The sequence below is a fragment of the Pseudonocardia sp. genome, from assembly GCF_035305885.1.
Classification (GTDB): domain Bacteria; phylum Actinomycetota; class Actinomycetes; order Mycobacteriales; family Pseudonocardiaceae; genus Pseudonocardia.
Window position 1 is genome coordinate 1 of the sequence record NZ_DATGOP010000140.1, and the last position, 55,786, is coordinate 55,786.

The following is a 55,786-nucleotide window of genomic DNA, read 5'->3' on the forward strand; positions in this document are numbered from 1 at the left end:
CGTCGCTGTCGCTGTTGCTGTCGCTGTCGCTGTCGTCGCTGTCGCTGTCGTCGCTGTCGCTGTCGTCGCTGTCGCTGTCGCTGTTGCTGTCGCTGTCGCTGTCGTCGTCGCTCTCGTCCTCGGCCTCGCTGCTGGAGCCGCCTCGGGAGCCGCGGTCGGAATCGTCGTCGCCGGTGTCGCCGGAGTCCTCGGTGTCGCTGGAGTCCTCGGTGTCGCCGGAGTTGTCGTCGGAGGCGTTGCGGGAGCGGCTGTCGCTCGACGCGTCGCCGCCGGAGCCCTCCTCCTCCTCGTCCTCGCGGTCGTCCGCTTCCGCGCGGGTGGGGAGGAGGTCGTCGACGACGCCCAGGAGGCCGCGGCGGTCGCCGCCCTCGTCCGACTCGCTGCCCGGCTCGCGGTCGTCCTCGGCGCGGGGCTCGTCCTCGGTGGTGCCGTCCTCGGTGGTGTCGTCGGACCTCGCCGGGGCCTCGTCGGCGGTGTCCTCGGCGGAGTCCTCGCCCCCGCCCTGCCGGCCCCCGAGCGTCAGCGCCGGGAGCTCGACGGCGGGCAGCTCCACGTCGGGCAGCTCGACGCGGGCGGACCCGAGCGTGACGTCGGGCGTCTCGATCGTGGTCTCCGAGACGGCGACGCCGGGGAGGGTGACCTCGGGCGGGGCGTCGGCGGAGAGCGTCACCCGTGCCCCGGACACCTCGACGTCCGGGGTGGTGACGGCCGCCCCGGACGCCCCGACCGGCCCGACCGTCGCGTCGGAGGTGGTGACGTCCGGGAGCCGGACCTCGGCCGGCGTGGTGGCGGCCCGCAGGCTGCGCGGGGCCCCGGACACGTCGACCCCGGGCAGGTCGACCGCGGCGGATCCGACGCCCACCGAGGGGGTGTCCACCGGGCCGACGACGGGCAGCGGGGTGTGCGCCGTGGGCACCTCGACCGGCGGGGTCCGGACCGGCGGCGCCGCGAGGACCACCGAGCCGCCGGCCGGGGCGCTCGGGGCGGGCGCCGAACCGCCGCCCCCGCCGGGCCGGCCGGCCCCCGGACCACCGGGGGAGGGCGCCGGGGACAGCGGCCACGGCCACCCCGCCGCGGGCGGCGCCCCGGCGCCGGGCTGCGGGACGGTCGCGGGCCCGGGGGCGCCCGCGCCGGGCGCCACCGCGGGGGAGACGGCCGGGGTCACCGCGGGGGCGGCGACGGCGGGGTCCGCCGCGGCCGGCGCGAGCCGCGCGGCGGGTGAGGGGCCGAGCCCCGCGGGCGACGCGGCGTCGACCGGGCCGGCGTCGACCGGGGCGGTGTCGACCGGGGCGGCGTCGAGCTCGGACGGGATGCCGGCCGCGAACAGCTGCCGCGTCGCGGCGAGCACGAGCCCGTCGTCGCCCGCGCCGACCGTCCACGCGTGGACCTGCGCGCCCGCGTCCGGCAGCGGCCCTCCGGCGTCGCCCGCGCCCACCGACGGCCCGGCGGCGTCCTCGACCACGGACGGGCCGAACACGGCCGTCGCGGCGAACAGCGCGCCCGCCGCGACGACGACCTTGCGCCCGTTGCGGCGGGGCGGCGGGGGCGGCGGGGAAGCGACGCGGGCGTGCCCGCGCGGCACGAGCGGGCGGTCGGCGACGCGCGGCCCCCGGCCCTCGCGGCGCAGCAGCGCGGCCACCGACACCGCGCCCTCCGGGCCGGTGGTGCGCCGGGGCGGCACCGGCATCCCGGAGCAGCGGGCGATCAGCTCGGCGACGGTCACGGTGCCGGGGGCGGTGCCGGGGGCGCTGGAGCGGGGACGGGGTGAGCAGGCGGGCGGTTGCACGGTCGCGTTCTTCCCGGAAGGTGGTGGGGTTCGAGCAGGTCCTGGTGGGGCCCGATGCCTTCCTACCTGCGCCCGACGACGACCGGCCAGACGCTGTTCGCCCGCTCGTCGCGGATCACCTGAACAGCCGCGAGGGCCTCCCGGATGCCGCCCGGCGTTCCGAACGAACCACCCACCGACGGGGGCGTCCGAGCGCACCACCGGCCGACGGCCGCGACCAGGCCGAAGGGAGCAAGCGCCCGAGGGCGGGCCCGAGGGCGGTGCCGCGGCCGGCACCCGGCCGGGTGTGACCGTGGGTGACGGCCCTCACCTGAACGGTGCTGTCCACGAGGACGACCCGGCCGGGGCGTGCACGGCGATCGCCTGCTCCCACACCTCGTCGCGGCGCAGCGCGCGGTCGACCACGGCGCGCAGCAGCCAGTCCACCCGGTAGTCCTCCGAGACGATCGACGGCCCGGCGTCCGCGGGCACGTCGAGGGCGAAGGCGAGGTCCTTCGGCTGCCGCGGCCGCAGCTGCAAGGGCCCGCTCGCGGCGACCTCCGCCGCGGTGTGGCCGACGACGGCGGGGCCGCGGCCGGAGGTGACGGTGGTGCGCCGGACGAGCTCCACCCGCACGCCGCGGGCCTTCAGGTCGGCCTTCGCGGTGAGCCGGACGGCCCCGCGGAGGGTGCCGCCCGCGGGCACGCTCCCGCGGGGGAGCCCGGAGAACGACACCGAGCACACCGGGGTGCCGCCGCCCCGCCGCACGGGCGGCTCCGCGGGCGCCGCGCGCTCGGGGGCGAGCACCGCGACCGGCACCTCCACCGGGTCGGGGAAGCGGCGCGACGCGGTGACCTCGCAGCGCACCAGCCACCGCGACGACGCGCCGGGCCCCTCGCTCGTCGGCGGCCCCCAGCGCTCCTCCGGCTCGATCCAGCTGTCGTAGCTCTCCGGGGCGGCCGCGTCGCCGGAGGCGGGGTAGCGCTCGTCGGCGCAGTCCTCGGGCCGCTCCGGCGGCACGATCCGCCGCGGCACGGGCAGCACCGCGGTGAGCTCCCGGGCCGCGCCGGCGGGCAGGTGGTCCTCGGCGAGCACGTACTCGCCCGCGACCGCGCGGTCGTCGGTGTAGCCGCCGCCCCCGGCGGGGTACTGGTCGACGTGCACGAGCGCGACCGAGCACTCCACGTCCTCGAGGTCCTCCAGCGGCTCCAGGCGGACCACGGCCGTCACGGCGTCGCCCGGCAGGTAGGACCGGCGATCGGTCGCCAGGTGGATGTCCATCGCCCGCGTCGCGGCCACGGCGCCGCACCTCCTGCTCGTCGTCGGTGTCGCAGGGCGCCAGCCGCCCGGCGACTGCTCGGTGCGCCCCCGCGGCGCGTTACCGATCTGCGCGCGCGGGCCGGTGCCCGGTGACGTCCGCAGTCGTGTGGTGGGCGACGGTCACGGGGATCGTCGCCCTGCTGGCCTTCGACTACGTCTTCCACGTGCGCAAGGCGCACGTGCCCTCGCTCACCGAGGCGTCGGTGTGGTCGGCGGCGTACGTGGGGGTCGCGCTGCTGTTCGGCGTCGGCGTGCTCCTCGTCGCCGGCCCCGCGACCGGGGCCGAGTACTTCGCCGGCTACGTCACCGAGAAGGCGCTGTCGATCGACAACCTGTTCGTCTTCCTGGTGATCATGACCAGCTTCCGGGTTCCCCGGGCCGACCAGCAGAAGGTGCTGCTGTTCGGCATCACGATCTCGCTGGTCGTGCGCACCGCGTTCATCTTCCTGGGCGCCACCCTGATCAACACGTTCGCCTGGGTGTTCTACGTCTTCGGGATCGCGCTGCTGATGACGGCGGGCAACATCGTCCGCCACCGCGACTCCGACGAGCGGTCGGCGGACAACGTGATGGTGCGGCTCGCCCGCCGGTTCCTGCCGACCTCGGATGCCTACGACGGCGACCGGCTCACCACCGTCGTGGGCGGCCGCCGGGTCATGACGCCGATGGTGCTGGTCATGGCGGCCATCGGCAGCACCGACGTCCTGTTCGCGCTCGACTCGATCCCGGCGATCTTCGGGCTCACGCAGGACGTCTACGTCGTGTTCACGGCCACCGCGTTCTCCCTGCTCGGCCTGCGCCAGCTGTACTTCCTGCTGAACGGGCTGCTCGATCGGCTGGTCTACCTGTCGTACGGGCTCGCGGCGATCCTCGCGTTCATCGGTGTGAAGCTCGTGCTGCACGCGTTGCACGAGAACAACGTGCCGTTCATCAACGGCGGCGAGCCGGTGGACGTCGTCGAGATCGACACCGCCGCCTCGCTCGCCGTCATCGTCGGGGTCCTGGTGGTCACCGTGGTCGCGTCGCTGCTCTCCGCGAAGGGGCGCGCGGTGAACCTCGTGGCCGCGGCGCGGCGGCACGCCACCGAGTACCTGGAGTGCGAGACCGATCCGGCGGTCCGCGAGGACCTCTTCCAGAAGTTGCTGGCCGAGGAGGCCCAGCTGCGCGGGCTGCCCGAGCGGTACCGGGCGCGCATCCGCCGGGAGGAGCAGCTCATGGCGCTGCTGCGGCGCGCGCACGCCGAGCACGAGGCCCTCGCCGCGCCGGGCGGTGGCCCTGCGGGCTGACCGGCCCGCACTCTCATGCCGTCCGGCTATCACAGCCGGTCTTGGACGCCGGCCGGGCGCCGGCGGCAGCCTGCGGCCCGTGCGGGCTTCGGACTGGTGCGGGAGGGGAGCGCGGCGGGCGGTCGGCGCCCTGCTGCTCGCGATGATCTCGGTCACCGGGTGCGCCGCGGGTGGGGCCGCGGCGAGCGCCGACGGCGGGCCGAGCGCGGCGCTGCTGCCCGCCGCGGCCGCGTACGTCGACGCGGTCGCCGCGCGCGACCTCGACGCCCTCGTCGCCGCGTTCGCCGTCGACGGGGTGGTCGTGGACGTGCAGCGACGGATCGTCGGCCGGGACGCGATCCGGGAGTGGGCCGCGCGGGAGGTGATCGGCGGCGGCCTGCCCGTCGACGGCGTGGTCGAGCTGTCGCCGCGGGTTCAGCGGGTGCGGGTCCACTGGGCGCCCGCGGGCTCGGCCGGGTGGGCGGCGGACTACACGTTCACGGTGGAGGGGCGGGAGATCGTCGAGGCAGACCTGCAGCACGCCCGCTGATCCGGCCGCACCTCAGCGCTCGGGGCCCAGCACGGGCTTGATGTCGATGACCGGGGTGCCGTCCACGGCCTCGAGGGCGTCCACCTCGATGGTGGTGCCCTCGATCGCGGTGATCGTGACGACGTGCAGCCCGACCGGGTTGGGCCGGTCCTGAGACCTGGTGGCGAACACGCCGGTGAGCGGCCGGGCCGGGTCGCCGCGGGGGTGCACGGCCAGCACGGACCGGTCGGCGCGGTGCAGCCAGGTCAGCACCACGACGCCCTCCCCGGCGGCGAGGCCGTCCACCGCCTCGGCGTACTCGGGGCGGACTTCGATGCGGGCGGGCGGCGCCCCCTCGTCGGCCTGCTTCGGGGCCGCCGCGGGATCGGTCAGGGGCGAGCGGACCCGGCCGATCGGGCGCAGCTGCACCCCGCGGATTGTGCCGTGTCGGGTGGACGGCCCGGAACCGGGTATTCCCGCCGCAATGCCCCATCTCGTCACACGTGTTCTGCGTCACGTGCCGGTGGCGCTGCCCCCGTGCGGTGGGCACCCTGATCGCAGCACCGTTGGGGAGTATTCCGCTCGCGGTGGCGTCGTCAGCACGGAGAAGGCCCCGCGGCCTGGGAACGACAATCACGCGGGACCCGAACCCGGCGCCACCGATTCGCCGCTCCGCCGGGAGAGGCGAAGGGAAGAGACCTCGGGGCGGCCCGTTGCTGCCCGAGACCGTGGAGGTCCTCCCCCGTGAACGTCCCCGTATGGCTGTGGTTCGCCACCATCGGCGGCCTCGCCGCGATCATCGTGGCCGACCTGTTGCTGGTCGACCACAAACCGCACACGGTGACGGTGAAGGAGGCCACCCGCTGGGTGGTCTTCTACATCGCGCTCGCCGTGGCGTTCGGCCTGGGCATCTGGTACTTCGCCGGCGGCACCTACGCCGGGGAGTTCTTCGCCGGCTACATCACCGAGTACTCGCTCTCGGTCGACAACCTGTTCGTCTTCGTGATCATCATGTCGTCGTTCGCGGTGCCTTCCATCCACCAGCACCGCGTGCTGCTCGTCGGCATCGTGATCGCGCTCGTGATGCGCGGCCTGTTCATCGCCGTGGGCGCCGCCGCGATCAACGCTCTGAGCTGGGTGTTCTACATCTTCGCCGCGTTCTTGGTCTACACGGCGGTGAACATGGTCCGCCAGGGCGTCGGCCACGAGGACGAGGAGTGGAGCGAACCCCGGGTCGTGAGGTTCGTGCGGCGCATGCTGCCCGTCACCCAGGACTACCACGGCTCCAAGGTCACCATCCGGCTCGACGGCAAGCGCTGGGTCACCCCGATGCTCATCGTGATGATCGCGATCGGGCTCACCGACCTCCTGTTCGCGCTCGACTCCATCCCGGCGATCTTCGGCCTCACCCAGGAGCCGTACCTGGTGTTCACCGCCAACGCGTTCGCGCTGATGGGGCTGCGCCAGCTGTACTTCCTGCTCGGCGGGCTGCTCAGCAGGCTGGTCTACCTGTCCTACGGGCTCGCCGTGATCCTCGCTTTCATCGGCGTGAAGCTCGTGCTGCACGCCCTGCACGAGAACGAGCTGCCGTTCATCAACGGCGGCGAGCCGGTCCCGGTGCCGGAGGTCGGCATCGGCCTGTCGCTGTCGGTGATCATCGGGGTGCTCGCGATCACGACGGTCGCCAGCCTGCTCGCGTCGCGGCGCAACCCGGCACCGACCGAGTGACCCCCTCGCGCGCCGCCTCGGCGCGGGGTTGTTGACTCGGTCGTCGACCCGGTGCAACCGCTTGCGTGTCGAGGAAGGTGTGACATGACCACGAGCAGCCACGACGTCATCAGCCCTGTCGACGAGACGGTGCTGACGACGGTCGAGTTCTGCGGCCGGGAGGAGGTGGACGAGCGGGTCGCCCGCGCGCAGCGCGCCTTCGAGGCGTGGCGCGCCGTGGCACCGGGCGAGCGGGCCCGCCTCCTGCGCCGCTTCGCCGAGGCCGTGGACGCCGACGTCGAGCACCTCGCCCGGCTGGAGGTGCGCAACGCCGGCCACACCATCGGCAACGCCCGCTGGGAGGCGGGCAACGTCCGCGACGTGCTCGCCTACTACGCCGCCGCCCCGGAGCGGCTCACCGGCAAGCAGATCCCCGTCCCGGGCGGGGTCGACATCACCTTCCAGGAGCCGCTCGGCGTGGTCGGGGTGATCGTGCCCTGGAACTTCCCGATGCCGGTGGCCGCGTGGGGGTTCGCGCCCGCGCTCGCCGCGGGCAACACGGTGGTGCTCAAGCCCGCCGAGCACACGCCGCTCACGGCGCTGCGGCTGCAGGAGCTGGCCCTGGAGGCGGGGCTGCCCGAGGACGTGCTGCAGGTCGTGCCCGGCACCGGCGAGGAGGCCGGCGAGCGGCTCGTGACCCACCCGCTGGTCCGCAAGGTCGTCTTCACCGGGTCGACCGCGGTCGGCAAACGGATCATGCGCCTCTGCGCGGACCAGGTGAAGTCGCTGACGCTGGAGCTGGGCGGGAAGAACGCCAACATCGTCTTCGCCGACGCCGACCTCGAGCGCGCCGCCGCGACGGCGCCCGGCGCCGCCTTCGACAACGCGGGCCAGGACTGCTGCTCCCGCTCGCGGGTGCTCGTCCAGCGCAGCGTCCTCGACCGGTTCATGGAGCTGCTCGAGCCCGCCGTCAAGGGGTTCGCCGTCGGCGACCCGGCCGACGAGTCGAGCGAGATGGGCCCGCTGATCTCCGCGGCCCACCGCGAGAAGGTGTCCTCCTACGTCGACGACACGGCCCGCGTGGCGTTCCGCGGCAGCGCGCCGGAGGGCCCCGGGTTCTGGTTCCCGCCCACCGTGCTCGCGCCCGTCGAGCGGGACGCACGGCAGTGGCGGGAGGAGATCTTCGGGCCCGTCATCGCCGTCATGCCCTTCGACGACGAGGCGGACGCCATCGCGCTCGCCAACGACACCGAGTACGGGCTGTCCGGGTCGCTGTGGACCCGCGACATCGGCCGGGCGCTGCGGGTCTGCCGCGCCTGGGAGAGCGGGAACCTGTCGGTCAACTCCCACTCGTCGGTGCGGTACTGGACGCCGTTCGGGGGCTTCAAGCAGTCGGGGCTGGGCCGCGAGCTCGGGCCGGACGCGGTCAGCGCGTTCACCGAGACGAAGAACGTCTTCATCGCCACCGACGACTGAGGGGACCGGGCGGTCGGTCGGCCTCGCGATCGGCGGCCTCGCCGCGGGTGCCGCCCGGTCGGCCACCCGCGGCGCGGGCGACGGTCAGGACAGCACGCGGATCTGGAACGGGTAGTCGTAGGGCCGGTCGTCGGCCGCCCGGATGGCGCCCTTGATGTGGCACCACGCGGACACCACGAACAGCACGATCATCAGCGGGACGCCGATGAGCGCGCCGACGACCGTGAAGATGAGCACCCAGCTCAGCAGGTAGAGCAGCCAGAAGCTCAGGTTGAAGTTGAACGCCCCCGCCGCCGCCCTCCGGGCGAACGGGTCGTTCTTCTGCACCAGCCACACGATCAGCGGCCCGAGCAGGCTGAGCGAGCCCGCGGAGAGCAGGGCCGCGATGGGCGCGGACAGGTGCGCGATGATCGCCCCGATCCTGCTGTGCGCGGGCAGCGCCGTGGGCCTGGTCTCGGCGTCATGCGGGTCGTAGGGCTGGTACGGCTGGGACATCGGTCCACTCCTTCGCCGGCGGTCTCACCCGGTCAACGATCCGGACCGGCCGGCCGTGCCCGGAACGGACGATCCTCCCCCGGTCGGGCGGGATGCGCCACCGACCGATGGGGTCACGCGTCGAGCTCGGCGAGCGCCTTGCGCGCCTGCTCCAGCTCGGCCTCGAGCGCCGCGACCCGGGCGGCGCGCTGCTCGCGGGCGGCGTCGATGACGGCGTGGATGGGGCCCGCCAGCTCCGCGTGCAGCTCCTCGGCCGCCCGCGACACGGCCGTGGCGGACACGGGCAGCCCGCGCGACAGCCACGTGTTGCCCTGCTTGAGCTCGGCCTGCCAGTCGCCGTCCGCCGTGCCGGTGACGGTGAGGGTGAGCTCGATGGTGCGGGTGGTGCGGGCGCCGCCCTTCGCCCGGCGGCGGCGCGGCGCGGCCGGCTCGGCGGCCTCCGCGGTCGAACCGGCGTCCCCGGTCGCAGCTGCGTCCGCGGGCGGGGTGACGGGCTCGGGCTGGGTCATCGGCGGGGTGCTCCTCACAGACGGCGCGGCAGAACGGGAGCAGATCGTAGAACGCCTGTTCGACCGCGCCGTCCCCGGGGCACCCCGCCGACGGCCTACAGCGCGGCGTAGAGCGCGCCCTCGAAGTCGCCGTACAGCTTCCACGCCTCGTCGGCGAGGAACGGCAGCGAATTGGTGTAGATGGACGCGCACACGCCGGTGGTGCGGTCGATGAAGAAGTGCGTGTTGAACAGCCCCGCCCATGCGCCCGTGTACGCCCTGCGCCGCCCGGGGACGTCCTGGGTGTTCAGCAGCAGGCCGTAGCCCCACTTCCAGCCGGGGCCGACGCGCAGCGCGTGCGTCGTGGCCGGGTCGGCGGTCGGGATCTCGGCGGGGAAGTCGAGGTCGCCGATCTGGTTGGAGAACGCGGCGTCGACCGTCTGCTCCGACAGGATGCGCTCGCCGTCGAGCTCACCGCCGCGCAGCAGCGCGCGCTCGAACCGGATGTAGTCGCGCGGGGTGGAGTAGATGCCGTGGCCGCCCGCCCACCAGTCGGGGTTCGGGTTGAGGATCTCACCGATGGGCGTCCACTTCCCGTCCTCGCCCTTCACGTGGACGGCCACGCAGTTCGCCCGGCGCGCGTCGTCGGGCCGGAACGTCGTGTCGGTCATGCCGAGCGGCCCGGTGATCCCCTCGGCGATCACGACGTCGAGCGTCCGCCCGGCGACGACCTCGACGACCCGGCCCAGCCAGTCGGTGTTGATGCCGTACTCGAACCGGGTGCCCGGGTCGGCGACCATCGGCGCCCGGAAGGCCTCCATCGACCCGGGGACCACGTTGGGCACGCCCGTGACCTTCTCGTACTTGGCGATGTCGGCGTTCCAGAACCAGTAGCTCAGGCCGCTCGTGTGCGTGATCAGGTGCCGCACGGTGGCCCGGCGGCCCGCGGGGCGCAGCTTCGGGGTGTCGCCGTCGAAGCCCTCGAGGACCTGCACGTCGGCGAAGTCGGGGCAGTAGGTGTCGACGGGGGCGTCCAGTTCCAGGTCGCCCCGCTCCACCTGCTGCAGCGCCGCGGCGGTGCAGACCATCTTGGTCATCGACATGATCCGGAAGTGGGTCGACGTGCTGACCGGCTCGTCGTCCTCGCCGACGGCCCGCACCCCCGCCGCACCCTCGTAGATGATCCCGTCGCGGTCGGCGGCGATCGCCGCCACGTGCGGGACGCCGCCGGTGCGGACGGCGCTCTGCAGAACCTCGTCGATGGCGCTTCCGTCGATGGACCTACCCACCTGGACCTCCTTGGCCGGTGATCGAACGGGCACGCCCCCGGGCGCACGGCGGCGGTGACGTGCCCCCGGGGGACGACGATGGCGCACGGGCGGCCGGCCGGGGAGCGGGGTCCCCCGCCCGCACCCCCGCTTCAGGCGAGGACCGGGTGCTGGTCGAGGAACCCGGTGACGAGGCGCAGCAGGTCGTCGGGCCGCTCGATGTGCAGGCCGTGGCTCGACCCCGGCCCGGTGACGAGTTCGAAGCGGGCCTTGGGGATGGCGTCGGCCACCGCCTTGGCCTGCCGCGGCGGGGTCAGCAGGTCCTGCTCGCCGACCACGACCAGCGTCGGCGCCTCGATCCCCCCGAGCCGGTCGAGCGTGTCGAGCGCGAGGTCGGCGTCCCACTGCTCCACGGTGACCGCCATCTGCTCCTCGTTCTGCGGGAACGCGGGCAGCATCGGCTCGAACAGCTGCTGGACGTCGGGCCGGTCCATCAGCTCGGGGGAGAAGGCCAGGCCCGCGACGGCGAGCGCGGCCTCCATGTCGCCGACGGCGTAGGGGAGGCGCAGCGCGGTGAAGATCGCGCGCTGGAACCCGTCGCAGCGGCCCCACGTCGCGTACAGGACCGCCGAGGCGACCCGCTGCGGGTGGGCGATGGCGAGCTCCTGCACGACGGCCGACCCGAGCGACCAGCCCATCGCGTGGGCCTTCGGGATCTCGAGCGCCTCGAGCAGCGCCGCGGCGTCCTCCGCCATCGTCGCCGCGGTGATCGGGCCGTCGCCGCGCTCGCTGCCGCCGAGCCCGCGGTTGTCGAAGGCGATGACCCGGTACCGCTCGGCGAGGCGGGGCACGAGCTCGCCCCACAGCGGGATGGAGCCGGACGTGCCCATCACGAGCAGCAGCGGGTCGCCCTCCCCGCTCACCTCGTAGTGCAGCGAGACCCCGGTGCGGACGGACTGCAGGGGCATGGGGGACCTCCAGCTCTCTCAGCGGTAGACGAGCGACCCGTCGTCGAGGTCGGCCTTCGGGAGGATCTCCATCTCCTCCTCGTGCTCGTGCATGTGCGTCCACGGCTCGCGGTCGCCCTGCTTGAACATCACGTCCTGGGAGCGCATGACGTAGCCGGCGTTGAAGTTCTCCGGGTCCGACCACGGACGCAGCTGCATGTCGGCGTCCTCCGGCCGCAGGGTCGGGACGACCACCGTGGCGCCCTTGTCGCCCATGTGCCGGAACAGCCGTCCGACCAGGTCGGTGACGAGGTCGACGCGCAGCGTCCAGCTGTGGCGGAAGTAGCCGAACACGTACGCCATGTTCGGCACCCCGCTGATCATGATCCCGCGCCAGGTGACGCGCTCGGGGAAGGAGACCGGCTCGTCGTCGACGGTGAACGCGACGTCGCCGAAGGCGGAGAGGTTGAAGCCGGTGGCGGTGACCACGATGTCGGCCTCGACCTCCTCGCCGGAGCCGACGCGGATGCCGTTCTCGGTGAACTCCTCGACGGTGTCGGTGACGATCGAGGCCTTGCCCTCCCGCAGCGCGGCGAACAGGTCGCCGTCGGGGACGATCGCGATGCGCTGCTGCCACGGCCGGTACCGCGGGGTGAAGTGCTTCTCGATGTCGAAGCCCTCCGGCAGCAGCGGCCGCATCGAGTCGATGAGGAACGCGTGGACCTCGTCGGGCGCCTCGAGCGAGGTGCGGGCGAGCCAGTGGTACTGCGCCATGTACTGGCGGCGCAGGATCTCGTGCGTCCACTCCTCCGGGATGTCGAGCTGGCGCAGGGTCACGGCGAGCTCGTGCGTGACCGGCGGCGCGTACCAATAGGAGGGGGAGCGCTGCAGCATCGTCACGTGCTCGGCCTTCTCGGCCATCGCGGGCACCACCGTCGCCGCGGTGGCGCCGGAGCCGATGACGACGACGCGTTTGCCGGTGTGGTCGAGGTCCTCGGGCCAGCTCTGCGGGTGCACGACCACGCCCCGGAACCGGTCCATGCCCTCCCACCGCGGCTGGTAGGGCTTCTCGTGGTTGTAGTAGCCCTGGCACATCCACAGGAAGTCGGTGGTGTGACGCACCCGCGTCCCGTCGTCGCGGCGCGCCTCGACGGTCCACCGGCGCGCGTGCGACGACCAGCTCGCCGACGTGACCCGGTGCCGGTACCGGATGTGGCCGGCCAGGTCGTCCTCGGCGATGACCTCGTCGAGGTAGGCGAGGATCTCCTTGCCCTCGGCGATCGACGGTCCACGCCACGGCTTGTGCCGGTAGCCGTAGGTGAACAGGTCGCTGTCGGACCGCACGCCCGGGTACCGGTGCGTCCACCAGGTGCCGCCCCGGTCGTCCTGGGCCTCGAGGATGACGAAGGAGCGGTCGGGGAACTCGTCGCGCAGGTGGTGGGCCGCGCCGATGCCGGAGACCCCGGCGCCCACGATGAGGACGTCGACGTGGCCGCCGTCCTCGATCTCCCCGGTGTCGCGCAGCGGCGTCGTTGCTGGTGCGGTCGTCGTCATGGCTCGCCCTTCGGCAGGGGGACGTCGTGACGCCGATCACCGTAGGCAGCGTGCCCGCGCCGGGGAGTGTCCCAAAATCGGACAGCTCCGCCTTGACGCGGCACGCACCATGGGAGTGGGCACGAGGAGGTGCGCGCAAGGTGGGTGAGCTCGCGGATCGCGCGCACCGGCTCACCTGCGCCCGCGCCGCGTTCCTCGACCGCGCGGACGCCGACCTGCGCGGGGTGCCCGACCACGTCGCCGCGTCCTGGCGGCGCAGCGTCTCCCGCGGGGTCCACCCGGACGTCGTGGTCACCGAGTACCACGACGACCTCGACCTCGGCTCCCGTCTCGTGCGCTGCGCGCGGCCGGTGATCGAGCAGCTCGCCGAGCAGATCGCCGACATCCCGATGTGCGTGGCGCTCACCGACGACCGCGCGCGGCTGCTCGTGCGCCGGGACACGAGCCCCTGGTTCGGCCGGATCGCCGACCGCCAGTGCTTCGCGCAGGGATTCGGCTATTCCGAGGACGCGGTCGGCACGAACGGCGTGGGGACCGTGTTCGAGTTCGGCGAGTCCGTGCACATCGTCGGTGCGGAGCACTTCGTGGAGAGCCTGCAGCCCTACGCCTGCGCGGGGGCGCCGGTCCGCGACCCGTTCACCGGCCGGATCGAGGGCGTGCTGGACATCAGCTGCCTGCGCGAGCACTCCTCGCCGATCCTGCACTCGCTCGTCCGCTCGGCGGCGGCGCGGATCCAGCGCAACCTGCTGGCCGACCGCAACGAGCAGCAGCAGGCGCTGTTCGACGCCTACACCCGGCTCGACGCGCGCAGCCGGGAGGCCGTGCTCGCCGTGGGGCCGCGCACGGTGATGGCCAACACGCCGATGCAGACCCTGCTCGACCCCGGCGACGTGGTGGCGCTGCAGGACCACGTGCGGTTCGTGATGACGCGCCACGCGAGCGTCGACGACCGGCTCGACCTGCCGTCGGGCACCCGGGTGCGGGTGCGCGGCTCCACGGTGGTGGTCGGGGGCGCGGTCGCGGGGGCGGTCGCCGTGGTGGGGGTGCTGAACGAGGTCGACGTCGCCGACCTCGTCCCGGCCCCGCGGCCCGCGGAGAACGGCTCGGCGGCGTGGCGCGCCGCCTCGGCCGCGGTCGCGCAGGCGCTGCGGGACGGTGCGCCGGCACTCGTGATCGGCGAGCCGGGCAGTGGGCGGTTCACGCTGGTGGCCGAGCTGCACCGCAGCGCGCGCGAGGACGGCCGCGCCGTCGGGATCGCACCCGAGCGCGTCGCGGCCGCGCCCGAGGAGGTCGCCGCGGCGATCGCGGCGGCCGGCCCCGCGGTGCTGTACGTGCTGCGCGACGTCGACCGCGTGCCGGCCGCCGCGGTCGACACCCTCGTCGCCGCGCTCGGCGGGGGCGTGCCGCCGTTCGCCGCGACCGCCGCGCAGCCCGCGCACGACGGGCTGCTGGCCGTGATGCGCACGTCGGCCACGGTGCCGCCGCTGCGGGCCCGCACCGGCGACCTGCCCGCGCTCGCCCGCGCCCTGCTGGCCGAGCTGGCCCCGCGCCGCGACGTGCGGCTGTCCCGGGCGGCGCTGCGGCTGCTCGGTCGCTACGACTGGCCCGGCAACGTGGCCCAGCTGCGCGACGCGCTGGCGTCGGCGCTGCGCCGCCGCCCGGTGGGCTGCATCGGACCCGCCGACCTGCCCGAGTTCTGCCAGAGCGCCCCCCGCACCGCGCTGCGCCCGGTCGACCGGGCCGAGCGCGACGCGATCGTGAGCGCGCTGCGCACCGCGGGTGGCAACCGGGTGGCCGCGGCCGCCGCGCTCGGCCTGGCCCGCTCGACGCTCTACCGCAAGATCCGCCAGTACGGGATCACGGTGTGACCAGGGTCGTCGGGCCCGCCGCGCGCAGCAGCGCCCCGAGAGCCGGCGTCACGCGGGCTCGCCGGCGGCGAGCCGCACGGTGAAGCCGTCCTCGCGCCAGATGAGGTCGGTGGTGACGTCGAGCTGGTGGGCGACCCACAGGCCGAGCCCGGCGCCGTCGGGCGTGCGCGGCCGGGGCGCCAGCCCGACCGTGCGGTCGGCGGGGCCCGGTCCGGTGTCGTGCACGGTGACGAGCATCCGCGCAGCGGCGCGCCAGATCCGCACGGTGACGGGGGACCCGCCGTACATGTGGGCGTTGGTGACGGCCTCGGAGGCGGCGTAGGCGAGGTCGTCGAGGACGGCGGGGTGGACGTGGCCGTCGCCGAGCTCCCGGATCGCGGTGCGGGCACCGCCCGGCGAGCAGTCGACGAGCCGCCGGGTGGGCGGCGCGGACTCGAACGGGTGCGGCTCCACCGGCAGGAACGCGAACCGCTCCGGGTCCTCGTAGTCGGCGCTGCGCACGACGCGCCCGTCGGGGGCGACGAGCCGCGGGTGGGCGCGGAGCACGACGTCGCGGACGTCCGGCCGCAGGGCGGTCGAGTCGTAGATGCACCGGGACCAGACCGGCAGCTCGCGCCACAGGGCGTTGATGCCGGCCTCGTAGCGGTCCCACCCCGAGAAGGACCGCCCGGTGCCGGCGGCGGGGACCTCCCCGGCGATGCGGACGCGGGTGGCGCCCTCGGCGAGGTGCTTCTCGAACTGCCGTTGGTAGCTGCCGATGGCGCGCGTCGGCGCGCTGTAGTGGTCGGACTCCCCGACGAAGGAGACACCCGTGTCGTCGGCGATGCGCGACCGGATCAGGTCCGTCTTGCGTCGGTCGAAACCGATGATCACGGGCTCCCCGGCGGCGACGGCGGAGTCGATGAAGTCGACGACCAGGGCGCCGAACTCCGCGTCGGAGCGGTAGAAGCCGGCCTCGTGCACGTGACCGCCTCCGGTCGGTGCCGCCGCGGCGCTCATGACGACGGCTCCGCGTCGACGATCTCGACGTGGACGAAGGGGACCAGCTGCGCGAGGCGGCGCACGAGCCGAGGCGGGTCCGCGATCAGCGCCGGGATCCCGAGCCGGGCGGCCATGGCGTCGATCGCCTGCAGCGCGCGGTGGTCGATGAAGGTCACCGCGGAGAGGTCCCAGACCACGGCAGCGGCGTCGGGCGTGAGCCGGATGCGTTCCAGCGTCCTGCGGAACTGCGCCGCGCTGGCGGCGTCGACCTCGCCGGAGAGGCCGAGCGCCCCCTCCGACGTGGTGAAGACGTGGAACGGCGTCAGCGCCGCGGGTGCGATCGGGTGGACGCTCGCGAGCTCGGCGAGGACCGCGGGGCCCAGCTGCGCGTCGTAGGCGCACATCGCCGAGAACGGGTGGGTCGACGCGAAGCGGTCCACCTGGGACTCGTAGCGGATGAAGCAGTCGCGCCGCGCGGGTGAGCGCACCATCTCGGTGACGTCGGCCCCGACCCGGAAGCCGGCGTAGCCGTCGGCGAGTGCCCGCTGCGTGGCCGTCGCGAACGCCTCTGCCGCCACGTCCGGGTCCGAGAGCACCCTCGCGCCGTACACGACGTCGAGGGCCACGATCTCCAATCCGCCGCCGGCCAGCAACCGGTCGACGTCGGCGAGGCCCTCGAGGCTCGACCTCAGCGATGCCGGGTCGCCCGTGCCCGCGTACGCCACCCGCAGGCCACGGGCGATCCCGGCTCCGAGGAACTCGACGAGGCTCGCACGAAAGCTCGACAGGTCGCGGTAAGGCCAGCAGATGTGGTCGTTCGCGCTCAGCGCGAGCAGCGAGCCAACGGGCCCCACCGTCCGCATCCGGGGACGCTAACACAGCGCTGCCGGTCTTGGGCCCTCCCGTCTTGCGCCTACGACCTGCCCGGGCCGAACCGAGGCGCGCGGGTTCCTCAGTCGAGGCAGAACTCGTTGCCCTCGGGGTCGGCCATCACGATGTGGCCGCCCTCGAGCGGGGGACGGGGCTCGTGGCGGGCGAGCCGCTTCGCGCCGTGGGCCACGAGCCGGTCGGCCTCCGCCTCCAGCGCGGCCATGCGGGCCTCGCCGTCGAGGCCGGGCGCGGCCCGGACGTCGAGGTGCACCCGGTTCTTGACCCGCTTGCCCTCGGGCACCCGCTGGAAGAACAGCCGCGGGCCCGCGCCGTCCTGGTCGACGACCGCGGCGGCGTCGTTGCGCCGTTCCGGCGGGACGCCGAACGCCTCGAGCGCCTGGTCCCACGAGTCGAACCCCTCGGGCGGGGGCTGCACGCGGTAGCCGAGGGCCTCGGCCCAGAAGGCCGCCAGCGCGGCCGGGTCGGCGCAGTCGACGGTGATCTGCACGTCGCGTGCCATCTCAGCGCACCCCCTTCGTGTGCAGGTGGAGGTCGCGCAGCAGGCAGACCTCGGCCAGGTGGTGGATCAGCTCCCGGTGGATGTGCAGCACGAGCGTGGCCATCGGCTCGTCGGCGAACGGCCCCTCGGCCGGGCCGCACGGCCGCCGCAGCCCGTCCTCGCCGAGCGAGGAGACCCCGGCGAGCCAGGTGGCGTACTCGGCGTCGAGCTGGGCCAGCGCGGCGTGGGCGGTCGGCGCGTACTCGAACGACTGGTAGTCGGTCGCGGCCCGGCCGAAGTGCGAGGCGTTGCGCATCGCCAGCACACCGACGATCACGTGCCCCAGCCGCCACGCGATCGTCGTGAACGGCGCAGGCGTGGGCTGCGGGAACGCGAAGTCGATGGTCATCTCGCCCGCTCCGGCCTGCACCGGCGCGGTGCCGGTGCCGCGCGGGCGCACGCTCCAGCACCCGGGTACCGGTTCCCAGAAGTACTCCTCGTCGGTCAGGCCGTCGAGGCGCTTGCGCAGCTGGTGGGTCCAGTGCCAGTCGATCTGGTCGCGGAGCAGCTGGTTGTAGGTCTGGTCGGTCACGGGACAAGCTTCTCGCGAATAGCGGACAGATACCTTCCGTGATCCGTGGGACGATGGTGATCGTGACCGTCGAGGCGACCACCGAACGGGTGCTGCGGCTGCTCGCGCTGCTGCAGCGGCGGCCGTCGTGGACCGCCGCCGAGCTCGCCGCGGAGCTCGGGGTCACCGACCGCTCGGTGCGCCGCGACGTCGAGCGCCTGCGGGCACTGGGCTACCCGGTGCACGCGACGGCGGGCGTCGGCGGCGGCTACCAGCTGGGGGCGGGCACCCGGCTGCCGCCGCTGCTGCTCGACGACGAGGAGGCGATCGCCACGGCGGTCTCGCTGCGCATGGCGTCGGGCGGCACGGTCGCCGGCGCGGGCGAGGCGGCCCTGCGGGCGCTCGCCAAGCTCGACCAGGTCATGCCGCCCCGGCTGCGGGCCGAGGTGCGCGCGGTGCACGGCGCCACCGAGACCCTCATCGGGCCGGGCGTCGAGATCGACGCGGACCTGCTCGTGACGCTCGCGCGCGCCTGCCGGGACGCGGTGCGGGTGCGCTTCCGCTACCGGACCCGCGGCGGCGGTGAGCACGAGCGCACGGTCGAGCCCGTCCGGATGGTCGCCACCGACCGCCGCTGGTACCTCATGGCCTGGGACGTCGACCGCGCCGACTGGCGCACCTTCCGCCTCGACCGGATGCGCGACGTGGTCGCCACGACCTGGCGGTTCCGGCCGAGGCAGCACCCCGACCCGCTCGCGTACGTGCAGCGGTCCGTGGCCGAGGCTCCGTACCGCCACCTCGCCCGGGTCCGGCTGCGCGCCCCGGCGGAGGAGGTGCGCCGGCTCGTGCCGCCCCAGGTCGCCCGGGTCGAGCACGACGGCGACGGGTGCTGCGTGCTCGTCGCGGGCGGGGACGAGCTGGACTGGCTCGCCGTGCACATCGCCCGGCTCGGGTTCGACGGCGAGGTGCTCGATCCCCCCGAGCTGCGCGAGGCGGCCGCGCGGCTCGCCGACCGCCTCGCGGGGCTCGCCGGTCGCGTACCCCCGTGAGCGCAGGCGGGCGCCGGCGCGTACCACCCGCGCGGTAGGCGAGATCGCGTCGCGAGCGGGACGCCCCGGCGGGCCCGATCGCGAATCGTGGGGACACCAGCGATCGAAGGAGATGCACATGGCCGTCCCCGCCTCCGCCCGCCGCCGGTCCGCCGCGGACCTCGCCGCGGGCGTGCTCGCCCCCGTCGGCTTCCTCGGCGCCTACCTCGTGGCCGCGCCGCTCACGAGCGCCGCCGCCGACCGCGACCTGCCCATGCCCGGTGCCCCGGCCGCCGAGGTCGCCGCCTACTACGCGGCCAACCCCTTCGCGGTCACGCTGACCGCGGGCCTGCAGGCGGTCTCGGTGATCTGCCTCGCCGCCTTCGTGGGCTTCCTCGCGCCCGCCCTGCGCGCCCTCGGCGCCGCCTGGCTGCCGCGGGTCGGCTACCTGGCGGTCGCCGCGATGCTGGCCTCGTGCCTGCTGTCGATGACGCTGTCGCTGGTCGTGACGTCAGCGGGCGACGGGGTGGTCCGCGTGCTGCGCGAGGCGAACTTCTACACCGGCGGCGTGATCCACGTCGTCGCGCTCGGGGTGTTCGTCCTCGGCTCGTCGGTGCTGCTCGGCCGGGAGCACCTGTTCGGCGCCCCCACCCGCTGGTTCGGGTTCGTCGCCGGCGGGATCGCGGTGGCGTCGGTGCTGTCGCTCACCTTCTACTACGCCAGCGTCGCCCTTCCGGTCGGGCGCGTGCTCTCGATGGTCTGGACCATCGCCGCGGGCATCGCCGTGCTGAGGCGCAAGTGAGAGCAGGGCACCAGTGACAGCACACCTGATAACGCAAATGACTCAGCCAGTAGGCCACCTGTACTCTTCGTCCTGTGACCGCAGCCCCCGGGCGACGTGAGACGCTGCGTCCGTTCGCCCGCACCCGCCTCTACGAGCAGCTCGTCGAGCGGCTGCTCGACCACATCCACGCCGAGGGGCTGAAGGTCGGCGACCGGCTGCCGCCGGAGCGCGAGCTGGCCGCCCAGCTGGCCGTCAGCCGGGCGACGGTGAGCCAGGCGCTCGTCGCGCTCGAGGTGCAGGGCGTGGTCGACGTCCGGCACGGAGACGGCGCGGTGATCCGCGACATCCCGCCGGACCGGCAGGTGCTCGCCGCGCTGCACGCGCGCAGGCACCGGCTGCGCGAGGTGATCGAGGCCCGTGAGGCGCTCGAGGTCAAGCTCGCGGGGCTCGCCGCGAAGCGCCGCACGGACGACGACCTCGCCGCCATCGACGCGGCGCTCGAGGAGATGGACCGCGACATCGAGGGGGGCGGTCGCGGTGTGGCCGCCGACGAGCGGTTCCACGCCGCGGTCACCGCCGCCGCGCACTCGGGCCTGCTCGCCCGGCTCATGGCGGAGATCTCCGAGCTGATCCGGGAGAGCCGGGTGGAGTCGCTGTCCCAGCCGGGCCGCCCGCGCGAGTCCCTGGAGGCGCACCGCAAGGTCGCCGACGCCATCCGCGCGGGCGACGCGGCCGGCGCGAGCGCGGCGATGGCCGCCCACATCGAGGCGGTCTCCGACGTCGCCCTGCTGCGCGACGAGTGAGAAACGAAATCGTCGATCGTGGAATCGGCTCCGCCGGTGCGGCGCCAATTCGTGAGCGGTGGGGAGCTCACACCGCTGTAACGCGGCCGTCACCTGAGCGGAATGTCGCCGTAGTCGCCCCCACCTAGGGTCCCGCGCATGAAAACGTTGCGGCACCCCGCGCTGCAGATCGGTATCGCCGCGATCCTCGGCATCCTCTTCGGTCTTGTCGTCGGGGAGTGGGCGGCCAATCTCAAATTCATCGGCGACCTGTTCATCCGCCTGATCCAGATGTCGATCGTGCCGCTGGTCATGGCCTCGGTGATCGTGGCCACCGGGTCGATGACCGGTGCGGGCACCGGCCGCATCGCCCTGCGCACGTTCGCCTGGATGCTCGGGTTCTCGGTGGTCGCCGCCGTGCTGGCCTGGCTGCTCGGCGCCGCGTTCCGGCCCGGCGCCGGCATGGTCTACACCGATTCGGTCGACCCGGGCCTCGGCGAGTCGGCGGGCGAGGCGCTGGGCTGGCAGGAGACCCTGCTGAACTTCGTCTCCACCAACATCTTCGACGCGATGGCGTCGGCGGCGATGGTGCCCATCATCGTGTTCTCCCTGCTTTTCGGGATCGCATTGCGGGCCCACGTCGCCAGAACCGGCGACACCGCGGTTCTCACGTTCATCGACCAGATCCAGCAGATCGTGCTGATGATGATCCGGCTGGTGATGCACATCGCGCCGATCGGTGTGTTCTGCCTGTTGGCGAACATCGCCGGAGACGTGGGCTTCTCGGTCGTGACGAGCGCGCTGAAGTACCTCGGCACGACGCTGCTCGGCGTGCTCATCCTGTTCGCCCTGTTCGTGGTCGTCGTGACGGCGCGGACCCGGTTGGCCCCCTGGAAGCTGCCCGGCAAGCTGGCCGAGCAGACCGCGATCGCGGTGACGACCACGAGCTCGGCGGTCACCTTCCCGACGGTGCTCAAGAACGCCGTCGAGAAGGTGGGGGTGAGCCAGAAGATCGCGAACTTCACGCTCTCGGTCGGCCTGACGATGGGCTCGTACGGGGCCGTCCTCAACTACATGATCGTCGTGATGTTCCTGGCCCAGGCCGGGGACGTTCCGCTGACCTTCGGGCAGATCGCGCTCGGCATGGCGTTGGCGATCCTGCTCAACATGGGCACGATCACCGTGCCCGGCGGCTTCCCGGTGGTGGCGATGTTCCTCGCGACGTCGCTGGACCTGCCGTTCGAGGCCGTCGGCCTGTTGATCGCCGTGGACTGGTTCACCGGCGTCGTGCGCACCTTCCTCAACGTCAACGGCGACACGTTCGTCGCGATGCTGGTCGCGAACGCCGACGACGAGATCGACCGCGACGTCTACAACGGCACGAAGATCGTCCAGGCCGAAGCGGCCGACCTGGGCGAGCACGGCGCGGCGCTGGCCGCCGACCGCGCGGACTGATCGCGTTCCTCCACTCGACCGGTCTCGGGGCGCACGTGTCTCTTGACAACAGGTCCGGAGACCTATTGGCTAGGCCACTCAGCCACGCGTGATCTCTGTCAACGATGACGCGCCTCGTGGGGCCGCGGCCCCTTGAGCCCCAAGGATCGATCATGTCCGCAGAGTGGTTGTCCATCCTCGCGCTCGTCGCGCTGTTCGTCGTCGGCACGCTGCTGCCGATCAACATGGGGGCGCTCGGCTTCGTGGCCGCGTGGCTCGTGGGGACGTACGCGCTCGGGCTCTCCGAACGGGAGATCATCGACGGCATCAGCGGTGACCTGGTGCTGACGCTCGTCGGGGTCACCTACCTGTTCGCCATCGCCCGCAACAACGGCACCGTCGACCTGATCGTGCGCGGCGCGGTGCGCACGGTCGGCGGCCGGGTCGGTCTCGTCCCGTGGGTGATGTTCGCCGTCACCGCCGTCCTCACCGCGATCGGTGCCGCGAGCCCCGCGGCCTGCGCGATCGTCGGGCCGATCGCGCTCGGGTTCGCGGGCAGGCACCGGATCAGCCCGCTGATGATGGGCATGTTCGTCGTCCACGGCGCTCAGGCCGGCGGGTTCTCCCCGATCAGCATCTACGGCGTGATCACCAACTCGGTGATGCGCGACAACGGGCTGCCCGTGGACGAGGGCGCGATCTTCCTGGCGAGCTTCGCGTTGAACCTCGCCATGGCGATCGCGCTGTTCCTCGCCCTCGGCGGGCGCGAGCTGCTCGGCAGGCGGGTCGCCGAGGGCGGCCCCGACGGCGGCCCCGACGGCGGCCCCGTCGATGGCACTGGCGACGTCGACGGGGCCCCGTCCGGTGGCGGCGGCACGGCGACCGCGGTCGCCGCGCGGCGGACGGTCCGGACCGACCAGGTCATCACGCTCGCCGCGTTCGTCGCGGTCGCGCTCGTCGCGCTGGTGTTCGAGCGCAACATCGGGTTCACCGCCATCACCGCGGCCGTGATCCTCACCGCGCTCTTCCCGAAGGAGCAGAAGGGCGCGATCACGCAGATCGCGTGGTCGACCGTGCTGCTCGTGGCCGGGGTCAGCACGTTCGCGACGATCCTGTCCACCGCGGGCGCGCCGGAGGCGGTCGGCACCTGGGCCGCGGGCCTCGGCACGGTCCTCCTCGGCGCGCTGGTGCTTTGCTACGTCGGCGGCGTGACCTCGGCGTTCGCCTCGTCCACCGCGCTGTTGCCGATCATCATCCCGATCGCGGTGCCGCTGATCTCCTCCGGCGCGGTGAGCGCGGTCGCGGTGGTGGCGGCGCTCGCGGTGTCGTCGACGGTCGTCGACGTCAGCCCGTTCTCGACCAACGGTGCGCTGATGGTCGCCAACCGCCCCGACACGATCTCCGAGGACCGCTACTACCGCCAGATCCTCGGCTACGGCGTGATCGTCACCGTCGCGGGCCCGCTCGTGGTCTGGGCCGCGTTCGTGCTCAGCGGCGTGCTGTGAGGGAGGCCCCGATGCCCGACGCCACCGGCCCGCTCACCGGCACGCTCGTCGTCGACCTGTCCCGCGCGCTCGCCGGCCCGCACGCCACGATGATGCTCGGCGACCTCGGCGCCCGGGTCATCAAGGTGGAGGCGCCCGGCGCGGGCGACGACACCCGCGGCTGGGGCCCGCCGTTCGTCGACGGCACCTCGACGTACTTCCTGTCGGCGAACCGCAACAAGGAGTCCGTCGCCCTCGACCTCAAAGACCCCGACGACCGGGACGTGCTCGTGGAGCTCGTCCGCCGGGCCGACGTGCTGGTCGAGAACTTCCGCACCGGGGTGCTGGACCGGCTCGGGCTCGGCTTCGAGGTGCTGCACGCGATCAACCCCGGCCTGGTCGTCCTGTCGATCACCGGTTTCGGGCACGACGGGCCCGAGGGCGGCCGCGCCGGGTACGACCAGATCGCCCAGGGCGAGGCGGGCCTGATGTCGCTCACCGGCTCGCGCCCGGACGACCCGCAGAAGGTGGGCACGCCGATCGCCGATCTGCTGGCCGGAATGTACGGCGCGTACGGGACGCTCGCCGCGCTGCTGGAGCGCGAGCGCACCGGCGCGGGCACCGTCGTGCGCACCTCGCTGCTCGCCGCGACCGTCGGCGTGCACGGGTTCCAGGCCACGCGCTACACGGTGGCCGGCGAGGTCGGCCGGGCCCGGGGCAACCACCACGCCTCCATCGCGCCGTACGGGCTGTTCCGCTGCGCGGACGGCTCCGTGCAGATCGCGGTCGGCAGCGAGGGGCTCTGGCGGCGGTTCTGCGCGGCCTTCGACCTCGACCCCGCCGCACCCGGTTTCGCCACGAACCCGGAGCGGGTGGCGAACCGCGAGAAGCTCGTCGAGGTGATCGAGGGCGTCTTCTCCGGCCGGCGGGCCGCGGGCCTGCTCGCGCGGCTCGCCGAGGCGGGCGTGCCCGCCGGGCGGGTCCGGACCCTCGACGAGGTGTACGCGTGGGAACAGACCCGCAGCCAGGGGCTGCTGATCGAGGTCGAGCACGCGACACTGGGACGCGTGCAGCTGCCCGGCCCGCCGCTGCGGTTCTTCGACCCGGAGGGGCGCGAGGTCACGAGGACCGCGCACGCCGCGCCGCCGACCCTCGACGAGGACGGGGCGGCCATCCGCGCCTGGCTCGCGGGGGTGGGCGAGCGGTGATCGGCACCCGCCTGCGCGCCCGCGACCTGATCGAGCTCGTCCTCGGCGACACGTTCTCGAGCTGGGACGAACCCGTCGACCTCACCGGGATCGACCCGGACTACGCGGCCCAGCTCGCCGCCGCCCGGGAGCGCGCGGGCACCGACGAGGCCGTCATCACCGGCGCGGGCACGATCGACGGCGTCGGCGTCGCCGTGATCGCCGGCGAGTTCGAGTTCCTCGGCGGGTCGATCGGGCGGGCCACCGCCCGGCGCATCGTCGCCGCGGTCCGCCGGGCCACCCGCGAACGGCTGCCGCTGCTCGTCGCCACCTGCTCGGGCGGCACCCGGATGCAGGAGGGCACGCCCGCGTTCGTCGAGATGATCTCGATCTCGAAGGCGATCGTGGAGCACAAGGCCGCGGGCCTGCCCTACCTCGTCTACCTGCGCAACCCGACCACGGGCGGGGTGTACGCGTCGTGGGGGTCGCTGGGCCACGTCACGGTCGCCGAGCCCGGCGCGCTGATCGGCTTCCTCGGCCCGCGCATCGTCGAGGCGCTCACCGGCAAGCCGTTCCCCAGCGGGGTGCAGCGCGCCGAGCACCTCGTCGCGAAGGGGGTCATCGACGGCGTCGTGGCGCCGGAGGACCTGGCCGGCGTCACCCGCCGGGTGGTGCGGCTGCTCACCCCGCACCCGGCCCCGGCCCGCGCCGCCGACCCGCCCCCGCCGCCTCCGCGGCGCACGACGTCGACCTGGGAGTCGGTGCTGCTCACCCGGCGCCCGGACCGCCCCGGCGTGCGGGAGCTGCTGCGGTTCGGCGCCGACGACGTCATCCCGCTCAGCGGCACCGGCGACGGCCAGCGCGACGCCGGGCTGCTGCTCGCGCTCACCGCGTTCGACGGGCTGCCGTGCGTCCTCGTGGGGCAGGACCGCCGCCACCAGACCCCGGAGCGCCCGCTGGGGCCGACCGCGCTCCGCGAGGCGCGCCGCGGCATGCGGCTGGCCGAGGAGCTGCGGCTGCCCCTCGTCGCCGTGATCGACACGCCCGGTGCCGCCCTGTCCCCGCGCGCCGAGGAGGGCGCGCTCGCCGGGGAGATCGCGCGCTGCCTCGCCGACATGTCGAGCCTCACGGTGCCGGCGGTGTCGGTGCTGCTCGGGCAGGGCAGCGGGGGAGCGGCGCTGGCCCTGCTGCCCGCCGACCGGGTGATCGCCGCCGAGCACGCGTGGCTGTCGCCGCTGCCGCCGGAGGGCGCGAGCGCGATCGTCCACCGCGACACCGCCCACGCGCCGCAGATGGCCGAGCGGCAGCGGGTGAGCGCCTTCGAGCTGCGCGACGACGGTGTCGTGCACGTCCTGGTGCCGGAACGGCCCCCGGCCCACGAGGCCCCCGAGACGTTCTCGCGGGCCGTGGCCGCGGCCTGCGCCGCCGCGATCCGGGAGGCCACGCGCGCGAGAGCGGGCCGCGGCCCGGCCTGACCACACCGTCGGGCCGGCCCGCCCGCGCGCTCCGAGTTGAGTCGTTCAAGGAACTGGTCCAGGGTGGGCCCGGTGCCAACGAGGTCGGACCTGGAGCAGGCCCTGCGCGGGGTCGCGCTCCGGGTGACGCGGCCCCGGTTGGCGGTGCTGGCGGCGGTGCACGAACACCCGCACTCGGACACGAGTTCGCTCATCGGGTTGGTGCGCGCCGACCTCGGTGAGGTGTCCCACCAAGCGGTGTACGACGTGCTGCGCGCCCTGACCGCCGCGGGCCTCGTGCGGTGCATCGAGCCGCCCGGATCCGTGGCCCGGTACGAGGCGAGGGTGGGCGACAACCACCACCACGTCCTGTGCCGGTCCTGCGGAGCCATCGCCGACGTGGACTGCGCGACCGGCGACGCCCCGTGCCTCACCCCGTCCGACCACCACGGCTTCGCGATCGACGAGGCCGAGGTCATCTACCGGGGGCGGTGCCCGGCGTGCTCGGCGGCCCGAGAAGGAACGGCGAAGCAGGACAAGGAGCGGACGTGACCGACAGCATCAGCGAGTCCGAGAACCCGGCGATCCCCTCGCCGACGCCCGAGGTGAGCCGGCCGCGGACCACCCGGGACTGGTGGCCCAACCAGGTGGACCTGACGGTCCTGAACAAGCACTCGCCCCGCTCCAACCCGATGGGGGAGGGGTTCGACTACCCGACGGAGTTCGAGTCGCTCGACGTCGAGGAGCTCAAGCGCGACCTCGTCGAGCTCATGCGCACCTCGCAGGACTGGTGGCCCGCCGACTACGGCCACTACGGGCCGCTGTTCATCCGGATGAGCTGGCACTCCGCGGGCACCTACCGCATCCACGACGGCCGCGGCGGCGGCGGGGAAGGCGCGCAGCGCTTCGCGCCGCTCAACAGCTGGCCGGACAACGCGAGCCTGGACAAGGCCCGGCGGCTGCTGTGGCCGATCAAGGAGAAGTACGGCCGCAAGATCTCCTGGGCCGACCTGCTGGTCCTCGCCGGCAACGTGGCCATCGAGGACATGGGCCTTCCGACGTTCGGGTTCGGCTTCGGGCGCGAGGACATCTGGGAGCCCGAGGAGATCTTCTGGGGGCCGGAGGACACCTGGCTCGGCGACGAGCGCTACAGCGGCGAGCGGGAGCTGGCCGAGCCGTTCGGCGCCGTGCAGATGGGCCTCATCTACGTCAACCCGGAGGGCCCCAACGGCAACCCCGACCCGCTCGCGTCGGCCCGCGACATCCGCGACACGTTCGGCCGGATGGCGATGAACGACGAGGAGACCGTCGCGCTCATCGTGGGCGGCCACACGTTCGGCAAGTGCCACGGCGCGGTCGACCCGCAGTACATCGGGCCCGAGCCCGAGGCGTGCCCGGTCGAGCACCAGGGCCTCGGCTGGAAGAACTCGATGGGCACCGGCGCCGGCCCGTACGCGATGACCAGCGGTCTGGAAGGCGCGTGGACCACCGAGCCGACCCGGTGGGACAACGGCTACCTCGACAACCTCTACGGCTACGACTGGGAGCTCACCCGCAGCCCCGCGGGTGCGCAGCAGTGGACACCGAAGAACCCCGAGGCCCAGGGCACGGTGCCGGACGCCCACGACCCGGTGAAGCGGCACGCGCCGATGATGCTGACCTCGGACATCGCGCTGAAGGTCGACCCGATCTACGGGCCGATCACCAAGCGCTTCCACGAGAACCCCGACCAGCTCGCCGACGCGTTCGCCAAGGCCTGGTACAAGCTGCTGCACCGCGACATGGGCCCGATCTCCCGCTACCTCGGCCCCTGGGTGCCCGAGCCCCAACTGTGGCAGGACCCGGTGCCGCCGGTGGACCACGAGCTGGTCGACGAGTCCGACGTCGCCTCGCTCAAGCAGGCCGTGCTCGCCACGGGCGTGCCGGTGCCCCGGCTCGTCGCCACCGCGTGGGCGTCGGCGGCGAGCTTCCGCGGCACCGACAAGCGCGGCGGGGCCAACGGGGCGCGGGTCCGGCTCACCCCGCAGAAGGACTGGGAGGCCAACGAGCCCGAGGAGCTGGCCGCGGTGCTGCAGACCCTCGAGGGGGTCCAGCGCGACTTCAACGCCGCGCAGGCGGGCGGCAAGAAGATCTCGCTCGCCGACCTGATCGTCCTCGCCGGCTGCGCCGGGGTGGAGCAGGCGGCCCGCGACGCCGGGTACGACATCACCGTCCCGTTCACGCCGGGGCGCACCGACGCCTCGCAGGAGCAGACCGACGTCGACACGTTCACCGTCCTGGAGCCGAAGGCCGACGGCTTCCGCAACTACCTGCGGGCGGGGGAGAAGCTCCCGCCGGAGACGCTGCTGGTGGACCGCGCCTACATGCTCAACCTCAGCCCGCCGGAGATGACGGTGCTCGTCGGTGGCATGCGGGCGCTCGGCGCCACCTTCCGGGGCAGCAACGACGGCGTGTTCACCGACCGGCCCGGGGTGCTGACCACCGACTTCTTCCGCAACCTGCTCGACATGCGCACCGAGTGGAAGGTGTCGCAGGCGGAGAACACCTACGAGGGCCGCGACCGGTCGACCGGCGAGCTGCGGTGGACCGCGACGGCAGTCGACCTCGTGTTCGGCTCGAACTCCCAGCTGCGCGCCATCGCCGAGGTCTACGCGTGCCGGGACGCCGGCGAGAAGTTCGCGCGCGACTTCGTGGCCGCGTGGGACAAGGTGATGAACCTCGACCGGTTCGACATCCGCTGACGGTTCCCGGGGCCCCGGGTCGGCGCCGCGTGCGCCGACCCGGGGGCCGCGGCGCACGTAGCCTCGGGGCATGAGCGTCAGCGCCGGACCGCGGCTGCACCTCGACCACACCTTCGCCCGCGAGCTGCCCGGCCTGGCGGTGCCCTGGACCGCGGCGCCCGCCCCGGGCGCCGAGCTGCTCGTCCTCAACACCGACCTGGCCGCCGAGCTCGGCCTCGAACCCGAGGAGCTGCGGGAGCCCGCGGGCGTCGCGCTGCTCGTCGGCACCGGGCTCCCGGACGGGGCGCACCCGGTCGCCCAGGCCTACGCGGGCCACCAGTTCGGCATGTACCAGCCGCGCCTGGGCGACGGGCGGGCGCTGCTGGTCGGTGAGCTCGTCGACCGGGACGGTCGGCGGCGCGACCTGCACCTCAAGGGCTCCGGCGCCACCCCGTTCGCCCGCGGCGGCGACGGGAAGGCGGCGGTCGGCCCGATGCTGCGCGAGTACCTGATGGGCGAGGCGATGCACGCGCTCGGCATCCCCACGAGCCGGGCGCTCGCGGTCGTCGCGACCGGGGAGGAGGTCGTGCGGGAGCGACTCCTGCCCGGCGCGGTCCTCGCGCGGGTGGCGGCGAGCCACCTGCGGGTCGGCACGTTCCAGTACGCGGCGGCGACGCGCGACGTGGAGCTCGTCCGCGCGCTGGCCGACCACGCCATCCGCCGCCACCACCCCGAGGCGGCCGAGGCACCCGAGGTGTACCTCGAGTTCTACCGGCGGGTGGTCGACGCGCAGGCGGCGCTCGTCGCCCGTTGGATGCTCGTGGGCTTCGTGCACGGCGTGATGAACACCGACAACACGACGATCTCCGGCGAGACGATCGACTACGGACCGTGCGCCTTCCTCGACGCCTACGACCCGGCCACCGTCTTCAGCTCCATCGACCACGGTAGCCGCTACGCGTACGCGAACCAGCCCGGGATCGCCCAGTGGAACCTGGCCCGGCTGGGCGACACCCTGCTGCCGCTGATCGACGAGGACCAGGACGCCGCCATCGAGGCGGCCACCGAGGTGGTGGCCTCGTTCGTCGAGCGGTACGAGGGGTACTACGCGCGCGGCATGGCCGCGAAGCTCGGCCTCGCGGAGCCTGACGACCACCTCGTGCGCGATCTGATGGGGCTGCTGGCCGGCCGGCGCGTCGACTTCACGCGGTTCTTCCGCGGGCTGTCGGCGCACCTGCGCGGCACGGACGGGCCCCGGTCGCTGTTCGCCGAGCCGACCGCGTTCGACGCGTGGGCGGCGCGGTGGGAGGCCGCGCTGCCGCCGGACCGGGCGGCGGTGGCGGAGGCGATGGACCGGGTCAACCCCGTCTACATCCCGCGCAACCACGTCGTGGAGGAGGCGCTGGCCGCCGCCACCGAGGGCGACATGGGGCCGTTCCACCGGCTCGTCGAGGTCGTCAGCGACCCCTACCGGGAGCGCCCCGGGCTGGAGCGCTTCGCCGAGCCCGCGCCGGCGGAGTACCGCCACGTCACCTACTGCGGCACCTGAGCGGGCTCAGCAGGACTCGTCCAGCCGGACCACGCCGAAGTCGATCCGGGTCGACGGCGTGATCGTCGCGCCGGGCGGCACGCTCTGGCTGCACACCTTCCAGTTGCGGTCGGCCACCTGCAGCCGGCCCGCGCCGGTCGCGTCGTGCGAGGTGGTGATGAGGATCCCGTAGCCGGTGAGCTCCTGGATGCGGTCCTGCGCCTCCTGCAGCCCGACACCCACGAGGTCGGGCATCACCCAGCTCGTCGCCCGGGTGGCGCTCGGCGGCGCCGCAGGGCCGGTCTCGGGCGCCATCGGCACCGGCGCGGTGTAGGTGATCGTCTCCGGCGGGTTCGGCGCCGGGGGAGGGGGCGGCGGCGGGCCGCCGCAGGCCGCGAGCACGGCGCAGGCCGCGAGCACGGCGCGGACCGGCACTGCGCAGACCGGCACGGCGCGGACCGGCACTGCGCGGACCGGCACTGCGCAGACCGGCACCGGGGCCCGCGGCGGCCTCGCGATCAGCGCGGGTCCTCGAACGTCACCGTCACCTGCTCGTAGCCGAGGGAACGCGCCAGCGTGGTGAGCATGTCGCGGGTGTTCGCCTCGGCCCGGGCGGTGAGGTCGCTCGCCCGCGCGGTCTCCTCGATGCGGCGCGCCGCGAGTTGGTAGAGGTCCTCGTCGTCGACCGGGTTGCCCGCCAGCACGCCCGCGACCCGCTCGACGATGCCGCGCTCGCGGCCGACCACGCGGGTCGCCGCCGGGTCGAGGGTGGCGGACGACAGCCGGGCCCGCGGCAGCGTGAAACTGACCGCGCTGTCGTCGGCGGTCGTGCGCACCCGATCCGGTCCGAGCCCGGACAGGTCGACGAGCGCATCGACCCGCCCGGTGGCGAACAGCGTGGTGCGCTCCCCGCTGATCACCGCCGGGACGTGCGGGGTGTCGTGCTCGATGTCGACGAGCACCTGGAACGAGCCGGTGGCCGCGTGGTACTCGGAGATGTCGCTGAGCGCGGCCATGAGCGGGGCCGGGCCGCGGTCGACGGTCCGCGGGGTGAACGTGTCCGACAGCGCCGGGAACAGCCCCCCGACCTGCGCACCGAGCGGCAGGGCGATCGCCACCGCGGCGATCGCCGCGAAGAGCGCGACGCGCGGCCGGCGGCGCAGCCTGCCGAGCCACGCCCTGGAGTCGGGCCCGAACGGGTGCTGCGCCATGCGGATCTCCCCGGGGTCGAGCGCGTGTCCGCACAGGAGGACACGCCCCGTGACCGGTACGTGTCAAGGGGTGCGGGCGAACACCGCCCGAACACCGGCTCGTTGACACCCGGCTCCCACACGAATTACGTTCGACGAACGAACAGAAGTCGGGGGTCGCATGACGCAGCTCGCCACCCAGCTCGGCGCCCAGCCGACGACAGCCCCGCGCTACGCCCGCCCCGCGGAGTGGCCGGACGTCGACCTCGTCGACACCGACGTGCACATCACGCCCCGCTCGATCCGGGCGCTCTTCCCCTACCTGCCGGCGCGCTGGCGCGACTACATCACCGAGAGCGGCGTCGCGAGCCTCGAGTCCGACCTCTACCCGCCGGGCTCGCCGCTCTCCGCGCTCCCCGGCTCCCGCCCCGCCGACGGCCCGCCCGGCTCCGACCCCGACCTGCTGCGCACCCAGCTGCTCGACCCGTGGCGGACCCGCATCGCGATCACGCACTGCATCTACGGCGTCGACGGCATCCACAACCCCGACTGGGCCGTCGCGATGGCAAGCGCCGTCAACGACTGGCAGCTCGCCGAGTGGCTCTCCGGGGAGCCCCGGCTGCGCGGGTCGATCGTCGTGGCGGCCCAGGACCCGCAGCGGGCGGCGGCCGAGATCGACCGCGTCGGCGAGCGCCCCGAGTTCGTGCAGGTCCTCATGCCGGTGCGGGCCCGCGCCCCGCTGGGCAACCGCGCGTACTGGCCGATCTACGAGGCCGCGGAGCGGCACGGGCTCGCGCTCGGCGTCTACGCCGGCGGCGCGGGTGGCAACCCGATCTCCCCGGTCGGCGCGCCCAGCTACTACCTCGAGGAGTACGTCCTGCTCGCGCAGGTGTTCCAGGCCCAGCTCGTGAGCCTGGTCAGCGAGGGCGTGCTCGTGCGGTTCCCGAACCTCAGGATCGTGCTCATCGAGGGCGGGTTCACCTGGCTGCCGCCGCTGATGTGGCGGTTCGACAAGAACTGGAAGGGCCTGCGCCGGGAGGTCCCCTGGGTCGACCGGCTGCCCTCGGAGAGCATCCGCGAACAGGTCCGGCTCACCGCCCAACCCCTCGACGAACCCGACGACCCGGCGCGGCTGCTGGAGGTCGTCGACCGGCTGGGCAGCGACCGGATGCTCATGTTCGCCACCGACTACCCGCACCACCAGTTCGACGACCCGGCCCGGTCCGCGCCGGTCGGCCTCGCGCCCGAGGCGATGGCTCGGTTCCTCGGCCGCAACGCGCTCGACACCTACCGCCTCGGGGAGTGATCACGTCGATGTCCCGGCCGCGCCCGCCCCTCGTCGACTGCGACATCCACAACGAGCTCGCCCCCGGCGCGCTGCACCCCTACCTGCCGCGGCGCTGGCGCGAGTACGACGAGGCCTACGGCCACCGGGGCGACGGCGGCGCCTCCTACCCGAAGGGCGCCCCACGGGCGGCGCGCACCGACGCGTGGCCGCCGTCGGGCCTGCCCGCGGGCGGCGACCTCGACTTCATGCGAGAGCAGCTGCTCGACGCCTACGACGTCCGTTACGGGATCCTCAACTGCCTGAGCACGGCCAACCGGCAGCGCAACCCGGAGTACGCGGCCGCGCTGTGCCGCGCGCTCAACGAGTGGCAGGTCGAGCAGTGGCTGGAGAAGGAGCCCCGGCTGCGCGCCGGCATCGTCGTCCCGTACGAGGAGCCGGAGCTCGCCGTCGCCGAGATCGACCGCGCCGCCGCCCACCCCGGGTTCGTGCAGGTCCTGCTGCTCGTGCGCACCGACGAGCCGCTCGGCAAGCGCAAGTACTGGCCGATCTACGAGGCCGCGGTCCGCAACGGGCTCCCGGTCGGCGTCCACTTCGGCGGCGGGCGCGCCCACCCGATCACCGGCACCGGGTGGCCGTCGTTCTACATCGAGGACCACACCGCGATGGCCCAGGCCTTCCAGGCCCAGCTGGTCAGCCTGGTCGTCGAAGGGGTCTTCGAACGCCTCCCCGAGCTGAAGGTCGTGCTCATCGAGGGCGGCTTCGGTTGGGTGCCGTCGCTGATGTGGCGGCTGGACAAGCACTGGGCGCGGCTGCGCGGCGAGGTCCCGCACCTGTCCCGCAGGCCGTCGGAGTACGTGCGCGAGCACATCTGGTTCACCACGCAGCCGATCGAGGAGCCACCCGAACCCCGCCACCTGCTCACGGTCTTCGACAACATGGGCGGCACCGACAAGATCCTCTTCTCCACCGACTACCCGCACTGGGACTTCGACGACCCGGACCGCGCGATCAAGGCGAAGCTCGACCCCGAGACGCGGGCGCGGATCTTCGGCGGCAACGCCATGGCGCTCTACGGGCTCGACTGATGGCGGGGCACGTCGTGGGCACGACCGACGAGATCGGTCCCGGCCAGCGCAAGATCGTCGAGATCGAGGGCCGGTCGATCGGGGTGTTCAACGTCGGCGGGCGCTACTACGCGCTGCGCAACGCGTGCCCCCACGCCGGCGCCCGGCTCTGCGACGGCGTCCTCACCGGCCTGGTGACCTCCCGCACCCCGGGTGAGTACACCTACCTGCGCCAGGGCGAGATCCTGCGCTGCCCGTGGCACGGCTGGGAGTTCGACATCGCCACCGGGCGGTCGTGGTTCGACCCCGCCCGCACCCGGGTGCGGGCCTACGAGGCCACCGTCGAGCCCGCCCCGCCCGAGGACGCCGTCCTGACCGAGGCCGGGTACCGGCCCGGGCCCTACAGCGCCGAGCGCTACGAGGTCGAGGTGCGCCGCCAGTACGTCGTCGTCCACGTATGACCGCTGGTTCGGCTCCCTCCGCCGGGACGATCCTGGAGCTCATCCGGCAGACCGGCGGGCTCTCGCGGGCCGAGCTGCTCGAGCGCAGCGGCATGGCCCGCTCGACCCTGTACGCGCGCCTCGAGGAGCTGGCCGCGCTGGGCGTGATCTACGAGGCGGAGCCGCTCGAGGCGGGCCGCGGCAGGCCGTCCCGGCGGATCCGCTTCGACGACCGCGGCCGCGTCGTGCTCGCGGTGGCGATCGGGCAGGCCATCGCCCGGGTGTCGGTCACCGACGTCTCGGGGCGCGAGCTGCGGTCGCGCACCCGCCCGGTGGAGCTGTCCCGGCCCGCCGCTGAGGTCCTCGACCCGCTGCTGGACATCGGGGCGGTGCTGCTCGCCCCCGGCGACGTCCTCGCCGGCGTCGGGGTCGCCGTGCCGGCGCCGGTGGACGTGCGCACGGGCCTGATCCGCGCCGCGACCACGATCGCCGACTGGCCCGCCGACGCCGCGCTGACCGCGGCCGGGCGCCGCTTCGGGGTCCCGGTGGTCGTGGAGAACGACGGGCGCGCCGAGGCGCTGGGGGAGTGCGCTCCCGGGGAGACGATGGTCTACGCCAAGGTCGCCACCGGGATCAGCTGCGGCATCGTCGTCGACGGTCAGGTGGTGGGCGGGGCCCGGGGCGTCGCGGGCGACATCGGGCACATCCTCGTGGACCCGGCGGGCCCGCGGTGCCGCTGCGGCCGCCGCGGGTGCCTCGCCGCCTTCAGCTCGGGGGCGGGCCTGGTGGAGCGCCTCGGGCTGGGTTCGCTCGACGAGCTGGTCGCCGCCGTCGGCGACGGCGCGCCCACCGCGCTCGCCGAGCTGCGGGCCGCCGCGGGCCACCTCGGGCGCGCCCTCGCCGCCATCGTGGCCACCGTCAACCCGGGCCGGCTGCTGCTCGGCGGCGCGGTCGGGCGGCTGCGGCCGATGGTCGACGAGGTGCGCGCCCGCGTGCAGGGCGACGTCGTCGAGCGGGTGGCCGACGGGCTGCGGGTCGAGGCGGGCGCGTGGGGCGAGGCCGCCGCCGCCCGCGGGCTCGCCGACCTGGTGGTGCGCCGCGCCTACTCCCCGGAGGCGATCGACGGGCTGCTGCGGGGGTGAGCCGGCCGCCAGCGGACGGGCAGCCGCCGCGGCTTGCGGAACACGAGGCCGGTCGGCCGGACCGGCTCGTCGAGCCGCAGGTCGGGCAGCTCGACCAGGACGGTGCGGACGGCGATCTGCGTCTCCAGCCGGGCCAGGTCCATCGCGAGGCAGGCGTGGGGGCCGTGGGCGAACGCGAGGTGCCGTGGCGCGCCCGCCCGGCGCAGGTCGAACGCGTCCGGGTCGGGGAACGCCGTCGGGTCGCGGTTGGCGCCCGCGAGCGACACCGTCACCGGGTCGCCGCGCCCGATGGGCGTGCCCGCGAGCTCCACGTCGCGGGTCGCGTAGCGGTCGACGACGGCGGCCGCGGGTTCGAGCCGCAGCGACTCCTCGACGGCGCGCGGCAGCAGGTCGAGGTCCTGATCGAGGTCCTCGCGCACGGCGGCGAGCAGGCCCGGATCGCGCAGCAGGTGCCACAGCGCGTTGAGGATCATGCCCTCGGTCGTCTCGATGCCCCCGAACAGCAGGACGGCGGCGTTGGACACCACCGCCACCTCGCCGAGGCCGCCCGCGGCGGCGTCGGCGAGCACGGAGCCGTCGCGGGCGGTGCCGGCCCGCAGATCTTCGGCGAGCGCCGCGAACGCCGCCGTGGCCTCGGCGGGCACCGCACCACCCGCGGTCACCTCCGACACGGCCGTGACGAACGTCGAGTACCACCGCAGGACCGTCGCCGGGTCGACGGTCAGCCCCAGCGCCTCGGCGACCACGCGCACCGCGAGCGGCCCGGCGACGCTCGCGCGCAGCTCCGCCCGCCCGGCGGGGCGGATCGCGCCCACCAGCTCCGCCGCGAGCTCGGTGATGCGCGTGGTGAAGCGGTCGGCCACCTCGGCGGGTCGGAACGGGCCCGCGAACGGCCGGCGCGCCGCGGCGTGCGCCGGCCCGTCCAGCGAGAGCATGCTCGGCCCGACCACCCGGGCCGTCGAGAAGCGGGGGTCGTCGACGGTGAACGTGCGCGGGTCCCGCAGCACCCGCAGGGCGGCGGCGTGGCTCGTCACCAGCCAGCACCCGAGGTCGGGCACCCACGAGACCGGTTCGGCGGCGCGCAGCCGGGCGAGCGCGGGGTGCGGGTCCGCGGCGAGCTCGGCGCGCGTCACGGTGGCGCCGACGGGGAACGCGCCTGTGTGCTCCATGCCGGGCGGTTCACCTCCGGGGGCGCCGCTTGCCGAACACGGTGACGAACATGTAGTCCTTGCCGGCCGCGTGCGGGGAGAAGAACTCGATGACCTCGTCGTCGTACGAGGTGGAGCCGACCGCGCCGAGCCCCATCGTGTGCGTGCCCAGGTGCAGCTTGCCCGCGTGCAGGGCGCCTTCGAGCTGCGCGAGCCGGTAGCCGCGGTCGCCGTAGCGGGTCAGGAGCGACGGCAGGTGGGCGAGGTGGTAGAGGTTGACGTGGGCATCGCCCGCGTACCGCTGCTGCGCCGCGATGCGGGCGGCCTGCGCGCGGAACGAGCCCTCGCGCAGCAGCTCGACCGCGTTGCGCGCCGGATGGTGCAGGTAGATGCCCGGTGCCAGGCCCTCGACGGCGTGCACGATCAGGTAGAGGTCGGTGAGCGGCGCCCCGGGGGTCAGCACGTCCGATGCCACGCCGCGGGTCGAGCGGTGCAGCAGCGTGGAGAACGCCTCGAAGGGGATCGCCACGTCGGTGTCGTAGTTCCGGGTCGAGCGGCGGCGCAGGATGATCTGCTCGACCACCCGCGGGTCGAGCTGCTCCGTCGGCCGCAGCTCGACCAGCTCGCCCGTCGGCTCGGGGGCGGGCCTGCGCCAGCGGGGCGACCGCCAGGCCGCCGCGTCCTCGCCGGTGCGCAGGCAGGACGCCAGGTGCATGTCGGTGATCGCGTGGAAGACCACCTCGGCGGGCGACAGCCGCCTCGTGGGCAGCTCGACCGGGTCGAGCGCCGGCAGCGCCGGCGGGGTGGGGCCGGTGCGGCCGATGGCGACGAGCGCCACCGCCGACTCGCGTGTCCCGTCGACGCCGAGCAGGTCGTTCACCTGCCCGTCGGCGTAGCCGAGCACCAGCTCGGTGGGCTGGTCCGCCGAGGCCGCGATCGCGAGGATGTGCGAGAGCGACGTGCCGGCGTCCCAGTACGCGTGCCGGTAGGCCCGCTCGCGGTAGCGCCACGCGTTGCGCCAGAAGGTGCTGGTCATGACCAGCACGACCGGCGCCGCCGCGACCGAGGGCGCCTCCCCGGTGGCCTCGACCAGCGCGGCCCGGTGGTCGCCCGCCCGCAGCAGCCGCAGGCTGTGGTCGAGCGCCGAGTAGTGGTAGACGCCCGCGTCGAGGTCGGGCAGGTCGGCGCAGACGAAGTACAGCTCGAGGTGGTACTGCGCGCCGGTACCGCCCGCGGTGCGGTAGTGGTGCACCCGGCCGTCCTGCGTCCGCCACGTGCGCTCCAGCGAGCCGTTGGTGAGCAGGCCGAGGCGGGCCAGCAGGTCCCGGCCCGGCGGGGTTGCCCCGGCGGCCTCGGCACCGGTGCGGGAGAGGGCCTCGAGCGCCGGGATGCCCGTCTCCGGCAGCTCGCGGGTGAGCGCGATCGGCGGCGCGGTCTCGTAGACCTTGTACAGGAAGGGCTTGATGTCCCAGTCCTTCTGCCAGATGGCGGCGGTCCGGGTGGCCGGGTCGCCGATGCCGATGCGCTCGTCGCCCTCGGCGTCGCTCAACGCGTAGTACTTCGTGAGGTCGTGGAAGACCCGCGCCTGGTATGTGTCGTCGGCCATCGCGCCCAGTGTGCCCGCCCGCTCAGCCGTCCTCGCGCAGGTCGAGCCACGCGACCTGCTCCGGGGTGAGCTGCACGGCCGCCGCCTCCGCCGAGGTGCGGGTCTCCTCCACCGAGCGGGGCCCGATCACGGCGAACGTCGGGAACGTCTGGGCGAGCACGTAGGCGAGCGCGACCGCGGTGGGTGCGACCCCCAGCTGCGCGGCCAGCTTGCGCGCCCGCGCGAGCCGCTCGAAGTTGCCGTCGCTGTAGTAGCAGCGGACCAGTTCGGGATCCGAGTGGTCGTCCGGCGCGGCCCGCCCGGTGAAGAACCCGCGTGCCTGCGACGACCACGGGAACAGGGGCGTGCCGGTGCGCTCGAACCACCGCCGGTCCTCGTCGTCGGTGACGTGCCGACAGCCCTCCCACGGCACGTCGAGGGCGCGGGCGAGCCCGAAGTGGTTGCTGACGGCGGCGAAGCCCCGCCTGCCGTGCGCCGCGGCGTAGGCGTTGGCCTCCTCGATCCGCTCGATGCTCCAGTTCGACCCGCCGAAGACGCCGATCCGCCCGGCGACGGCGTGCTCGTCGAGCACGTCCACGAACTCGCCGACCGGCACCTCCGGGTTGTCGCGGTGCAGGAAGTAGATGTCGACCCGGTCGGTCTGCAGGCGCTCGAGGCTCTCGAACAGCTGGCTCGTGACCGACTTCGGGTCGCAGTGCGGCGTGTGCGCCCCCTTGCCGATGACGACGACCTCGTCGCGGACCCCGCGATCGGCGATCCACTGCCCGAGCAGCCGCTCCGGCAGCCCGCCCGCGTAGTGGTGGGCGGTGTCGAACGCGTTGCCCCCGCGCTCGGCGAAGTCGTCGAACATCTCGGCCGCGTGCTCGGCCGTCCGCTGGTTGTCGCAGCCCATGACGAGGCGGGAGATGTCGCGCTCGACGCCGGGGATGCGACCGGTGGGGAGGGGGGTGCGCGGAGCGATCACCGCTCCATCGTCTCGTGCTGGTGGGTTCCGCGGAACCGCTCGCCGCTGTTCCGCGTGCCCGGCCCCGCCGGCCTCCTGGCGGCGCCGCGCAGTGCGCGGGGCCGCGGCGCCTCGGATAGGGCATTCGCGGGCATGCCGCGGACCTGCGTTTCCCCGCGGGCGACGCCAACGGGAGGCGGCTTCACTTCCGGGCTCCGCGGAACCTGCTCTGTGCTCCGATTGCGCAGTCCTGGGTGGGCCTCCTGGTGGCGCCGCGGAGTGTGCGGGGCGCTCCTCACCTGTCGGTGGCGTCTTTCGGCGTCCGCTGCGCGATCGCTTCGCGCCCCTCGACCTGTGAGCCTCTGCGGCCCCTCGGCAGGCCGTTTCCGCGCGGCGCCACCACGAGGCGGTCCCGCTTTCAGGTTCCGCGGAACCCGGTTCGCGCCCCGAAAACTGTCAGACCCGGATGCCATCCTGACCTCACACACCCGGTGAGGAGGAAAACCCGATGTCCGGCGCCGTTGTCCCGTTCCCCACCCCGTTCCACGCCATGAGCGACGGCGAGGTCGAAACCGGGCTGCTCGGCATCGCCGGCCATATCGCCGCCGCCCAGTGCCGGGCATCGCCCGCGCCCTGCACCAGCTGCCGTTGATCACCGAGGCGTCCGCCGCCGGGGAGCTGTCGTACTCGAAGGTGCGGGCCATCACCCGCGTCATCGGCACCGACACCTCCGCCCTGGTGCGGATCGCGGCCCAGCTGGCCGCGGGCACCTCCGGGATCCGGAACGCCACCGTCACCGACCCCGGAACCGCCGAAAAGATCCTCCTCAGCATCGCCCGGCACGGCACCGCCAGTCACCTTGAAACCTTGATCCGGGCCGCGCGGCAGTTGATCGCCCCGCCCGAGGACCTGGCCGCCCGGCGGTCGGTCACGTGGCGGTGGGCCGACGACGGTTGTCTCGAGTTGCGCGTCCGGTTGACCCCCGACCAGGGGGCGACGCTGATCGCGGCGATCGAGGCACAGACCCCGAAGCGCAAGCCGACCGCGCCCGACCCCGAGCCTGTCCCGGCGGACCTGGTCGAGCGGGCCCGTGAGCAGGAACCGGGCCTGGTGGTCGATGGTGTCCCCGCGCGCCGGGCGGATGCGCTGCTCGCGCTGGTCACCGGGCACACCGACGCCGGGACGGTGGTCGAGCGGGGCAACGCCGAGGTGGTCGTGCACGTGGATGCCTCCACCCGCACCGCCCGCCTCGACGGCGGACCGACACTGGCGCCCGCGACCGCGGCGCGGTTGGCGTGTGATGCGAAAGTGCAGCTCCTCCTTGATGACCGGACGGGCAACCGTATGTACCTGGGCCGCTCCCGCCGCCTCGCTTCCGATGCTCAGGTTCGGGCGCTCACGGCGCGGGATGGGCAGCGCTGCCAGTTCCCGGGGTGTCCGCACACCCGGTACCTGAACGCGCACCACATCATCCCGTGGGAGGTGGGCGGGCCGACGGATATCGACAACCTGATCATGATCTGTTCGTTCCACCACAAGGTGGTGCACGAGCACGGCTACGAGATCGATCGCGTGGACGGGAGGTGGGTGTTCCGCCGCCCCGACGGAACACCCGTTCCCGACGCAGCCGAGCCGCTGAGCGGGAAGGCGGAGAGCCTGGTCGAGATGCACGCCCGCGCGAGACTGTGCATCGACCACACCACCATCAGCTCGAAATGGGAGGGCGACTCCCTCGACGTCGACTACGTCCTCAGCCTGCTCCTGCTACCGAAGCGGATCACCCCGGCTGCGTGAACGCGGGTTCCCCGCGGAACCGCGGATGAAGAGCGAGCGCCGTCACGCCCCGTTCGACGCCGCTTCGGGAGCGAGCTTGAACGTGGTGAGCACCGCCGTCGCGCCCGCGTGGTCGCCCAGCGCCCGCAGGTGGTCGGCGAGGGCGCGGGCGTTGGCGATGGTGCCGGGGTGGTCGTCGCCGAGGACCCGCCTGCGCCGGTCGAGGGCGTCCCGGTCGACGTCGCGGGCGCGCGCGAAGTCGCCCAGGGCGTGCAGGTCGGCGGCGAGGTTGTTGGCGGAGTTGAGGGTCTTCGGGTGGTCGTCGCCGAGGATGCGGCGCCTGCGGGCGAGGGTGTCCTCGTCGAGGGCGAGGGCGCGGCGGTGCTCGCCGAGCTCGCGCAGGTCGATCGCGAGGTTGTGGGCGTTGGCGAGGGTGTCGGGGTGGTCGTCGCCGAGGATGCGGCGCCTGCGGTTGAGGGAGTCCTCGTCGAGCTCGCGGGCACGCTGGAACTCGCCGAGCGCGCGCAGGTCGGTGCCGAGGAAATGGGCCGACTCCAGCGTCTGGATGTCGTCGGGGCCGAGGACGCGGCGGCGGGAGAGGAAGGCGAGCTCGTCGAGCTCGCGGGCGCGCCGGAAGTCGCCCAGCGTGCGGTAGTCGCCCGCGAGGGCGGCGGCGGTGGCCGCCGTGCCGAGGTGGTCGTCGCCGAGCGCCCGCCGGCGCCGGGCGAGGGTGTCCTCGTCGAGCCGGCGGGCCTGCTCGAGCTCACCGAGCCCGCGCAGGTCGGCGGCGAGGTTGTTCGCGGTCGCGAGCGTGTGCGGGTGGTCGGGGCCGAGGACGCGCCGACGCCGGGCGAGGGTGTCCTCGTCGAGCTCGCGGGCCTGCTGGTACTGGCCGAGCGCCCCCAGCTCGACGGCGCGGTTGTGCGCGTCGGCGAGGGCGTCGGGGTGGTCGGCGTCGAGCGCGGGGCGACGGTGGAAGGGCCAGGGCACTGGGTCCTCTGCAAGGTCAACGATGATCAGCGGTGTGCTGGCCCAGATCGTGGCAGGCGCGGGCGGCGCAGGCGAGAGGGGCCCACGCCTCACGCGGGGACGGGCGCCTCCTCCCGCCTCCTCGCGAGCGCGGCCTGGGCGCCCAGCGACAGCACCGACGCCACCACCATCACCACGGCCATCACCAGCGGGCTCGAGCCGACCAGCGGGGACACGGCCGCGCCGAGGGCGAACTGCAGCGCCCCGAGCAGCGCCGACCCGGTACCTGCGATGTCGCGCACCTCGCGGGAGGCGAGCGCGCTCGCGTTGCCCATGACGAACCCGAGGCTCGTGACCGCGAGGAAGAGCACCACGAGCACCGGCCCCGTCGAGGGGCCCGCCAGCACGATCCCGAGCAGCGCGAGCGACAGCAGCACCAGCGCGGTGGTCGCGACGGCGAGCACCCGGCGCGGGTCGACCCGCCCGGCGAGCCGGGCGTTGGCGACGCTCGCGAGGATCAGGCCCGCGGCGTTCGTGCCGAACGCGGCCGCGAAGGCCCGGTCGGAGAGTCCCAGCGTCTCCTGCAGGGCGAACGGCGAACCGGAGATGTAGGTGAACAGCGTGGCGAAGGCGAAAGCGAAGGCGAGCGTGAAGCCGACGTAGCGGGGCCGCGACAGCGCCGACCGGACGTCCCGGGCGGTGGCCCGCAGCCCGCCGCGCACCCGGCGCTCCGGTGGCAGCGTCTCGGCGATCGCGAGGAACGCGCCGATCACCATGAGCAGGGTCAGCCCGGTCAGCGCCACGAAGATCGCCCGCCAGCTGCCGAGGCCGAGCAGGCCGCTGCCCATGAGCGGGGCGGCGACGGGCGCGATCCCGTTGATCGCCATCATCAGCGAGAACAACCGCACCGTACGGCTGCCGGTGGTCCGGTCGACGATCACGGCCCGGCTCAGCACGATCCCCGCGGCGCCGCCGAAGCCCTGCAGGAACCGGGCGACCACCAGGGCGCCGACCGTCGGGGCCACGACGCAGGCGGCGGTGGCGACGAGGCAGAGGGCCGTGCCGGCGAGCAGGAGCCGGCGCCGCCCCCACGCGTCGGAGAGCGGGCCGATGACGAGCTGACCCGCCGCGAGCCCGACGAGGAACCCGGTGAGGGTCGTCTGCACGCCCGAGGCGGTGGTGCCCAGCTCCGCGGCGACCTGGGGGAGCGCCGGGAGGTACATGTCGGTGGCCAGCGGCGCGATGGCGGTGAGCAGCGCGAGCACGCAGATCCACACGCCGAGGGGTGCCCGGGCGGCCAGCGACATGGTGATCTCCACGGACGGGGAACGGCGGCCAAGTGGTTATCAGTTTATATCTACTTCTAGCCGATACGATCCGTGATGTGACCGACATCGACGTCGAGCTCGACCAGCTCGCCGAGGCCGCGCACACGCTGTCGCGCACGTTGCGCCGCACCGGCGAGCTCGAGGTGGGGCTCGAGCACCTGCCCGCCTCGGAGGTCGACGTCCTGCGCTACGTGGTGGCGCGCCCGGGCGTGTCGGTGTCGGAGGTCGCGCGGGGCCTGCGGCTGCAGACCAGCAACGTGAGCACCACGGTCCGGGCGCTCGTCGAGCGCGGGCTGCTCGTGCGGGAACCGGACCCGGCCGACCACCGGCGCAGCCTGCTGCGGTCGAGCCCGCTCGCCGAGGAGCACCGGCGGCTGCTCGGGCGGGCGTGGAGCCGGTCCATCGCGAGCGCGCTCGCGGAGCTGTCCGCCGACGACGCGGCGGCGATCCGCGCGGCCGTGCCCGCCCTGACCCGGCTGGCCGAGGCCCTGCGCAGGCGCGCAGAGGGATGACGCTAGCCGCCGTGCGCGGCGTCGTAGGCGCGTTGGGCCTCGACGATCCGGTGCACGTTCACCTCGGCCCAGTCGGCGATGACGGCGATCGGCTCGATCAGCGAGCGGCCGAGGTCGGTGAGGGAGTACTCGACCCGCGGCGGGACCTCGGCGAAGATCTCGCGGCTGATCAGGCCGTCGCGTTCCATGCGGCGCAGGGTCTGGGTGAGCACCTTGGGTGCGACACGCCCGATCCGGCCGCGCAGGTCCGTGAACCGCATGCGGCCGTCGCTGAGCAGCAGCACGACGAGCGAGGTCCACTTGTCGCCGATCCGGTCGAGCACGAGCCGGGTGGGGCACTGGGGATCGAACAGGTCGCCCTCGTCGCCGGCCTCCCGCGCGGCCCTGAGCTGGTCGAGCGAAGCCGGCGCGCCATTGGTAACCACGAGGTACTTATAGCACGTTGAAGTACTCGATCACCGACGGTTACTTTCGCGGAAAGGATCACGAGCGAAGGGAGCCGTCGATGAGGATCGCGGTCTACGGGGCGACGGGCATGATCGGCAGCCGGGTGGTCGCGGAGGCGCTGTCGCGCGGCCACGAGGTCGTCGGCATCACCCGCTCCGGCGGCGAGCTGCCCGCCGGCGCCGTCTCCGAGCGGGGCGACGCGGGCGACCCGGCGCTGACCAAGCGCATCGCGGGCGAGGTGGACGTCGTCGTGTCGGCCATCGGGCCCGACCGCACCGGCGGCGACCGGCGTGCGTACCTCGGGCACCTGCGCAACCTGGTCGACACGCTCGGGGACACGCGGCTGATCGTCGTCGGCGGGGCGGGCTCGCTGCTCGTGGACGGCAAGCGGTTGGTCGACTCGCCCGACTTCCCGGAGGCCTACCGCCCCGAGGCGCTCGTCGCGGCGGAAGCCCTCGACTACTTCCGGGGGCTCGGCGAGGGGGTCGACTGGACGTTCCTCTCCCCGGCCCCGGTGATCGCCCCCGGCACCCGCACCGGCAGCTACGAGGTCGGCACCGACTCGCCGGTGGGCGACTCGGTCTCCGCCGAGGACTTCGCGGTGGCGCTGATCGACGAGATCGAGAAGCCCGCGTTCCGCCGCCGGCGGTTCACGGTCGCGAACTGACGCCCGCTCCGCCGGGGGCCTTCCGCACCCGCCTGCCCGGCACGCGCGAGCGGGCCTCGGCCACGGCGGCGGCGACGCGCGGCGAGGCGCCGGGCAGGGGCTCGCGGGCGGACCGGCCGACCCAGTCGGGACGGGGCTTGAAGCGCGCCAGCACCGAGGCGCCCTCCAGCACCATCGCCGCCTTGATCACCTCGTCACCGGCGCGCAGCACGAGCACGACGATCGCGCCGCGGAAACGGCTCTTGCCGCGGCCGGTGACGAGCACGTGCCCCGGCTCGTCGTGCTCGCGCGCGAGCCGCCGCACCGTCCGCGCGTAGTACTTGTGCTGGGCGATCGCGCTGATGCCGGTGAGCGACATGATCGCGACGACGAGCACGAAGACGGTGGCGTTGTCCACGGATCAGCTCTCCTCTCGCCGCGGGGAGCGCAGCGGCCACGGCCGGGTCCGGCCCTGCTCGGCGGCCCGCCGGGCCCTGACGATGGCCTCCGGGTCGCGTGCCCGCAACCGGACCACGCCGCAGCCCTCGCACATCTGCGCGGCCACCTCCGTGGCCACCTCGGTGGTGCCCAGCCGGTAGGAGAACCGGAGGGCACCGACGACCGGCACGGCGATGCGGCCGTCGATCCACGCCCCGCCGCAGCCGGGGCAGCGCTCCTCGGTCACGGCTCGTCGGTCACGCCGCCGGGACGTGGCCGATGCCGGCCGCCGGCACCGGGTGGCCGTCGAGCAGGCGGTCCTGCAGCGCCCTGAGCTGGGCGATCGTCGTGGTCGTGTCGATCTCCACGTCGTCCTGGGTGATGACCTCGTCCTGTCGGACGTCGCGGGTGAGGCGGGCGCCTGCGAGCAGGCCGAGCGGCACCAGGTGATCGGCCTTGACCTGCTCGGCGGAGGCGATGACGCCGTACACGCGGTCGCCGCCGATGCCGTCGATCACCTCGCCCGCGCGCAGGTCGCGCTTCGCGCCCGCCGCGACCTCGGCCCGCCACGCTCGCGGCTGGATGTCGCTGCGGCCGTCCAGCACGGCGGCCGGGATCGACAGCGGCGCCTCGATGCTGGCGAGGTGGTAGGGCCGGTAGAAGGAGTAGTACGGCCCGGCCCCCATGCCGAGGTAGTCCATCTCCTCCACCACCGTCGGCTCGTCGCTGCGGGCCACGACGAACACGCCGGGCGCCACCGGCCCGGTGGCCATGTCCACCACGCCGGCCTCGTCGAGGATCCCGCCGTCCGCGGCCGGGCGGAACACCTCGTGCAGCTCGGGCACCGTGGTGCGGTGGCCGGACAGGCCGCTCGGGCCGACGCCGAGGTCGGCGGCGTTGGCGAGCGCCGCCATCTCGATCATCGCCTTGGAGCCGTCGACGAAGCTCGCGAGCATCTTCGGGTTCATCCGCTTGCGCCGCGCCTCCTCGACGAGGTCGGCGGGGGTGGCGTGCGGGTTGAGCGGGTTGTTCTTGCCCTTCCCCGCGCAGACGATCTCGAAGGCGAGGTCGCGGGCGAACTCGACGAGCTTGAGCGTCTCCGCGGGCTCGTCGCCCCGGCACAGCGTGTACACGGCGCCGGACTGCGCCGCGATGCGCGACAGCATCCACCCCACGGTGACGTCGGTCTCGACGTTGAGCAGGCCCACGTGCCGCCCGGCCAGAAGGCAGCGCAGCGCCACCTCGGCGCCGATCTCGGGGATGCCCGTCGCGTCGATGACCATGTCGAGCGGGAGCGCGGCGGCGAGCGTGTGGTCGGTGACGGCGACGGTGCCGCCGTCGGCCACCACCGCGCTCAGGGTGTCGAGGTCGTCGCCGGTGGTGACCTGCTCGACGCCCGCGGCGCGCAGGGCACCGGTGGCCCGCTCCAGGTCCAGGTCGGCGACGGCGGCCACCTCCATGCCGCTGATCCGCCGGACCTGCGCGACGAAGCCCCTGCCCATCTGGCCTGCACCGACGAGCCCGACGCGCACCGGCCGCCCGGTCGTCCGCTGCCGCTCGAGGAGGCGTTCACGGTATGCCAATTTGGGATCTCCCTAGTGCGGCGTGCGGAACTCGATGACCTGCCCGACCTGCGGGTCGGGCAGGCCGCCCGCCGCGTGCACGGCCCCGGGCAGCAGCTTCTGGTCGGGCTGGTCGACGTAGAGCACGACGTGGCCGAGCTCGTCGAGGTTCTTCGCCGCGATGTCGCCGACGGCCGTGACCGTGAGCTCGTGCCCGCCGACGGAGACGACGTCCCCCACCCCGATCGCGAGGTCGGCGGCCCGGTGGTCGGGGCGGTGGACGACGCTGACGTCGGCCAGCGCGTCCGGTAGCGGCTCCGCGTAGAGGATGAGGACCCCGCCCGCGAGCATGTCGCCCGCTTCCGGTCCCACGCTGGTGACGGTCGTGCGGTAGTAGGTCATCGTTCTCCCGGTCAGAGGCCGAAACTGGCGAACCACGCGATGATCACGGCGAGCGGCGAGGTGATGAGCCGGCTGAACAGCACGGCGGGCACCCCGATCTCCACCGTTTCCGCCCTCGCCTCGCCGAGGCCGAGGCCGACCGGGACGAAGTCGCAGCCGACCTGCCCGTCGATGGCGAACAGGGTGGGGAGGGCGTACTGGACGGGCAGGGCGCCGGTGGCGATCTGCGTGCCCATGAGGACGCCGACGATCTGGGCCACGGCCGCGCCCGGCCCGAGGATCGGCGACAGGAACGGCAGTGCCACCACCGCGCTGATGGCGACGAGGCCGAGGGGGTTGCTGGACAGCGGGGCCAGCAGGTTGCCGATCGCCGTGGCGATGCCGGTGTAGATGACGACGCCGAGCAGCAGGCTGACGTACGCCATGAACGGCAGGATCGTGTTGAGCGTCAGGTTGATCGACTGCCGCCCCGCCGCGAGGAACGTGTTGATGATGTGGCCGATCGCCCCGCCGAACCGGACGAGCAGCCCGCGCGGGGCGGTGTCGGGTTCCTCCTGGGCCTGGGCCTGGGCCGGCGCCGGGGTGGCCGGCTGCGCGGGCGGGGTCGCTTCGTCCGCGGGCCCGTCGAGCAGCTCGACCTCGTCGGGCCCGACGGCGGAGACGAAGATGTCCTCGGTGATGAACTGCGCGAGCGGGCCGCCCGGCTCGCCGGGGAAGACGTCGACGGTCGGGATCCGCTTGCGCGGGTAGACACCGATGCGCGCCGTTCCACCGCAGTTGATGACGGCGGCGAGCACCTGCTCGTCGGGGACGCGGGTGCGGAACCCGTCGACGGCCTCGGCGCCGGACAGGTCGGCGATCCGCTGCGCGACGGCGTGGATGCCGCCGCCGGTCACGGAGATGACCTTGTTGCGCTCGGGCGTCGGCGTGAGCTCCAGCCCTCGGCCCCAGCCGTTGGCTCCCGGGCGGATGGTGACGGTGCGGTAGGCGACCTCGCGGGTGGTCATCGCGCCGCACCCCCGGCCGCGCTGTACTCGGCGTCGAACGAGCGGAACAGCTCGGTCTTGCCCGCCCGCCGGATCAGGTACGAGGTGATCAGCTCGGTGACCACGCCCCGGATGAGGATCACGAGGATGCCGACGGCGAAGTAGCGCACGGCCAGCGGCACCGTGGACTGGCCGAGCTGGGTGATCCCGCTCGCCACGCCCAGCCAGACGAACAGCTCGCCGGCGTTGGCGTACGGGAAGAACGTGGTGACGGGGTGGACGAAGGAGACGGCCGAGTCGTAGAAGGCGGGCTTGTGCCGCTCCCGCAGGAACCGGCCGAACGTGTAGCACATCGGGTTGGTGAGCATCAGCACCGCGATGACCGGCATGACGGTGTAGCGGGTGATCCACCAGCGCGAGGACCACTGCACGGCGCGCGTCACCCGGTCCTCACCGACGAACGAGATCAGCGCGTACATGCCGGTGAGCAGCACGATCAGCGTGGGGAGGATGCCGGTCACGAGCCCGGCGAACTGCGTGCCGGCCTCGTTGAAGATGCCGATGAAGTGCTCACCGGCCCAGATGATCGCGTTCAGGATCGGGTTGTCGCTCCCCTCCGTCGGGGGCGGTGGGGCCTGGCTCGGGGAAAAGGTCACGTCCATGGGAGCCTTCCGGTGCCATTGTCACCAATGTGCATATGTCTCACATATGCGCGCGTTGAGTTGATAGCACCGTGAGACCTGGAACACAAGGGGCGGGTCACTCGTCCAGCTCGCGCTCGAGCATGGCCGCGAGCTCGTCGAGCGCGGCCTCCGCCCCGTCCCCGTCGGCGTGCAGCGTGACGAGGTCGCCGTGCCCCGCGCCCAGCGTCAGCAGGTTGAGCAGGCTCTTCGCGTTCACCGGCGGCTGCCCGTCCTTCGCGATCGTCACCGGGACCCCCGTCCGTGCCACCGCCTTGGCGAACAGCGCCGCGGGGCGGGCGTGCAGGCCGACCTTCGACCCGACGCGGACCTGCCGTTGACCCATGGGCAACCTCCGTTGGTTGATGCGCACATCTGTGCAGACGGCTCACGTGGTCAGCTACTATCCATGCTCACATTGGTGATTGACAAGGAACTTGGTGACGATGCCTGCTCCACGTGATCGCGGTTCCCTGGTCAAGGCGGCCCGGATGTACTTCCTCGACGGTCGTTCGCAGGACGACATCGCGCGCGTGCTGGGCACGAGCCGGTCGAACGTGTCGCGGATGCTGTCCGCGGCGCGGGCCCAGGGCGTCGTCGAGATCCGCGTCCACGACCAGACCGCCCGGGCGCCCGGGCTCGAGCAGGCGCTGCGCGAGACGTTCGGGCTCGAACACGTGCGCGTCGCCGCGTTCCGGCCCGGCGCCGACGTGCTCGCGGCGGCGGGTGACCTGGCCGCGCAGTGGCTGGACGAGACGATCCGCGACGGCCAGGTCGTCGGCCTGTCCTGGGGCACGTCCCTGCAGGCCATGGTCGCGGCGGTCAACGTCGACAAGCCGCGCGACGTGGAGGTCGTGCCGCTGGTCGGCGGGCTGACGGTGGACGCGTCGCTGGTCGCGGGGGAGGAGCTGGTGCGCGAGCTCGCGAGCCGGCTCGGGGCGTCCTACCGCTACCTGCACGGCCCGGCGCTGCTGCGCTCGGAGGCCGCGCGCGACGCACTGCTCGCCGAGCCCGCCATCCGCGCCGCCCTCGAGTCGGCGCTGTCGGCCGACGTCGCGATCGTCGGGATCGGGTCGGTGGGCATCGGGTCGAGCAACGTCATCCTCGACGGCCTCGCGCTCTCGCCCGAGGAGCGCGAGGCGTTCCTGGCCGAGAACCCCGTCGGCGACACCTGTTGCCGGTTCTTCGACGCCGACGGCAAGCCGATCGGCGGGGTCGTGCACGACCGCGTGCTCGCCGTCGAGCTGGAGGAGCTGCGGCGGATTCCCGTGGTGGTCGGCGTCGCCACGGGGGCGGAGAAGGTCGCCGGTGTGCTCGGCGCGCTGCGCGGCGGGTTCGTCGACGGGCTGATCACCGACTCGGGCCTCGCCCACGCCCTGCTCAGCGCGGCGGAGACCCACTAGCGGCCGTTTCGGGCGCCCGTCGTCACCCTTTACAGTCACGCACACATGTGCCACAGTGCGCACCATCGTGACAAGTTCGCACAATGTTGCGCGAGAGGAGCACCTGTTGCGTGATCTCGCGAAGGAGCCCGAGGTAGCGCGGCGGGCGCTCCGGACGATGTGGACCGCCCGCCGGTTCGAGGAGGCCGTCGACCAGCTCTTCGCCCGCGGTCTGATGCACGGCACCATGCACCTGTCGATCGGCCAGGAGGCCAGCGCCGTCGGCACGTGCCTCGCGCTGCGGCCCGACGACCTGATCACCTCGACCCACCGCGGCCACAGCCACTGCATCGCCAAGGGCGCCGACCTCACGCGGATGATGGCCGAGCTGCTCGCCAAGGACACCGGCTACTGCCGCGGCCGCGGCGGCTCGATGCACATCGCCGACGTGGCCACCGGCAACCTCGGCGCCAACGGCATCGTGGGCGGCGGCATCCCCATCGCCACCGGCGCCGCGCTGGCCCAGAAGCTCAGCGGCAGCGGCCGCGTGGTGGTCGCGTTCTTCGGCGACGGCGCCGCGAACGAGGGGGCGTTCCACGAGGCGGCCAACCTCGCGGCGGTGTGGGAGCTGCCGGTGGTGTTCGTCTGCGAGAACAACCACTACGGGATGTCGATGTCCGCCGACGAGGCGTTCGCGATCGAGGACATCTCCGCCCGCGCGGCGGCCTACGGATTCGGAGGGATCACCGTCGACGGCAACGACCTGCAGGCGGTCTACGAGGCCGTGACGGCGGCGGTCGAGCGGGCCCGCGCGGGGGACGGGCCGACCCTCGTGGAGAACGTGACCTACCGGTGGAAGGGCCACTCGAAGAGCGACAAGAACCTCTACCGCACGCGCGAGGAGATCGCCGAGTGGCAGGCGCGCGACCCGATCGCCCGCTTCGAGGAGGCGGTGCGCGGCGCGGGCAGCCTCACCGACGCCGAGATCGAGGCCGCGCGCAAGGAGGCGACGCAGGACGTCCGCGAGGCCATCCGCACCGCGAACGCCGCGCCGCCCGCGCTGGCCGGCCGCGACGTCCTCCTCGGTGCCGTCTACGCGGGGGCGCAGGCATGACCGCCGCGACCGCCACCCGGGAGATGACCTACGCCGAAGCGGTCCGCGAGACCCTCGCCGAGCTGATGGAGGCCGACGAGCGCGTCTTCCTCATGGGGGAGGACATCGGCGTCTACGGCGGCGCGTTCGGCGTCACCACCGGGCTGCTCGAACGGTTCGGCCGCGAGCGCGTCCGCGACACGCCGATCTCCGAGATCGCCATCGTCGGCGCGGGCGTCGGGGCCGCGCTCTGCGGGCGGCGGCCGATCGTCGAGCTGCAGTTCTCCGACTTCGTCACCTGCGCGATGGACCAGATCGTCAACCAGGCGGCGAAGATCCACTTCATGCTCGGCGGCGCGGCGCAGGTGCCGCTCGTCATCCGCGCGCCCGCCGGGTCCGGCACGGGTGCGGCCGCGCAGCACTCCCAGAGCCTCGAGGCGTGGTTCGCGCACGTCCCCGGGCTCAAGGTCGTCATGCCGGCGAGCCCGGCCGATGCGGCCGGGCTGCTGCGTGCGGCCGTCGCCGACCCGAACCCGGTGCTCGTGCTGGAGCACAAGCTGCTCTACAAGGAGCGGGGCCCGGTGCCGCCCGACCACCACGTGCCGCTCGGCAGCGCGGCCGTGCGCCGCCGCGGCGTGGACCTGACCATCGTCGCGACGTCGGTGATGGTCGGCCGGTCGCTCGCCGCGGCAGACGAGCTCGCGGCCGAGGGCATCGAGGCCACGGTCGTCGACCCGCGCACGATCACGCCGCTGGACGAGGCGACGATCCTCGCCGAGGTGACCGCCACGGGGAAGGCGCTGCTCGTGCAGGAGGCCCCCCGCACGGGCGGCTTCGTCGCCGAGATCGCGGCGCGGATCGCCGAGTCGGAGGCGTTCCACGCGTTGAAGGCGCCCGTGGTGCGGCTCTGCGGCCTCGACGTCCCGATGCCGTACGCGCCCGAGCTGGAGAAGGCCGCCGTCCCGCAGGTGCCCGACATCGTCGCGGCCGCTCGCGGGCTGCACAGGGGAGGGTGATCGTGGCCGAGGTCCCGATCCGGATGCCGAAGCTGTCCATGACGATGGAGGAAGGCGAGTTCGGCAGCTGGCTCGTCGAGGTTGGACAATCGATCACCAAGGGCATGCCCCTGGCCGTCGTCATGACGGACAAGGTGGAGATGGAGATCGAATCGGAGGTCGAGGGAACCGTCACGCGCCTGACCGCCCAGGAGGGCGACGTCGTCCCCGTCGGCGAGCCGCTCGGCTACGTCGACAGCAGCGACGACGACGGCCTGGGCGATCTGGACGAGCTGTTGTCCTGAGACGTCCACCCCGCCCTCACCGACGAGGAGCAACGCGCATGCACGAGGTCCTGCGAGGGATCGGAGTCAGCCCCGGTGCGGTGGCCGGGCCGGTGGTCCGGCTCGCACCCCCGCCGCCGGACCCGCCCGAGGGCGGCGTGGTCGAGGACCCCGGCGGAGAGGCTGCGCGGGCCGAGGCCGCCCTGGCCGACGTCGCGGCGTTCCTACGGGCCCGCGGGGCGGCGGCGGGCGGTGCCGCCGCCGACGTGCTCGACGCCCAGGCGATGATGGCCGAGGACATCGAGCTGCACGAACGCGTGGCGGCCCTGGTCGCGGGGGGCCGCACGGCCGCCCGCGCCGTCCACGAAGGCCTGCTCGGCTACGCCGAGGTGTTGCGCGGGCTCGGCGGCTACCTCGCCGAACGGGTCGCCGACCTCGACGACATCCGGTCCAGGGCGGTCGCGTTGCTCACCGGCGGCCGGATGCCCGGGGTGCCCGTCCTCGACCAGCCGTCGGTCCTCGTGGCCCGCGACCTCGCCCCCGCCGACACCGCCACGCTCTGTCCGGACCGGGTGCTCGGGTTCGTCACCGAGCTGGGCGGGCCGACCAGCCACACCGCGATCCTCGCCAAGCAGCTCGGCATCCCGGCCGTGGTCGGCTGCCCCGCGGCCGCCGGGCTGCGCGAGGGCGCGCACGTCGTGGTCGACGGGACCGCCGGGGAGATCACCGTCGACCCGCCCCGGGACGTGCTCGACCGGGTGGCCGCGCGGTCCGCCTCCCGCGCGGCGGTGCCGGACTCCACCGGCCCGGGCCGCACCGCGGACGGTGCGCCGGTCGCCCTGCTCGTCAACGTCGGCGCCGTCGCCGACGCGCAGGCGGCGGCCGCGGTCCCGTCGGAGGGGGTGGGGCTCTTCCGCACCGAGGTGCTCTACCTCGGGCGGGGCTCGGCGCCGTCGGTGCAGGAGCAGGTCGAGGCCTACCGGGCGGTGTTCGACGCGTTCGCGGGCCGGAAGGTCGTGATCCGCACCCTCGACGCGGGCGCGGACAAGCCGTTGCCGTTCGTCGGCCACGCCGAGGAGGCGAACCCGGCGCTCGGCGTGCGCGGGCTACGGCTGGCCCGCCGCCGGCCCGAGCTGCTCGCCGACCAGCTCACGGCGATCGCGCAGGCCGCGTCCGGCTGCGGCGCCGACGTGTGGGTGATGGCGCCGATGGTGTCCACTCCCGCGGAGGCCGAGCAGTTCGCCGACCAGGCCCGCTCCCTGGGACTTGCGACCGTCGGCGCGATGGTCGAGGTGCCGGCGGCCGCGATGCGGGCGGCCCAGCTGCTCGAGCGCTGCGACTTCGCCAGCATCGGCACCAACGACCTCGCCCAGTACGCCTTCGCCGCCGACCGCACCGAGTCCGCCCTCGCCGACCTGCTCGACGTCTGGCAGCCCGCGCTGCTCGATCTCGTCGCCGCCGTGGCCGACGGCGGGCGCCGCACCGGCCGCCCGGTCGGCGTGTGCGGGGAGGCGGCGGGCGACCCCCTGCTGGCGCTCGTGCTCGCCGGCCTCGGCGTCACGAGCCTGTCGATGGCCCCGGCCTGCCTGCCCGCGGTGCGGCACGCCCTCGCCACCCACACCGTCGACGAGTGCCGCGGCATGGCGAAGGCCGCCCGCGAGGCCGACGACGCCGCGGCCGCCCGGGAGAGCGTGCGCCGGCTCGCGTCGCCCCGGCTCCTGGACGTGCTCTGATGGGAGGGAACATGCAGCGCTACGTCGTCTCCCTGCAGTGCCACAAGTGCGGGAGCGAGCGGGCCCACGCCGTGGTCTACCTCGGGACGATCATCGCCTGCATCACGTGCTCGGAGTGCGACACCGTGGTGGCGCCGCGGCCGGACGTCCTCCTGGAGCGCTACCTGCGCGACTTCGAAGCGCGGCTCGCGGACAAGCCGGGGAAGATGCTGCGCCGCGCCAGGGAGCGGCCGGTCGACTTCCTCTTCCACTACCTGCCGCTCGGCCTGATCCGCAAGCCGGGCGAGATCCTGCGGGAGTGGCGCGTGCTGGTGCGCGCGTCCTCCGCGGGCCCGGCGCGGACCCCGGGGTGCGTCGAGCACCGCGCCGGCGTCGGCGTGGCGGACCGGCCCTGAGGCGGCGCCCCGCCCGCGTCCCTCGGGCCCTTCGGCCCTGCCGGGTCGACCCCGTCCGCCGCCAGGGTGGGGGCCGCCCTGCTTGCCAGCGCCGTCAGCCGGGTATGGCCATCTGGCCATCGCGGCCGGAGCGGACGTCGACCGAGGGGAGCGGGCGTGGCGATCGAGGACGTGGGGACGCGGGTGACGGCCGAGCCGGAGGGGCCGCTCGACGCCCGGCAGCTGGCGCGGATCGACGCGTGGTGGCGGGCGGCGAACTACCTGTCGGTCGGGCAGATCTACCTGATGGACAACCCGCTGCTGCGCGAGCCGCTGCGCCCCGAGCACGTCAAGCCGCGCCTGCTGGGCCACTGGGGGACCACGCCGGGGCTCAACTTCGTCTACGCCCACCTCAACCGCTGCATCGTCGAGCGCGACCTCGACATGATGTACGTGATGGGGCCGGGGCACGGCGGGCCCGGCCCGGTGGCGGCGGCGTGGCTGGAGGGCACCTACAGCGAGGTCTACAGCGACGTCTCGCAGGACGAGGCCGGGATGAAGCGGCTGTTCACGCAGTTCTCCTTCCCCGGCGGCATCCCGAGCCACGTCGCACCGGAGACACCGGGGTCGATCCACGAGGGCGGCGAACTCGGCTACGCGCTCTCCCACGCCTACGGCGCGGCCTTCGACAACCCCGACCTGATCGTCGCCGCGATCGTCGGCGACGGGGAGGCCGAGACCGGGCCGCTCGCCGCCAGCTGGCACTCCACGAAGTTCGTCGACCCGCGCCGCGACGGCGCGGTGCTGCCGATCCTGCACCTCAACGGCTTCAAGATCGCGAGCCCCACGGTGCTGGCCCGGATCGAGCCCGAGGAGCTGGACCAGCTGCTGCGCGGATACGGCTACACCCCCCACGTCGTGGAGGGCGCCGAGCCGGCCCGGATGCACCAGAAGTTCGCCGCCACCCTGGACCGCTGCCTCGACGAGATCGCCGACATCCAGCGCCGGGCGCGCAGCGGCGGCGGCACCCCGCAGCGGCCGCGCTGGCCGATGATCGTGCTGCGTACGCCGAAGGGCTGGACCGGGCCGAAGACGGTCGACGGAGCGAAGGTCGAGGGCTCGTTCCGCTCGCACCAGGTGCCGTTCGCCAACGCCCGCGGCGACGACGAGCACCGCGCCGTGCTGGAGCAGTGGATGCGCAGCTACCGGCCCGAGGAGCTGTTCGACGCGACCGGCGCCCCGGTCCCCGAGATCCGCGACCTGCACCCGGTGGGGGAGCGGCGGATGAGCGCCAACCCGCACAGCAACGGCGGCGCCCTGCTGCGCGACCTGCGCCTGCCCGACTTCCGCGACTACG

Annotated in this window: 55 protein-coding genes and 1 pseudogene (1 of these 56 cut by a window edge); 29 read left to right on the top strand and 27 right to left on the bottom strand. The window is 73.9% G+C overall.

Annotation, left to right across the window (positions count from 1 at the left end; genetic code table 11):
* Window positions 1-1,786: pseudogene (locus VKZ81_RS31790) on the bottom strand (hypothetical protein); the annotation flags it as partial.
* A 306-nt stretch (window positions 1,787-2,092) separates the two neighbouring features.
* Window positions 2,093-3,064: a hypothetical protein gene (locus VKZ81_RS31795; protein ID WP_324245447.1), complete on the bottom strand. Its 972-nt coding sequence runs from the start codon at window positions 3,062-3,064 to the stop codon at window positions 2,093-2,095.
* 110 nt (window positions 3,065-3,174) lie between these two features.
* On the opposite strand from VKZ81_RS31795, the gene VKZ81_RS31800 reads away from it, so the two are divergent.
* Entirely contained in the window at window positions 3,175-4,371 is a 1,197-nt protein-coding gene (locus VKZ81_RS31800) for a TerC family protein (protein ID WP_324245448.1), read from the top strand.
* A 79-nt stretch (window positions 4,372-4,450) separates the two neighbouring features.
* Window positions 4,451-4,900 (top strand): hypothetical protein, encoded by a 450-nt coding sequence (locus tag VKZ81_RS31805; RefSeq protein WP_324245449.1) that lies wholly within the window; start codon window positions 4,451-4,453, stop codon window positions 4,898-4,900.
* A gap of 12 nt (window positions 4,901-4,912) precedes the next feature.
* On the opposite strand, the gene tsaA is transcribed toward VKZ81_RS31805, so the two are convergent.
* On the bottom strand, window positions 4,913-5,308 hold the full coding sequence (tsaA, locus tag VKZ81_RS31810; protein ID WP_324245450.1) for a tRNA (N6-threonylcarbamoyladenosine(37)-N6)-methyltransferase TrmO: 396 nt from the start codon (window positions 5,306-5,308) through the stop codon (window positions 4,913-4,915).
* 315 nt (window positions 5,309-5,623) lie between these two features.
* Here tsaA and VKZ81_RS31815 point away from each other — a divergent pair, with 315 nt between their 5' ends.
* Window positions 5,624-6,607, top strand: a complete 984-nt coding sequence (locus VKZ81_RS31815) for a TerC family protein (protein WP_324245451.1) — start codon at window positions 5,624-5,626, stop codon at window positions 6,605-6,607.
* 84 nt (window positions 6,608-6,691) lie between these two features.
* Window positions 6,692-8,062, top strand: a complete 1,371-nt coding sequence (locus VKZ81_RS31820; protein ID WP_324245452.1) for an aldehyde dehydrogenase family protein — start codon at window positions 6,692-6,694, stop codon at window positions 8,060-8,062.
* 84 nt (window positions 8,063-8,146) lie between these two features.
* On the opposite strand, the gene VKZ81_RS31825 is transcribed toward VKZ81_RS31820, so the two are convergent.
* The 5 genes from VKZ81_RS31825 to VKZ81_RS31845 all read right to left on the bottom strand — a co-directional run bounded on the left by VKZ81_RS31825 (window position 8,147) and on the right by VKZ81_RS31845 (window position 12,814).
* Window positions 8,147-8,557, bottom strand: a complete 411-nt coding sequence (locus VKZ81_RS31825; RefSeq protein WP_324245453.1) for a DUF4870 domain-containing protein — start codon at window positions 8,555-8,557, stop codon at window positions 8,147-8,149.
* A 113-nt stretch (window positions 8,558-8,670) separates the two neighbouring features.
* Window positions 8,671-9,066, bottom strand: coding sequence for a DUF6319 family protein (locus tag VKZ81_RS31830; protein WP_324245454.1), 396 nt, complete (start codon window positions 9,064-9,066; stop codon window positions 8,671-8,673).
* Window positions 9,067-9,161: 95 nt separating this feature from the next.
* Window positions 9,162-10,334 carry a serine hydrolase domain-containing protein gene (locus VKZ81_RS31835; protein WP_324245455.1) on the bottom strand — a complete coding sequence of 391 codons (1,173 nt, stop codon included), beginning with the start codon at window positions 10,332-10,334 and terminating at the stop codon, window positions 9,162-9,164.
* Between the two features lie 131 nt (window positions 10,335-10,465).
* The gene (locus VKZ81_RS31840; RefSeq protein ID WP_324245456.1) at window positions 10,466-11,281 is read right to left on the bottom strand and encodes an alpha/beta fold hydrolase; all 816 of its coding nucleotides are present in this window, start codon (window positions 11,279-11,281) and stop codon (window positions 10,466-10,468) included.
* A gap of 18 nt (window positions 11,282-11,299) precedes the next feature.
* The gene (locus tag VKZ81_RS31845; RefSeq protein ID WP_324245457.1) at window positions 11,300-12,814 is read right to left on the bottom strand and encodes a flavin-containing monooxygenase; all 1,515 of its coding nucleotides are present in this window, start codon (window positions 12,812-12,814) and stop codon (window positions 11,300-11,302) included.
* Window positions 12,815-12,954: 140 nt separating this feature from the next.
* On the opposite strand from VKZ81_RS31845, the gene VKZ81_RS31850 reads away from it, so the two are divergent.
* Window positions 12,955-14,682 carry a sigma-54-dependent Fis family transcriptional regulator gene (locus VKZ81_RS31850; RefSeq protein WP_324245458.1) on the top strand — a complete coding sequence of 576 codons (1,728 nt, stop codon included), beginning with the start codon at window positions 12,955-12,957 and terminating at the stop codon, window positions 14,680-14,682.
* A gap of 48 nt (window positions 14,683-14,730) precedes the next feature.
* Here VKZ81_RS31850 and VKZ81_RS31855 read toward each other — a convergent pair whose 3' ends face one another.
* From VKZ81_RS31855 to VKZ81_RS31870, 4 genes are all read right to left on the bottom strand, one after another.
* Entirely contained in the window at window positions 14,731-15,681 is a 951-nt protein-coding gene (locus VKZ81_RS31855; RefSeq protein WP_324245459.1) for an anti-sigma factor RsbA family regulatory protein, read from the bottom strand.
* Window positions 15,678-16,526 (bottom strand): MEDS domain-containing protein, encoded by an 849-nt coding sequence (locus tag VKZ81_RS31860; protein WP_324245460.1) that lies wholly within the window; start codon window positions 16,524-16,526, stop codon window positions 15,678-15,680. The genes VKZ81_RS31855 and VKZ81_RS31860 overlap by 4 nt, the downstream gene beginning before the upstream one ends.
* Before the next feature lie 89 nt (window positions 16,527-16,615).
* Window positions 16,616-17,053: a VOC family protein gene (locus tag VKZ81_RS31865; protein ID WP_324245461.1), complete on the bottom strand. Its 438-nt coding sequence runs from the start codon at window positions 17,051-17,053 to the stop codon at window positions 16,616-16,618.
* Window position 17,054: 1 nt separating this feature from the next.
* Window positions 17,055-17,624, bottom strand: a complete 570-nt coding sequence (locus tag VKZ81_RS31870; RefSeq protein WP_324245462.1) for a DinB family protein — start codon at window positions 17,622-17,624, stop codon at window positions 17,055-17,057.
* 62 nt (window positions 17,625-17,686) lie between these two features.
* On the opposite strand from VKZ81_RS31870, the gene VKZ81_RS31875 reads away from it, so the two are divergent.
* From VKZ81_RS31875 to VKZ81_RS31920, 10 genes are all read left to right on the top strand, one after another.
* Window positions 17,687-18,652, top strand: a complete 966-nt coding sequence (locus VKZ81_RS31875; RefSeq protein ID WP_324245463.1) for a helix-turn-helix transcriptional regulator — start codon at window positions 17,687-17,689, stop codon at window positions 18,650-18,652.
* A gap of 118 nt (window positions 18,653-18,770) precedes the next feature.
* Window positions 18,771-19,433 carry a hypothetical protein gene (locus VKZ81_RS31880; protein ID WP_324245464.1) on the top strand — a complete coding sequence of 221 codons (663 nt, stop codon included), beginning with the start codon at window positions 18,771-18,773 and terminating at the stop codon, window positions 19,431-19,433.
* Window positions 19,434-19,507: 74 nt separating this feature from the next.
* Window positions 19,508-20,218, top strand: coding sequence for a FadR/GntR family transcriptional regulator (locus VKZ81_RS31885; RefSeq protein WP_324245465.1), 711 nt, complete (start codon window positions 19,508-19,510; stop codon window positions 20,216-20,218).
* A 138-nt stretch (window positions 20,219-20,356) separates the two neighbouring features.
* On the top strand, window positions 20,357-21,652 hold the full coding sequence (locus VKZ81_RS31890; RefSeq protein ID WP_324245466.1) for a dicarboxylate/amino acid:cation symporter: 1,296 nt from the start codon (window positions 20,357-20,359) through the stop codon (window positions 21,650-21,652).
* Between the two features lie 152 nt (window positions 21,653-21,804).
* Window positions 21,805-23,136 (top strand): SLC13 family permease, encoded by a 1,332-nt coding sequence (locus tag VKZ81_RS31895; RefSeq protein ID WP_324245467.1) that lies wholly within the window; start codon window positions 21,805-21,807, stop codon window positions 23,134-23,136.
* An 11-nt stretch (window positions 23,137-23,147) separates the two neighbouring features.
* Window positions 23,148-24,323 (top strand): CaiB/BaiF CoA transferase family protein, encoded by a 1,176-nt coding sequence (locus VKZ81_RS31900; RefSeq protein ID WP_324245468.1) that lies wholly within the window; start codon window positions 23,148-23,150, stop codon window positions 24,321-24,323.
* A complete protein-coding gene (locus VKZ81_RS31905; RefSeq protein ID WP_324245469.1) occupies window positions 24,320-25,777 on the top strand; it encodes a carboxyl transferase domain-containing protein in 1,458 nt (485 codons plus the stop codon). Before VKZ81_RS31900 ends, VKZ81_RS31905 begins: the two co-directional genes overlap by 4 nt.
* 72 nt (window positions 25,778-25,849) lie before the next feature.
* Window positions 25,850-26,308: a Fur family transcriptional regulator gene (locus tag VKZ81_RS31910; RefSeq protein ID WP_324245470.1), complete on the top strand. Its 459-nt coding sequence runs from the start codon at window positions 25,850-25,852 to the stop codon at window positions 26,306-26,308.
* Window positions 26,305-28,497 carry a catalase/peroxidase HPI gene (gene katG / locus VKZ81_RS31915; RefSeq protein ID WP_324245471.1) on the top strand — a complete coding sequence of 731 codons (2,193 nt, stop codon included), beginning with the start codon at window positions 26,305-26,307 and terminating at the stop codon, window positions 28,495-28,497. The genes VKZ81_RS31910 and katG overlap by 4 nt, the downstream gene beginning before the upstream one ends.
* A 70-nt stretch (window positions 28,498-28,567) precedes the next feature.
* Complete coding sequence (locus VKZ81_RS31920; RefSeq protein WP_324245472.1) at window positions 28,568-30,025, top strand: protein adenylyltransferase SelO; 1,458 nt, start codon at window positions 28,568-28,570, stop codon at window positions 30,023-30,025.
* A gap of 6 nt (window positions 30,026-30,031) precedes the next feature.
* Here the strand turns inward: VKZ81_RS31920 and VKZ81_RS31925 are convergent, their stop codons facing one another.
* Both VKZ81_RS31925 and VKZ81_RS31930 read right to left on the bottom strand, forming a co-directional pair.
* Complete coding sequence (locus tag VKZ81_RS31925) at window positions 30,032-30,454, bottom strand: PASTA domain-containing protein (RefSeq protein ID WP_324245473.1); 423 nt, start codon at window positions 30,452-30,454, stop codon at window positions 30,032-30,034.
* 68 nt (window positions 30,455-30,522) lie between these two features.
* Window positions 30,523-31,215 (bottom strand): DUF4230 domain-containing protein, encoded by a 693-nt coding sequence (locus VKZ81_RS31930; protein ID WP_324245474.1) that lies wholly within the window; start codon window positions 31,213-31,215, stop codon window positions 30,523-30,525.
* Between the two features lie 160 nt (window positions 31,216-31,375).
* Between VKZ81_RS31930 and VKZ81_RS31935 the strand changes: the two genes are divergently transcribed.
* The 4 genes from VKZ81_RS31935 to VKZ81_RS31950 are packed head-to-tail and all read left to right on the top strand — an operon-like array spanning window position 31,376 to window position 35,128.
* A complete protein-coding gene (locus VKZ81_RS31935) occupies window positions 31,376-32,500 on the top strand; it encodes an amidohydrolase family protein (RefSeq protein ID WP_324245475.1) in 1,125 nt (374 codons plus the stop codon).
* A gap of 8 nt (window positions 32,501-32,508) precedes the next feature.
* Window positions 32,509-33,567 (top strand): amidohydrolase family protein, encoded by a 1,059-nt coding sequence (locus VKZ81_RS31940; RefSeq protein WP_324245476.1) that lies wholly within the window; start codon window positions 32,509-32,511, stop codon window positions 33,565-33,567.
* On the top strand, window positions 33,567-34,007 hold the full coding sequence (locus VKZ81_RS31945; protein WP_324245477.1) for a Rieske (2Fe-2S) protein: 441 nt from the start codon (window positions 33,567-33,569) through the stop codon (window positions 34,005-34,007). Before VKZ81_RS31940 ends, VKZ81_RS31945 begins: the two co-directional genes overlap by 1 nt.
* Window positions 34,004-35,128 carry an ROK family transcriptional regulator gene (locus VKZ81_RS31950; protein ID WP_324245478.1) on the top strand — a complete coding sequence of 375 codons (1,125 nt, stop codon included), beginning with the start codon at window positions 34,004-34,006 and terminating at the stop codon, window positions 35,126-35,128. Before VKZ81_RS31945 ends, VKZ81_RS31950 begins: the two co-directional genes overlap by 4 nt.
* Here the strand turns inward: VKZ81_RS31950 and VKZ81_RS31955 are convergent.
* The 3 genes from VKZ81_RS31955 to VKZ81_RS31965 are packed head-to-tail and all read right to left on the bottom strand — an operon-like array spanning window position 35,089 to window position 38,846.
* Window positions 35,089-36,297, bottom strand: a complete 1,209-nt coding sequence (locus VKZ81_RS31955; protein ID WP_324245479.1) for a cytochrome P450 — start codon at window positions 36,295-36,297, stop codon at window positions 35,089-35,091. The two genes, VKZ81_RS31950 and VKZ81_RS31955, sit on opposite strands and share 40 nt — an antisense overlap.
* 10 nt (window positions 36,298-36,307) lie before the next feature.
* A complete protein-coding gene (locus tag VKZ81_RS31960; RefSeq protein WP_324245480.1) occupies window positions 36,308-37,882 on the bottom strand; it encodes a SagB/ThcOx family dehydrogenase in 1,575 nt (524 codons plus the stop codon).
* Window positions 37,883-37,904: 22 nt separating this feature from the next.
* A complete protein-coding gene (locus VKZ81_RS31965; RefSeq protein ID WP_324245481.1) occupies window positions 37,905-38,846 on the bottom strand; it encodes an aldo/keto reductase in 942 nt (313 codons plus the stop codon).
* Window positions 38,847-39,437: 591 nt separating this feature from the next.
* On the opposite strand from VKZ81_RS31965, the gene VKZ81_RS31970 reads away from it, so the two are divergent.
* The gene (locus VKZ81_RS31970; RefSeq protein ID WP_324245482.1) at window positions 39,438-40,619 is read left to right on the top strand and encodes an HNH endonuclease signature motif containing protein; all 1,182 of its coding nucleotides are present in this window, start codon (window positions 39,438-39,440) and stop codon (window positions 40,617-40,619) included.
* Window positions 40,620-40,661: 42 nt separating this feature from the next.
* Here VKZ81_RS31970 and VKZ81_RS31975 read toward each other — a convergent pair whose 3' ends face one another.
* Entirely contained in the window at window positions 40,662-41,588 is a 927-nt protein-coding gene (locus VKZ81_RS31975) for a tetratricopeptide repeat protein (protein ID WP_324245483.1), read from the bottom strand.
* An 89-nt stretch (window positions 41,589-41,677) separates the two neighbouring features.
* Window positions 41,678-42,874 (bottom strand): multidrug effflux MFS transporter, encoded by a 1,197-nt coding sequence (locus VKZ81_RS31980; RefSeq protein ID WP_324245484.1) that lies wholly within the window; start codon window positions 42,872-42,874, stop codon window positions 41,678-41,680.
* 77 nt (window positions 42,875-42,951) lie between these two features.
* On the opposite strand from VKZ81_RS31980, the gene VKZ81_RS31985 reads away from it, so the two are divergent.
* Window positions 42,952-43,407, top strand: coding sequence for a MarR family winged helix-turn-helix transcriptional regulator (locus VKZ81_RS31985; protein ID WP_324245485.1), 456 nt, complete (start codon window positions 42,952-42,954; stop codon window positions 43,405-43,407).
* A gap of 2 nt (window positions 43,408-43,409) precedes the next feature.
* Here VKZ81_RS31985 and VKZ81_RS31990 read toward each other — a convergent pair whose 3' ends face one another.
* Window positions 43,410-43,832: a winged helix-turn-helix transcriptional regulator gene (locus tag VKZ81_RS31990; protein ID WP_324245486.1), complete on the bottom strand. Its 423-nt coding sequence runs from the start codon at window positions 43,830-43,832 to the stop codon at window positions 43,410-43,412.
* Window positions 43,833-43,912: 80 nt separating this feature from the next.
* Here VKZ81_RS31990 and VKZ81_RS31995 point away from each other — a divergent pair, with 80 nt between their 5' ends.
* The gene (locus tag VKZ81_RS31995; protein ID WP_324245487.1) at window positions 43,913-44,521 is read left to right on the top strand and encodes an NAD(P)-dependent oxidoreductase; all 609 of its coding nucleotides are present in this window, start codon (window positions 43,913-43,915) and stop codon (window positions 44,519-44,521) included.
* Here VKZ81_RS31995 and VKZ81_RS32000 read toward each other — a convergent pair.
* From VKZ81_RS32000 to VKZ81_RS32030, 7 genes are all read right to left on the bottom strand, one after another.
* Window positions 44,505-44,918 carry a transcriptional regulator GutM gene (locus tag VKZ81_RS32000; RefSeq protein ID WP_324245488.1) on the bottom strand — a complete coding sequence of 138 codons (414 nt, stop codon included), beginning with the start codon at window positions 44,916-44,918 and terminating at the stop codon, window positions 44,505-44,507. The two genes, VKZ81_RS31995 and VKZ81_RS32000, sit on opposite strands and share 17 nt — an antisense overlap.
* Before the next feature lie 3 nt (window positions 44,919-44,921).
* Entirely contained in the window at window positions 44,922-45,185 is a 264-nt protein-coding gene (locus VKZ81_RS32005; RefSeq protein ID WP_324245489.1) for a hypothetical protein, read from the bottom strand.
* A gap of 10 nt (window positions 45,186-45,195) precedes the next feature.
* Window positions 45,196-46,521, bottom strand: coding sequence for an NAD(P)H-dependent oxidoreductase (locus VKZ81_RS32010; RefSeq protein WP_324245490.1), 1,326 nt, complete (start codon window positions 46,519-46,521; stop codon window positions 45,196-45,198).
* Window positions 46,522-46,533: 12 nt separating this feature from the next.
* The gene (locus VKZ81_RS32015) at window positions 46,534-46,902 is read right to left on the bottom strand and encodes a PTS glucitol/sorbitol transporter subunit IIA (protein ID WP_324245491.1); all 369 of its coding nucleotides are present in this window, start codon (window positions 46,900-46,902) and stop codon (window positions 46,534-46,536) included.
* Between the two features lie 11 nt (window positions 46,903-46,913).
* Window positions 46,914-47,909, bottom strand: coding sequence for a PTS glucitol/sorbitol transporter subunit IIB (srlE, locus tag VKZ81_RS32020; RefSeq protein WP_324245492.1), 996 nt, complete (start codon window positions 47,907-47,909; stop codon window positions 46,914-46,916).
* Window positions 47,906-48,550: a PTS glucitol/sorbitol transporter subunit IIC gene (srlA, locus tag VKZ81_RS32025; protein ID WP_324245493.1), complete on the bottom strand. Its 645-nt coding sequence runs from the start codon at window positions 48,548-48,550 to the stop codon at window positions 47,906-47,908. The genes srlE and srlA overlap by 4 nt, the downstream gene beginning before the upstream one ends.
* Window positions 48,551-48,647: 97 nt before the next feature.
* A complete protein-coding gene (locus VKZ81_RS32030; protein ID WP_324245494.1) occupies window positions 48,648-48,914 on the bottom strand; it encodes an HPr family phosphocarrier protein in 267 nt (88 codons plus the stop codon).
* Window positions 48,915-49,014: 100 nt separating this feature from the next.
* Between VKZ81_RS32030 and VKZ81_RS32035 the strand changes: the two genes are divergently transcribed.
* The 7 genes from VKZ81_RS32035 to VKZ81_RS32065 form a co-directional block, all read left to right on the top strand.
* On the top strand, window positions 49,015-49,971 hold the full coding sequence (locus tag VKZ81_RS32035) for a sugar-binding transcriptional regulator (RefSeq protein ID WP_324245495.1): 957 nt from the start codon (window positions 49,015-49,017) through the stop codon (window positions 49,969-49,971).
* A 106-nt stretch (window positions 49,972-50,077) separates the two neighbouring features.
* Window positions 50,078-51,064 (top strand): thiamine pyrophosphate-dependent dehydrogenase E1 component subunit alpha, encoded by a 987-nt coding sequence (locus VKZ81_RS32040; protein WP_324245496.1) that lies wholly within the window; start codon window positions 50,078-50,080, stop codon window positions 51,062-51,064.
* Complete coding sequence (locus tag VKZ81_RS32045) at window positions 51,061-52,059, top strand: alpha-ketoacid dehydrogenase subunit beta (protein WP_324245497.1); 999 nt, start codon at window positions 51,061-51,063, stop codon at window positions 52,057-52,059. The genes VKZ81_RS32040 and VKZ81_RS32045 overlap by 4 nt, the downstream gene beginning before the upstream one ends.
* A gap of 2 nt (window positions 52,060-52,061) precedes the next feature.
* Window positions 52,062-52,343, top strand: coding sequence for a biotin/lipoyl-containing protein (locus VKZ81_RS32050; protein ID WP_324245498.1), 282 nt, complete (start codon window positions 52,062-52,064; stop codon window positions 52,341-52,343).
* 38 nt (window positions 52,344-52,381) lie between these two features.
* The gene (gene ptsP, locus VKZ81_RS32055; protein WP_324245499.1) at window positions 52,382-54,055 is read left to right on the top strand and encodes a phosphoenolpyruvate--protein phosphotransferase; all 1,674 of its coding nucleotides are present in this window, start codon (window positions 52,382-52,384) and stop codon (window positions 54,053-54,055) included.
* The gene (locus tag VKZ81_RS32060) at window positions 54,055-54,450 is read left to right on the top strand and encodes a hypothetical protein (RefSeq protein WP_324245500.1); all 396 of its coding nucleotides are present in this window, start codon (window positions 54,055-54,057) and stop codon (window positions 54,448-54,450) included. Before ptsP ends, VKZ81_RS32060 begins: the two co-directional genes overlap by 1 nt.
* Window positions 54,451-54,633: 183 nt before the next feature.
* Window positions 54,634-55,786: the 5' portion of a phosphoketolase family protein gene (locus tag VKZ81_RS32065; RefSeq protein WP_324245515.1), read on the top strand. Its footprint extends 1,220 nt past the window's final position; only the first 1,153 of its 2,373 coding nucleotides appear in the window; it begins with the start codon at window positions 54,634-54,636; its stop codon lies off the right edge, out of view.

What these genes read in the sequence shown, in the direction of transcription:
- VKZ81_RS31820 (WP_324245452.1), top strand. Translation starts at nt 6,692, where the DNA reads ATGACCACGAGCAGCCACGACGTCATCAGCCCTGTCGACGAGACGGTG.
- VKZ81_RS31825 (WP_324245453.1), bottom strand. Translation starts at nt 8,557, where the DNA reads ATGTCCCAGCCGTACCAGCCCTACGACCCGCATGACGCCGAGACCAGG.
- VKZ81_RS31830 (WP_324245454.1), bottom strand. Translation starts at nt 9,066, where the DNA reads ATGACCCAGCCCGAGCCCGTCACCCCGCCCGCGGACGCAGCTGCGACC.
- VKZ81_RS31840 (WP_324245456.1), bottom strand. Translation starts at nt 11,281, where the DNA reads ATGCCCCTGCAGTCCGTCCGCACCGGGGTCTCGCTGCACTACGAGGTG.
- VKZ81_RS31845 (WP_324245457.1), bottom strand. Translation starts at nt 12,814, where the DNA reads ATGACGACGACCGCACCAGCAACGACGCCGCTGCGCGACACCGGGGAG.
- VKZ81_RS31855 (WP_324245459.1), bottom strand. Translation starts at nt 15,681, where the DNA reads ATGAGCGCCGCGGCGGCACCGACCGGAGGCGGTCACGTGCACGAGGCC.
- VKZ81_RS31860 (WP_324245460.1), bottom strand. Translation starts at nt 16,526, where the DNA reads ATGCGGACGGTGGGGCCCGTTGGCTCGCTGCTCGCGCTGAGCGCGAAC.
- VKZ81_RS31865 (WP_324245461.1), bottom strand. Translation starts at nt 17,053, where the DNA reads ATGGCACGCGACGTGCAGATCACCGTCGACTGCGCCGACCCGGCCGCG.
- VKZ81_RS31880 (WP_324245464.1), top strand. Translation starts at nt 18,771, where the DNA reads ATGGCCGTCCCCGCCTCCGCCCGCCGCCGGTCCGCCGCGGACCTCGCC.
- VKZ81_RS31890 (WP_324245466.1), top strand. Translation starts at nt 20,357, where the DNA reads ATGAAAACGTTGCGGCACCCCGCGCTGCAGATCGGTATCGCCGCGATC.
- VKZ81_RS31895 (WP_324245467.1), top strand. Translation starts at nt 21,805, where the DNA reads ATGTCCGCAGAGTGGTTGTCCATCCTCGCGCTCGTCGCGCTGTTCGTC.
- VKZ81_RS31900 (WP_324245468.1), top strand. Translation starts at nt 23,148, where the DNA reads ATGCCCGACGCCACCGGCCCGCTCACCGGCACGCTCGTCGTCGACCTG.
- VKZ81_RS31920 (WP_324245472.1), top strand. Translation starts at nt 28,568, where the DNA reads ATGAGCGTCAGCGCCGGACCGCGGCTGCACCTCGACCACACCTTCGCC.
- VKZ81_RS31930 (WP_324245474.1), bottom strand. Translation starts at nt 31,215, where the DNA reads ATGGCGCAGCACCCGTTCGGGCCCGACTCCAGGGCGTGGCTCGGCAGG.
- VKZ81_RS31935 (WP_324245475.1), top strand. Translation starts at nt 31,376, where the DNA reads ATGACGCAGCTCGCCACCCAGCTCGGCGCCCAGCCGACGACAGCCCCG.
- VKZ81_RS31940 (WP_324245476.1), top strand. Translation starts at nt 32,509, where the DNA reads ATGTCCCGGCCGCGCCCGCCCCTCGTCGACTGCGACATCCACAACGAG.
- VKZ81_RS31945 (WP_324245477.1), top strand. Translation starts at nt 33,567, where the DNA reads ATGGCGGGGCACGTCGTGGGCACGACCGACGAGATCGGTCCCGGCCAG.
- VKZ81_RS31950 (WP_324245478.1), top strand. Translation starts at nt 34,004, where the DNA reads ATGACCGCTGGTTCGGCTCCCTCCGCCGGGACGATCCTGGAGCTCATC.
- VKZ81_RS31955 (WP_324245479.1), bottom strand. Translation starts at nt 36,297, where the DNA reads ATGGAGCACACAGGCGCGTTCCCCGTCGGCGCCACCGTGACGCGCGCC.
- VKZ81_RS31960 (WP_324245480.1), bottom strand. Translation starts at nt 37,882, where the DNA reads ATGGCCGACGACACATACCAGGCGCGGGTCTTCCACGACCTCACGAAG.
- VKZ81_RS31980 (WP_324245484.1), bottom strand. Translation starts at nt 42,874, where the DNA reads ATGTCGCTGGCCGCCCGGGCACCCCTCGGCGTGTGGATCTGCGTGCTC.
- VKZ81_RS31995 (WP_324245487.1), top strand. Translation starts at nt 43,913, where the DNA reads ATGAGGATCGCGGTCTACGGGGCGACGGGCATGATCGGCAGCCGGGTG.
- VKZ81_RS32015 (WP_324245491.1), bottom strand. Translation starts at nt 46,902, where the DNA reads ATGACCTACTACCGCACGACCGTCACCAGCGTGGGACCGGAAGCGGGC.
- srlE (WP_324245492.1), bottom strand. Translation starts at nt 47,909, where the DNA reads ATGACCACCCGCGAGGTCGCCTACCGCACCGTCACCATCCGCCCGGGA.
- srlA (WP_324245493.1), bottom strand. Translation starts at nt 48,550, where the DNA reads ATGGACGTGACCTTTTCCCCGAGCCAGGCCCCACCGCCCCCGACGGAG.
- VKZ81_RS32030 (WP_324245494.1), bottom strand. Translation starts at nt 48,914, where the DNA reads ATGGGTCAACGGCAGGTCCGCGTCGGGTCGAAGGTCGGCCTGCACGCC.
- VKZ81_RS32035 (WP_324245495.1), top strand. Translation starts at nt 49,015, where the DNA reads ATGCCTGCTCCACGTGATCGCGGTTCCCTGGTCAAGGCGGCCCGGATG.
- VKZ81_RS32045 (WP_324245497.1), top strand. Translation starts at nt 51,061, where the DNA reads ATGACCGCCGCGACCGCCACCCGGGAGATGACCTACGCCGAAGCGGTC.
- ptsP (WP_324245499.1), top strand. Translation starts at nt 52,382, where the DNA reads ATGCACGAGGTCCTGCGAGGGATCGGAGTCAGCCCCGGTGCGGTGGCC.
- VKZ81_RS32060 (WP_324245500.1), top strand. Translation starts at nt 54,055, where the DNA reads ATGGGAGGGAACATGCAGCGCTACGTCGTCTCCCTGCAGTGCCACAAG.